Source organism: Candidatus Nitrospira neomarina, assembly GCF_032051675.1.
GTDB lineage: Bacteria > Nitrospirota > Nitrospiria > Nitrospirales > UBA8639 > Nitrospira_E > Nitrospira_E neomarina.
Genome location: NZ_CP116968.1, coordinates 4,443,714 through 4,501,384 on the forward strand (window position 1 = coordinate 4,443,714; position 57,671 = coordinate 4,501,384).

Annotated in this window: 47 protein-coding genes, 1 tRNA gene and 3 pseudogenes (1 of these 51 only partly in view); 33 read left to right on the plus strand and 18 right to left on the minus strand. The window is 51.4% G+C overall.

Going from position 1 to position 57,671, the window contains the following annotated elements; all coding sequences use genetic code 11:
- The first annotated feature begins 578 nt into the window (after nt 1-578).
- Nucleotides 579-2,063, plus strand: a complete 1,485-nt coding sequence (locus PQG83_RS19280) for a DUF4403 family protein (protein ID WP_312744507.1) — start codon at nt 579-581, stop codon at nt 2,061-2,063.
- Between the two features lie 370 nt (nt 2,064-2,433).
- Here PQG83_RS19280 and PQG83_RS19285 read toward each other — a convergent pair whose 3' ends face one another.
- The 4 genes and pseudogenes from PQG83_RS19285 to PQG83_RS19305 all read right to left on the minus strand — a co-directional run bounded on the left by PQG83_RS19285 (nt 2,434) and on the right by PQG83_RS19305 (nt 7,444).
- Nucleotides 2,434-2,985: an OsmC family protein gene (locus PQG83_RS19285; protein ID WP_312744510.1), complete on the minus strand. Its 552-nt coding sequence runs from the start codon at nt 2,983-2,985 to the stop codon at nt 2,434-2,436.
- Between the two features lie 697 nt (nt 2,986-3,682).
- A pseudogene (locus PQG83_RS21105) lies at nt 3,683-6,138 on the minus strand (FAD-binding oxidoreductase).
- 9 nt (nt 6,139-6,147) lie between these two features.
- Nucleotides 6,148-7,224 carry a class I SAM-dependent methyltransferase gene (locus PQG83_RS19300; RefSeq protein WP_312744515.1) on the minus strand — a complete coding sequence of 359 codons (1,077 nt, stop codon included), beginning with the start codon at nt 7,222-7,224 and terminating at the stop codon, nt 6,148-6,150.
- A gap of 34 nt (nt 7,225-7,258) precedes the next feature.
- Entirely contained in the window at nt 7,259-7,444 is a 186-nt protein-coding gene (locus tag PQG83_RS19305) for a hypothetical protein (protein WP_312744518.1), read from the minus strand.
- Nucleotides 7,445-7,882: 438 nt separating this feature from the next.
- On the opposite strand from PQG83_RS19305, the gene PQG83_RS19310 reads away from it, so the two are divergent.
- The 11 genes from PQG83_RS19310 to PQG83_RS19360 all read left to right on the plus strand — a co-directional run bounded on the left by PQG83_RS19310 (nt 7,883) and on the right by PQG83_RS19360 (nt 26,802).
- Nucleotides 7,883-8,320 carry a putative periplasmic lipoprotein gene (locus PQG83_RS19310; RefSeq protein WP_312744521.1) on the plus strand — a complete coding sequence of 146 codons (438 nt, stop codon included), beginning with the start codon at nt 7,883-7,885 and terminating at the stop codon, nt 8,318-8,320.
- Nucleotides 8,321-9,143: 823 nt separating this feature from the next.
- Entirely contained in the window at nt 9,144-10,454 is a 1,311-nt protein-coding gene (locus tag PQG83_RS19315; protein ID WP_312744523.1) for a sugar ABC transporter substrate-binding protein, read from the plus strand.
- Between the two features lie 345 nt (nt 10,455-10,799).
- Nucleotides 10,800-11,030 (plus strand): DUF433 domain-containing protein, encoded by a 231-nt coding sequence (locus PQG83_RS19320; RefSeq protein ID WP_312744526.1) that lies wholly within the window; start codon nt 10,800-10,802, stop codon nt 11,028-11,030.
- Between the two features lie 270 nt (nt 11,031-11,300).
- Entirely contained in the window at nt 11,301-12,182 is an 882-nt protein-coding gene (locus tag PQG83_RS19325; RefSeq protein ID WP_312744529.1) for a carbohydrate ABC transporter permease, read from the plus strand.
- A gap of 533 nt (nt 12,183-12,715) precedes the next feature.
- Nucleotides 12,716-13,552 (plus strand): carbohydrate ABC transporter permease, encoded by an 837-nt coding sequence (locus PQG83_RS19330; RefSeq protein WP_376753543.1) that lies wholly within the window; start codon nt 12,716-12,718, stop codon nt 13,550-13,552.
- Between the two features lie 5 nt (nt 13,553-13,557).
- The gene (locus tag PQG83_RS19335) at nt 13,558-16,689 is read left to right on the plus strand and encodes a discoidin domain-containing protein (RefSeq protein ID WP_312744536.1); all 3,132 of its coding nucleotides are present in this window, start codon (nt 13,558-13,560) and stop codon (nt 16,687-16,689) included.
- 305 nt (nt 16,690-16,994) lie between these two features.
- Nucleotides 16,995-18,374, plus strand: a complete 1,380-nt coding sequence (locus PQG83_RS19340; protein ID WP_312744539.1) for a GH1 family beta-glucosidase — start codon at nt 16,995-16,997, stop codon at nt 18,372-18,374.
- 1 nt (nt 18,375) lies between these two features.
- Nucleotides 18,376-19,500, plus strand: a complete 1,125-nt coding sequence (locus PQG83_RS19345; RefSeq protein WP_312744541.1) for an ABC transporter ATP-binding protein — start codon at nt 18,376-18,378, stop codon at nt 19,498-19,500.
- On the plus strand, nt 19,500-22,619 hold the full coding sequence (locus tag PQG83_RS19350; RefSeq protein WP_312744544.1) for a discoidin domain-containing protein: 3,120 nt from the start codon (nt 19,500-19,502) through the stop codon (nt 22,617-22,619). The genes PQG83_RS19345 and PQG83_RS19350 overlap by 1 nt, the downstream gene beginning before the upstream one ends.
- Nucleotides 22,620-22,973: 354 nt before the next feature.
- Nucleotides 22,974-25,466 (plus strand): hypothetical protein, encoded by a 2,493-nt coding sequence (locus PQG83_RS19355; protein WP_312744545.1) that lies wholly within the window; start codon nt 22,974-22,976, stop codon nt 25,464-25,466.
- A 598-nt stretch (nt 25,467-26,064) separates the two neighbouring features.
- The gene (locus PQG83_RS19360) at nt 26,065-26,802 is read left to right on the plus strand and encodes a hypothetical protein (RefSeq protein WP_312744546.1); all 738 of its coding nucleotides are present in this window, start codon (nt 26,065-26,067) and stop codon (nt 26,800-26,802) included.
- 115 nt (nt 26,803-26,917) lie between these two features.
- Here the strand turns inward: PQG83_RS19360 and PQG83_RS19365 are convergent, their stop codons facing one another.
- Together PQG83_RS19365 and PQG83_RS19370 are read right to left on the minus strand one after the other, a co-directional pair.
- Nucleotides 26,918-27,670 (minus strand): hypothetical protein, encoded by a 753-nt coding sequence (locus tag PQG83_RS19365; RefSeq protein WP_312744548.1) that lies wholly within the window; start codon nt 27,668-27,670, stop codon nt 26,918-26,920.
- A gap of 368 nt (nt 27,671-28,038) precedes the next feature.
- On the minus strand, nt 28,039-29,211 hold the full coding sequence (locus PQG83_RS19370) for an endonuclease/exonuclease/phosphatase family protein (RefSeq protein ID WP_312744550.1): 1,173 nt from the start codon (nt 29,209-29,211) through the stop codon (nt 28,039-28,041).
- Between the two features lie 176 nt (nt 29,212-29,387).
- On the opposite strand from PQG83_RS19370, the gene PQG83_RS19375 reads away from it, so the two are divergent.
- The 3 genes and pseudogenes from PQG83_RS19375 to PQG83_RS19385 all read left to right on the plus strand — a co-directional run bounded on the left by PQG83_RS19375 (nt 29,388) and on the right by PQG83_RS19385 (nt 31,039).
- A complete protein-coding gene (locus tag PQG83_RS19375) occupies nt 29,388-29,681 on the plus strand; it encodes a hypothetical protein (protein WP_312744552.1) in 294 nt (97 codons plus the stop codon).
- A gap of 208 nt (nt 29,682-29,889) precedes the next feature.
- Nucleotides 29,890-29,991: pseudogene (locus tag PQG83_RS19380) on the plus strand (IS3 family transposase); the annotation flags it as partial.
- 112 nt (nt 29,992-30,103) lie between these two features.
- Nucleotides 30,104-31,039 (plus strand): glycosyltransferase family 2 protein, encoded by a 936-nt coding sequence (locus PQG83_RS19385; RefSeq protein WP_312744555.1) that lies wholly within the window; start codon nt 30,104-30,106, stop codon nt 31,037-31,039.
- 361 nt (nt 31,040-31,400) lie between these two features.
- Here PQG83_RS19385 and PQG83_RS19390 read toward each other — a convergent pair whose 3' ends face one another.
- The gene (locus PQG83_RS19390) at nt 31,401-31,721 is read right to left on the minus strand and encodes a hypothetical protein (protein ID WP_312744558.1); all 321 of its coding nucleotides are present in this window, start codon (nt 31,719-31,721) and stop codon (nt 31,401-31,403) included.
- An 870-nt stretch (nt 31,722-32,591) separates the two neighbouring features.
- Between PQG83_RS19390 and PQG83_RS21110 the strand changes: the two are divergent.
- A pseudogene (locus PQG83_RS21110) lies at nt 32,592-33,029 on the plus strand (cyclopropane-fatty-acyl-phospholipid synthase); the annotation flags it as partial.
- A 66-nt stretch (nt 33,030-33,095) separates the two neighbouring features.
- Here the strand turns inward: PQG83_RS21110 and PQG83_RS19405 are convergent.
- Complete coding sequence (locus PQG83_RS19405; RefSeq protein ID WP_312744567.1) at nt 33,096-34,049, minus strand: IS110 family transposase; 954 nt, start codon at nt 34,047-34,049, stop codon at nt 33,096-33,098.
- Nucleotides 34,050-34,258: 209 nt separating this feature from the next.
- Between PQG83_RS19405 and PQG83_RS19410 the strand changes: the two genes are divergently transcribed.
- A complete protein-coding gene (locus tag PQG83_RS19410; protein ID WP_312744570.1) occupies nt 34,259-34,801 on the plus strand; it encodes a class I SAM-dependent methyltransferase in 543 nt (180 codons plus the stop codon).
- A 596-nt stretch (nt 34,802-35,397) separates the two neighbouring features.
- Here PQG83_RS19410 and PQG83_RS19415 read toward each other — a convergent pair.
- Nucleotides 35,398-35,631 carry a hypothetical protein gene (locus PQG83_RS19415; RefSeq protein ID WP_312744573.1) on the minus strand — a complete coding sequence of 78 codons (234 nt, stop codon included), beginning with the start codon at nt 35,629-35,631 and terminating at the stop codon, nt 35,398-35,400.
- Nucleotides 35,632-36,357: 726 nt separating this feature from the next.
- Between PQG83_RS19415 and PQG83_RS19420 the strand changes: the two genes are divergently transcribed.
- From PQG83_RS19420 to PQG83_RS19440, 4 genes are read left to right on the plus strand one after another with little or no spacing between them, the layout of a single operon-like run.
- A complete protein-coding gene (locus tag PQG83_RS19420) occupies nt 36,358-37,104 on the plus strand; it encodes an IS6 family transposase (RefSeq protein WP_312744576.1) in 747 nt (248 codons plus the stop codon).
- 36 nt (nt 37,105-37,140) lie between these two features.
- Nucleotides 37,141-38,460 (plus strand): Dot/Icm T4SS effector Zinc-dependent metalloprotease LegP, encoded by a 1,320-nt coding sequence (gene legP, locus PQG83_RS19425; protein WP_312744578.1) that lies wholly within the window; start codon nt 37,141-37,143, stop codon nt 38,458-38,460.
- A gap of 35 nt (nt 38,461-38,495) precedes the next feature.
- Nucleotides 38,496-39,401, plus strand: a complete 906-nt coding sequence (locus PQG83_RS19435) for an MvdC/MvdD family ATP grasp protein (protein ID WP_376753614.1) — start codon at nt 38,496-38,498, stop codon at nt 39,399-39,401.
- A 20-nt stretch (nt 39,402-39,421) separates the two neighbouring features.
- The gene (locus tag PQG83_RS19440; RefSeq protein WP_312744586.1) at nt 39,422-39,778 is read left to right on the plus strand and encodes a YbaY family lipoprotein; all 357 of its coding nucleotides are present in this window, start codon (nt 39,422-39,424) and stop codon (nt 39,776-39,778) included.
- A 171-nt stretch (nt 39,779-39,949) separates the two neighbouring features.
- Here the strand turns inward: PQG83_RS19440 and PQG83_RS21115 are convergent, their stop codons facing one another.
- Nucleotides 39,950-40,084: a DDE-type integrase/transposase/recombinase gene (locus tag PQG83_RS21115; RefSeq protein WP_376753615.1), complete on the minus strand. Its 135-nt coding sequence runs from the start codon at nt 40,082-40,084 to the stop codon at nt 39,950-39,952.
- A gap of 331 nt (nt 40,085-40,415) precedes the next feature.
- Between PQG83_RS21115 and PQG83_RS19445 the strand changes: the two genes are divergently transcribed.
- Nucleotides 40,416-40,589, plus strand: coding sequence for a hypothetical protein (locus PQG83_RS19445; protein WP_312744588.1), 174 nt, complete (start codon nt 40,416-40,418; stop codon nt 40,587-40,589).
- Between the two features lie 247 nt (nt 40,590-40,836).
- Here PQG83_RS19445 and PQG83_RS19450 read toward each other — a convergent pair.
- Nucleotides 40,837-40,925, minus strand: a tRNA-Ser gene (locus tag PQG83_RS19450).
- A 13-nt stretch (nt 40,926-40,938) separates the two neighbouring features.
- On the minus strand, nt 40,939-41,427 hold the full coding sequence (gene tadA / locus PQG83_RS19455; protein ID WP_312749153.1) for a tRNA adenosine(34) deaminase TadA: 489 nt from the start codon (nt 41,425-41,427) through the stop codon (nt 40,939-40,941).
- A 181-nt stretch (nt 41,428-41,608) separates the two neighbouring features.
- On the opposite strand from tadA, the gene PQG83_RS19460 reads away from it, so the two are divergent.
- The 5 genes from PQG83_RS19460 (at nt 41,609) to PQG83_RS19480 (ending at nt 46,441) form a co-directional block, all read left to right on the plus strand.
- On the plus strand, nt 41,609-42,322 hold the full coding sequence (locus tag PQG83_RS19460) for a SprT-like domain-containing protein (RefSeq protein ID WP_312744590.1): 714 nt from the start codon (nt 41,609-41,611) through the stop codon (nt 42,320-42,322).
- 237 nt (nt 42,323-42,559) lie between these two features.
- On the plus strand, nt 42,560-43,564 hold the full coding sequence (locus tag PQG83_RS19465) for a sodium:calcium antiporter (RefSeq protein WP_312744592.1): 1,005 nt from the start codon (nt 42,560-42,562) through the stop codon (nt 43,562-43,564).
- A 53-nt stretch (nt 43,565-43,617) separates the two neighbouring features.
- Nucleotides 43,618-44,724, plus strand: a complete 1,107-nt coding sequence (locus PQG83_RS19470; RefSeq protein ID WP_312744594.1) for a 2-hydroxyacid dehydrogenase — start codon at nt 43,618-43,620, stop codon at nt 44,722-44,724.
- Between the two features lie 109 nt (nt 44,725-44,833).
- On the plus strand, nt 44,834-45,145 hold the full coding sequence (locus PQG83_RS19475; RefSeq protein WP_312744596.1) for a HesB/IscA family protein: 312 nt from the start codon (nt 44,834-44,836) through the stop codon (nt 45,143-45,145).
- Nucleotides 45,146-45,253: 108 nt separating this feature from the next.
- Nucleotides 45,254-46,441 carry a THUMP domain-containing class I SAM-dependent RNA methyltransferase gene (locus PQG83_RS19480; RefSeq protein ID WP_312744598.1) on the plus strand — a complete coding sequence of 396 codons (1,188 nt, stop codon included), beginning with the start codon at nt 45,254-45,256 and terminating at the stop codon, nt 46,439-46,441.
- On the opposite strand, the gene PQG83_RS19485 is transcribed toward PQG83_RS19480, so the two are convergent.
- Nucleotides 46,434-46,886 carry a response regulator gene (locus PQG83_RS19485; RefSeq protein WP_312744600.1) on the minus strand — a complete coding sequence of 151 codons (453 nt, stop codon included), beginning with the start codon at nt 46,884-46,886 and terminating at the stop codon, nt 46,434-46,436. The two genes, PQG83_RS19480 and PQG83_RS19485, sit on opposite strands and share 8 nt — an antisense overlap.
- A gap of 370 nt (nt 46,887-47,256) precedes the next feature.
- Nucleotides 47,257-48,045 (minus strand): 3'(2'),5'-bisphosphate nucleotidase CysQ, encoded by a 789-nt coding sequence (locus PQG83_RS19490; RefSeq protein WP_312744603.1) that lies wholly within the window; start codon nt 48,043-48,045, stop codon nt 47,257-47,259.
- 220 nt (nt 48,046-48,265) lie between these two features.
- Between PQG83_RS19490 and PQG83_RS19495 the strand changes: the two genes are divergently transcribed.
- From PQG83_RS19495 to PQG83_RS19505, 3 genes are all read left to right on the plus strand, one after another.
- Complete coding sequence (locus PQG83_RS19495; protein WP_312744606.1) at nt 48,266-48,496, plus strand: DUF2835 domain-containing protein; 231 nt, start codon at nt 48,266-48,268, stop codon at nt 48,494-48,496.
- Nucleotides 48,493-48,945, plus strand: a complete 453-nt coding sequence (locus PQG83_RS19500) for a YqaA family protein (RefSeq protein ID WP_312744609.1) — start codon at nt 48,493-48,495, stop codon at nt 48,943-48,945. Before PQG83_RS19495 ends, PQG83_RS19500 begins: the two co-directional genes overlap by 4 nt.
- 143 nt (nt 48,946-49,088) lie before the next feature.
- On the plus strand, nt 49,089-50,204 hold the full coding sequence (locus tag PQG83_RS19505) for a DegT/DnrJ/EryC1/StrS family aminotransferase (protein WP_312744611.1): 1,116 nt from the start codon (nt 49,089-49,091) through the stop codon (nt 50,202-50,204).
- A 394-nt stretch (nt 50,205-50,598) separates the two neighbouring features.
- Here PQG83_RS19505 and PQG83_RS19510 read toward each other — a convergent pair whose 3' ends face one another.
- The 4 genes from PQG83_RS19510 to queF all read right to left on the minus strand — a co-directional run bounded on the left by PQG83_RS19510 (nt 50,599) and on the right by queF (nt 55,160).
- Nucleotides 50,599-51,963, minus strand: coding sequence for a M48 family metallopeptidase (locus tag PQG83_RS19510; RefSeq protein WP_312744614.1), 1,365 nt, complete (start codon nt 51,961-51,963; stop codon nt 50,599-50,601).
- 650 nt (nt 51,964-52,613) lie between these two features.
- Nucleotides 52,614-53,189 carry a hypothetical protein gene (locus PQG83_RS19515; protein WP_312744617.1) on the minus strand — a complete coding sequence of 192 codons (576 nt, stop codon included), beginning with the start codon at nt 53,187-53,189 and terminating at the stop codon, nt 52,614-52,616.
- 15 nt (nt 53,190-53,204) lie between these two features.
- A complete protein-coding gene (locus PQG83_RS19520) occupies nt 53,205-53,753 on the minus strand; it encodes a hypothetical protein (RefSeq protein ID WP_312744620.1) in 549 nt (182 codons plus the stop codon).
- Between the two features lie 1,005 nt (nt 53,754-54,758).
- Complete coding sequence (queF, locus tag PQG83_RS19525) at nt 54,759-55,160, minus strand: preQ(1) synthase (protein WP_312744622.1); 402 nt, start codon at nt 55,158-55,160, stop codon at nt 54,759-54,761.
- 261 nt (nt 55,161-55,421) lie between these two features.
- On the opposite strand from queF, the gene PQG83_RS19530 reads away from it, so the two are divergent.
- The 3 genes from PQG83_RS19530 to PQG83_RS19540 form a co-directional block, all read left to right on the plus strand.
- Complete coding sequence (locus tag PQG83_RS19530; protein WP_312744625.1) at nt 55,422-55,934, plus strand: thiamine pyrophosphate-binding protein; 513 nt, start codon at nt 55,422-55,424, stop codon at nt 55,932-55,934.
- Between the two features lie 152 nt (nt 55,935-56,086).
- Complete coding sequence (locus tag PQG83_RS19535; protein WP_312744628.1) at nt 56,087-56,668, plus strand: thiamine pyrophosphate-dependent enzyme; 582 nt, start codon at nt 56,087-56,089, stop codon at nt 56,666-56,668.
- A gap of 63 nt (nt 56,669-56,731) precedes the next feature.
- On the plus strand, nt 56,732-57,671 hold the 5' portion of the coding sequence (locus tag PQG83_RS19540; RefSeq protein ID WP_312744631.1) for a pyridoxal-phosphate-dependent aminotransferase family protein. It continues 149 nt past the right edge of the window; the window shows 940 of its 1,089 coding nt (coding positions 1-940); the start codon lies at nt 56,732-56,734; the stop codon falls past the right edge of the window.

Below are 57,671 nucleotides of genomic sequence, written 5' to 3' on the forward strand. Positions count from 1 at the left end.
TGCTTCATCCTGCCCCAAAGCATCGTCAATATCTGACGAATCCATTCCGAAGGATCACAGCGTCTCCGGCTTGCCTGAAAAGCTGTCCGCGCAAAATTAGAGGTCAACTCTGGCCAGTACCGTCCGCCGATGCGCCTGCTTCAGACGGCGACTCACCATTGCCGTATTCAGCCCCAATGTCCTGATAAAGGCCCTGGAGAATTTGAGCAGTAGCAGACGAAACTGGAGCCTGACCATTGCTGTATCCGCACTCAACCCGAGTTCAAGAAAGGGTCATGTATGGAACTGAAGGGTGAGTACAAAATTTTCATTAAGTTGAATATTTTTTCCCTCTAGGCCGGTAATTTTATCCATCCCCTTTCTGTATTGATCTTGATATTGATGTACTGAAGGAAAAGGAGGGAGAAGTTCTCAAACAGGCAGAACTACTCCAGGCATCTTTAAAACACAATCCAACAAACAAAGGAGATGACGGCCGGCACCCTCGTCCGATTGACGCCAGAGGTGGGAGTTCGGGTTTTTTGGCAGGAATTTCTTTAATTTTATGTTAACGGGTTGTGACACCCAAGGAGTACACTATGAGGACCTGGAAACGAGGCATTGCATTACTACCCTGTCTATTCGTCGCGGTCGCATGTAGTCATACGATACCGCCATACACGGCCAAACCGGTTCCGCCACAGCAATTTACCCCTCCGACCCCCGGTGCGATTGAGGTGCCCGTGGTCCAACTTCCTGATTCAGCGCTTCCTGTGACGCTTGTCTTTGATTTAACTCCTTTGGAGGAGACTTTGCAGGCATCCATGCCGGAACACTTCAGTGAAGCATCCCATCCGCTAAGGAACGACTACCGGTGGGATTTCGTTCGGGAAGCCGAGCCGCAAGTCACCATTCAGGATGGCATGGTCACCGTTCACTCCACATACAGAGGGGACGTGGAGGCTAAGACCGCTTCCCGAGGCTGTCGTTTAGATCCCATCTTTCCCATTCTCCATACCACAGGGCAGCTCGAAATGGGACAAGAGGGCGAGGCGCTTGTTCTGAATCTTAAAAATCCTCAAATGGACATCGACCTGAAACCGGAGAGCGAGAATAAGTGCAACATGTTCAATATCCCGGTTAAAGATCAACTGGCGGAGCTTCTGAATACTCCAAAGCTCGTCGAGAAGATGACACAGGCCGTCGAGGAAGCCGGGTATCAGATTCCTTTGGATCAGGTCTGGACGCAACTACAAACACCCGTGGCCGTAAATGTAGCGAAGTTCAACACGCAGGCCTGCATCTATGGGAAACCGACAGAAATGGCGATTGGAAATTTAAAGGGCGACGTGCAGCGGACGACCATCCCGATCGTCGTCAATGAAAGACCGACGGCGACGTTTGAAAATTCTTGCGGGAAGCCAACGGCCGAAGTCATGAAAATCACTTCAGGAGCCGGCCTCCTTGAGGGGAAACCGTATAAGGTTCTGGCCTCCGTGACCGTCCCTTACTCCGAGGTGAACCAAGCGCTACAGGAAAGGCTTGGGCACCAGCCGATGAAAGACGCCAACCTCGAAATGGTTATTAACAAGGTTACGGCTTCAGATTCTTCGGGACATGTGCTGTTCACTGTCAACACGACTGGAGATCTCAATGGCACGATTTATTATTGGGCAACACCGCTTTTGGAAGGTGAGGGATCTGTGCTGACGATGTCTGATCTTCAGATGGCCAGCGAGTCGAAAACAATGTTGAATGATATCAAGGCGAACTATTGGCAGATTGTCGATAAGCAATTACGAGATAAATTACAAACAGCCACACGGGTGGATTTGTCCGACCGAATCGACAAGATGAAATCTGCGATCACAGGTACACACCCGAGTGGCGGCGTGACCACGGAAATGGCAATCGTCCAACAGCAACCGCAGCGCGCCTATTCCATTCCTGAGGCGCTGGTGGCTGATATTCTGCTAGAAGGCACAGCCAACGTGACCGCGCCAGTGGCCATGAAAACCCGCAGCATGCCGGGAAAAACGCCAGCTAAGGTTTCTATTTTGTCTCCGCCGTCTACCCAACGGTAAGCGCGCCTCCCATAGCCTTTGCGCCAGCCGAATGCGTATTGATATTTCGGCTGGCGCACGCCCGCGTTCTTGGGTCTGCTAATCAATCGGGCGGAAACCAGGTCTCGCAATCTCAAATCACCCGATTCCTCTATCTGTCAATTCCTTCCTCTCTTTCTCTTTCGACTGTTTATTTTCTGGGACTGTTGAATATTGGAAAATTTCGCCGCTTCATCAGCTTAGGAGTCAACGAGGATCACCAGAGAAAAATACTGGAGTATTCAAAAAGGTCCGTCCAGCAAGGCCGCAGTCGCTTGGACGAGCGGAGCGTACGAATGAGTACGTGAGCACGGCCAAGGGGCGAGAACGCCGCTGGCGGCCTTTTTCAACACTACTTCCTCTCGATATTCACCTGGACATTGGTGCCATGAGAGGTCATGTCGAACACCGGTGAGAGTTTACTTAACGCCTTGAGCTTCTCAATGTTCTCCGCATCGGTTTTGACCTTAAAGTTGACGCGAATATTCTCGAACCCGCTCCTGACCGTATTCGAGAGGCCAAGGAATCCCCTGATATCCAAGTCGCCCTCAAGTTCCGATTCCAATGCGTCAATCTTAATGCCCCGTACGGCAGCATGGTACACCAAGGTTGTCGTTAGACAGCCGGCCAGCGCATGTAAGAGGTGTTCGACGGGATTCGCGCCGGTATCATGCCCGGCCAGAATAGGAGGTTCATCAGCATTCAGGGTGAAGGGGTCGTCGTGAGGGATTTCCTGTTTTGCCGCATAAAAGCTTGAGACCTTCGACTGGTTTTGGCCACACGTACTCCAGGTATTTTTGATGTGAAACCTGCATTCACCCAGTTTGGGATCACTCTCGACGTTTTTCACCAGCTCGTTTACCGCTGCGACATTGACACCATTAATGACTTGCGCTTCAGCCATGGCCATTCACCTCCATAAATTAGTCAGAACTGTGATGAATAATTGGTATGTATGTGCCCAACTGGAAATAGACCGCCCACATGCCGTGATATCTTCACTCAATAGTGAAGAGGAAATTCTATGCTTTTTTATTTAAAAAGGGTATAGCCCCCAAAGAGGTTAGCTATACACCTCGGCACCGTGAAGGAAGCATCATGGGTCATTTCCCCAAAAAAAAGTCTTTCGAAGGAATAACCCGCGAAAGACTCTGCACCCGGGCATTCTCGTTGGAATGCCAATGCCTCGAATTGGTAGTGAATTTTTGGATGGGACTATCTACCCCTCGGAAAAAGAAGTCAAGCCGTCACTCACCGGTTGCCGGGCAGGGTTAGCAGGTGGGTGCGGTCAAAATTATGACTGACGACTTTCTGGTGAGCATGGTCCCGAAAGGTGGCATGAAATTCGGCCCCGGAGAATTCAAGGCGCAGCGAACTAGCCAAGGTGCGAGGGTGGAGGGGGGCTCAGGTGTGATGATAAGGCTTGGCCACCATTTTGCTCACTTTAGGGTGGAGAGCTATGGGGTCGTAAATTCTGGTTCTCCGCAGGTACGAGCGAAAATGACCGCAGATCAATTTTTCAAGAAACGGGTGGAACCCTTCATTCGTCAACCAAAGTTTTGCTCCCTATTTTTTTCTTTTCGACCCATTCTACGTTCCCGTTAAAAATCGTAGAGGTGGTCGAGTTGCACAGCCGCTTGTTCCAGGGTCGGCAGGGTTTCATGCAGCTGTTTTATCGGGACGAAGAGTGCCACGCGCTTCCGGTCCGGCTGCGTCAGGATGGGCCATTCGCAGACTTTGCGGCCGATATGATGCCGGTCCTGCCAGTCATGCGGTGCGATGATGGTTATGAGGATCTGCTCATTGCCAGCCACTTCAATCAGCCTGACATCATGATCGATCAAGGTTTTCACCGCTTGCTTGAAAGGTTCGTAGCGCGGGATCGCCATTAAATAGGAACGGTCACCGAGTTGGTCGAGCACGCGAATAGAGGGATCGAGTGCTGCGATATCTTTCGACCCCTGTTTCACCCAAGCCTGGATCTCGAGCGCTTCGGGGTCATAACCTGCGCCAGTCCCTTGCTTAATTGCCCAGCCCCAGGCGGTTTTGAATAAGAGCTCCATTGTGAATTCAAAACGCCGTTCCCATCGTCGCATGGCACTGCCTTCCGCCTCTCCCGGCAGACTCCAAAACTCCTTGAGCTTGGCTGAGAACGGATACTCATACCAGGGGGTGGCGTGGATGAAGGCGGAATAATCTTGTGCCACGTGCTGAATGAATCGATCTTCTCTGGTTGTTGCCTGCCAGGGTCCAGCTGTTGACGCCCAGGCGGTGATGGCTCCGACCGTCGTCTCGTAGAGGCCTTTGAAGAGGTACTCCGCCGTAAAGCTTGCTCCGATGACACCGATCATCACGTGATAGCCCCAGTTGAATGAGGGCGTGCTCCATGCTTCGTAAAGGATCTGCCCGTAGAGACTCCAGAACTGACTGATGCTGCGGAAGTAAGGAAAGTCGCTCGGCGGGTGAGATTGAACAAAGGCGCCGAACTCGTCAGCGCTGTATACGATGTACCACTCCGGCAGCGTGAGAAATGTCTGGTCTTCGCTACGGGCGTAGTGCGTCAGGGCCTGGAGTTTTTTTTTACATCCTGCCGGCTGGTGGACGTTGCAGTCGGAGTGAGAGTCGCTGTCGATATAGGAGTCGTGGCTGGAGGTTGGTAGTACCGGTCCCAAAGCTTGTTACGGAAGCGATTATCGGGGTCGAGCCGCTGTTTAAGCGCAAACCATTCCTTCGCGCGGGGGTACGCCCGCTGAAATTGCTCGTCAGTGGCATGGATCTGGTAGGGCAGGTAATAGGTACCGCCTACGGACAGGATCACGTTAATCATCTCGCGCGTCCAGACGCCGACAGTGGTTTTCTCATGCTGAGCTGTGCCTTGCTTGTAATAGACCACGAAGGCAAACACCTCTTCTCGTGCCCAGGCCAAGAGCGAGCCCTGATCGGGATTCGCATGACGGATCGATACGTTCATGATGTTGACATCGTATCGGGTGAAGATCTCGGCCATCTTTGGTAGGAATTCATCAAAACGTCCCACCGGAATAAAATATTCCTGAAGGACATAGGTTGAGGTTTCGCGGGAGCGTGGTTCGAGTTGACGGACATCATAACTGGCTTCATAGTTCCGCCACACAATTTCATTGCCACGAAATCGGAGTGGATCGAAAATGGATTGGCGAAACCATTTTCCGAGCGGCAACTCGGAGAGCCAGTAGTAGGTGAGCTGGTCGAACCAGTAATGGCGCTGGATCGGCGGCAAGCGTTCTCCCACGGTCACCGGCTTGTCCGTCGCTGACCAGGTAATGCTCAACACTTCGTCATAGGCGGGCGGATAAATATCGCCGTTGTGGAAGATCGCGGTCGTTGAAGGTTTAATAGTGCGGAAAAAGAAGTCTTTGTATTGGTTCACCGGCATAGTCTGGACACTCCGCTCGACCTTCTGGTTCTCGGCCAGTTCGAGCGTCGCTTCGACGATAACGCCGAGACCTCCATACCCGCCGATGCACCCAAAGAAGATTTCCGATCGTTGCGTCGGTGTGGCTTCGACCAGCTGTCCGTCGGCCAGCACGACTTTGATCCCCTTCACCGAGCCGATCAGGGGGCCCTGGCCCACGTAGCGCCCGTGCACGTTGACACTCAGCGAGCCGCCAACGGTGAAATTGGCGTAGGACTGCATGATCTTGACTGCCAGGTTGTCGTGATCGACCGTTTCCTGAATGGCGCGCCAGGTGATGCCTGCTTCTACGGTGATGGTCTTCGTCGCCGGTGAATAGGCTACGATACGATTCAGCCCCCGCATATCCAGGTGCAGGGTATGTTCCGAGGCAGTCTGCCCGCCCATGCTGAAGTGCCCTCCGCCGATCGAGATGGGGCCTCGGTGGGTGAGGACGAACTCACGAACCTCTTCCACCGTCCTCGGTATCACAATCTCATCGACCGAAATCGGATTAATCAGCGTGACGTCGTTGACAGTCGCCGGAGCGGCTGTGGCGGGGAAAACCCACGCACCCTGAAGGACGAGAGCGAGAATCGAAGCGGCACAGTGACGTATTAGCATGGCAAGATACTATCGGGCGCGCACGGTTGGTTTCACGAAGACCATCAAGGTATTGATGGTCGGGTCATGGGCCTGAAGTTGTCTGCTGTTGGTCTTTTCAAACCCTGCTGCACTGAGCACCTCTTCCAGTTGTGGCACCGAGGTAAAGTTTCTGACCTGTCCGGCATTTTCTTCCCAGGGGATGCCGAGCCCGGCGTTGAACACGTCATGAGCCAAGGCGACAAACGCGTCCGTCTCTGGGCTATCGACATCATGATCACGAACCACGAGCCGGCCGCCTGGCCTCAGCACTTCCCACACCGATTGGACGAACCGCGCGCGCTTGTCCGCCGGCGCATGGTGGAAGCCGATGAAGTTGATTACTAGGTCGACACTTTCATCGGGAATCGAATTCCCGTTAAACGGTTCATAATTACCCATAGCCACGTATTCGCCAAGCTTGGTCAGTTGTCCACGTTCAACGATATCGTTCGGTGAATAGCTCGGTTCCAGGTCGTTGACAAAATACATCGGTCCATGGATCGGTATTTTGGCCCGAATCCCGTTGGCGTAACGTCCGGTGGTGCCGATTTCCACGTAGCCGGACCATGCCTTTGTGGACCCCAGCAGCGCGGCGGTTTCGCTAGCCATCTCCGCCTTTTGTTTTCGGAGAGCCGGAAGGCCATAGGTTGCTTCCGATAAGAATGGTTTGATGCTCGAAAGGCGTTTCTGCAGATTCACATAGATCTCTTGATCAGAGGAGAATTCGGAAGTCAGATCGATGATCAGCTGATGGAATCGACTTTCAGGATAGAGATGATAAATGTTCTGTAGAAAAAGATAGAAGCGGTCACGGGCCTGCAGATCATCGTAAACAGCGTGAAAATTAGAACGGGGTATTGCGGCTTTCTGCCCGGGTGGGGAGGCGGCAGTCGATAGCGCCGGGGTCGTGCTCGCGTTGGCAAGATCGGCGAGCTGCCATAATGGCGAGAGGAAGGAAGATCTGCGCAACTCCCAGCCCAATGATGAAGAACCGGCCATGGCCGCAAGAGCAGCAAGGAGGTACTTGATCGCCGTGCGGCGTGAGATGGGGGCCTGGATGGACATGCCTCCATTTTTTCGGCTCGTCAGGTGATGTACTTTAGGTGAGTCGTTTTCCCCATTTCAAGCGGCGACGCACCGTCGTCGTTTGCACGCCAAAATGATCGGCGATATCGGTCAGCCAATATCCAAACGATCGATACACCACGTGAATCTGTTGCGACTGCTCGCCGGACTGGTGGAACAAGAAAGTTAAACGCCGCGGCCGCAAATACTTTACGTCCATTGGCGGGCATTCGTCACACGGGACGTGCGGGAGAAATTGAGGATCACGGAGCACCAGAGTTCGAGCAGAGTTCGAGATGAAGCGCCTCTTTCCTCATTTTACCCCGTAATTTCTCCCTGTTCTCTCGCCCAACATTTGGCCTGACTTTCCTAATCTTGGGGATTGAAATATGAAAATTAGACCCACAGCAAAGTGATATGGCCCATGCCATGGGGAAAACCCGTTCCTTCTTCACGCCGGTCCGTTAGAGAAGCGTTCCACCACATTTCCCAAACTAGCGTCAGGTCTTGCCATCGCCGATCGGCCGACTCCATCTGACCACAAGTTTGATTTGGTTGAAGAATGAGGGGTCGGTTGTTATGGTACCTGGTAAACCAATTGCCATGCGCGACACCTGTTCCGAACGGTCAATTGATTGCAGAATAAGCAGCAATACCGATGCTCGATCTCCCAATGAAGAAGGAAAAGAATAGCGTGCAATCTGAGTCGTCTCGTGCAGGGCGCTTGGGAGGACAAATGAAATGCCTTTTACCGGTCGCCGCGTTCATACTCCTTGCCGGATGTGCCACCCTGAATGAGGAAGGCTACGGCTTTATTTTTCTTTCCAGTGATTTCGGCAATCCGTGTACACAGAATCAAGGGGATATCCCACGGGTATACGATAACGGGTCTAGCAACCCGATCGATGTTAGCGTGCAAGTCATTAACACCGCCAACGTCAATCTCTTCATCGATGGTACCGGCTTTGTTATCCCACCCACCGGGCCACAAGACCGACCGCGTGCCATGCGCCGTACCCTTCAGCCAGGCGAATCATTTGGTATCAAGGCTCAAGGACCTGATTGCGGGTGGATTGCAGTAGTGCATCCACATTAACCGTAATAGAGGATTGTTAACCTAGCAGCTTGCGAAGAAAATGAGGCGTATTCACAGAGTCGGAATCTTATCCTGTAAGCGCTGAAACACCTGAGACCGAAAAAAACAGTATTATCCCATGGAACAAACGTAGCTGCGCGTTTGGGTATCCAACACACCAGCCCGTCAACTTCCCATAACCTTGACAGAACCGTGCCGCGTGTAAGGCTACACGATATCCGGGAAATCTCCGGAGTGGCGGGTGATGCTCGATCTATTCTTTCATCCTCTCGAAAGGCAGACCTTACAGCGTGACAACAGGGCGGAAAAAGTAGGATCATTCAGAATGTATGGCTTTGGCCTTACAGCTTGACGATTTGTATCGGAAATTCATCTTGGTTTACTAATTAGAACGCGCTCTGATGAGAACGCATCGCACTGGTGACTCAACCTCTCGTGTCGAAATGATTTTCTGGGATGCCGGGTTTCGCCCCGGCGGTCGAGCCACTTTTGTTTCGGCAAAAGTGGCCAAAACCATTGACGCCCCGTCTGGCCTCATAAGAGGGGAGTGACGCAAACTTACGGAGGGCGGCCCAACTCGCCGGGCTCAAACAAGGTCCGCCAGGGGATGAGAGCGTCCCTCCCTTGGGCCAGCCGGCAGGCGTCCCCGCAGGGGCGAGGAAGGCACACAGATAACGATGGCTTTGGAAATTCATTGGAATCACTATAGGAAAAACGAGTTGTGATTGGAAGCTCTCTTCTTGGGACAGACGGCAGGCGTCGGACTATGGGAGACGAAACTTTTAGGAATGCACAGGAAAGAGTGAGGACGCCTATATTCTGTATGAGCCAAAAAATATTGTGTAAAAAAACAGCGGGGATGTTTGTAGTTGCCTTCATTGTGCTGGGTGCATTGTTTGCCGGATGCACGGGCGGGAGCGGTGAGGATGACATTCTGGAAATTAAGTTCTGGGCGATGGGCCGTGAAGGGGAGATTGTGCCTGAGGTGCTTAAGGAGTTTGAACGCGAGAATCCGGGGGTTCATGTCGTAGTCCAGCAGATTCCCTGGACCTCGGCTCATGAAAAACTGTTGACGGCATTTGCCGGAGACGCTTTGCCTGATGTTGCCCAGATTGGCAATACCTGGATCGCGGAGTTTGCGGCGCTTGATGCCGTTGCCGGGCTGGACGAGATGGCAGGTGCTTCTTCCGTGATTAAGGAAGAGGATTATTTCCCGGGGATCTGGGCGACGAACGTCGTCGGCGATTCACTGTACGGGGTGCCCTGGTATGTGGATACGCGGCTGCTCTTTTTCCGGCAGGATATTCTCAGGGCCGCCGGTATTGTTCGCCCTCCACGTGACTGGGCTGAATGGATGCATGCCGCGACAGCCGTGAAGCAACACGTTGGAAAAGACAACTTTGCCTTTTACGTGCCACTGAATGAATATGAGATGCAGGTGTCCCTTGCTCTTCAACAAGGGGTGCCGTTGCTGCGGGACGGAAATCGGTATGGCAATTTTTCCAGTCCTGAGCTGGTGGCCGCTTTTGATTTTTATCTCGACTTTTTTCGAAAGGGGCTGGCACCACCTTCCAGTGAAACTGACATTGCCAATGTGTGGGATGAGTTTGCACGCGGTCACTTTACCTTCTATCTCACCGGGCCGTGGAATATTGGAGAATTCCGCCGCCGGTTGCCTGCCGATTTGCAGGATGACTGGATGACGTCCATTCTGCCGGGGCCTTCGGGTCCGGGTGCCTCGACAGCGGGCGGTTCCAGCCTGGTGGTGTTTAAACATTCAGAACATAAAGATGCAGCATTCCGGCTGGTGGAATTTCTGTCCCGTCCCGAAATCCAGCAGCAGTTTTATGAGATCAGCGGCAATCTGCCGCCCAGGCGGTCAAGCTGGCGCGGAGACCGGCTTGAATCAGATCCGTATCTCGTGGCGTTCAGGGAGCAGCTTGAGCGCGCGCTGCCGGCACCGAAAATTCCTGAGTGGGAACGCATCGTGCAGGAATTGCGCACGGTGACGGAGCGTGCGGTGCATGAAAAATGGACGGCGGCCGAGGCGGCGCGTGAACTGGATAGCCGGATCGATCGCATTTTGGAGAAACGTCGTTGGATGCTGGCGCGGGATGGGGGAGAAGGGGCGTGAAGTTGTCTGTGGCAGGTTGGTTGTTTGCCGGGTTTCGCCCCGGCAGGCGAGCCACTTTTGTTTCGGCAAAAGTAGCCAAAACCAGTGACGCCCCGTCCGGTTTCATCAGATGGGACGGACGCGAGCCTGAGGAGGGCGGCCTAACTCGCTGCGCTCAAACAAAGTCCGCCAGTTCATGAGGGCGTCCGACCCAAGGACCGGCCGGCAGGCGTCAGTCAACGGGGAGACGGCACACAAACAAAGAAGACTTTGAAAATTAATTGGAGTTATTCTAGCTGCATCCCTTCGCGAATGATTGTCCAGGACCGATTGTTGGTTTACAATGATGGAAAGCAAAAATAACTTATGAAATTTACACGAATCACCGTCAATCCTCGCCAAATGGATGGAGTGCCATGTATTCGGGGCCTTCGGATTCCCGTGGCCACTATTATGGCGATGATGGCAGACGGTATGGGCACAGAAGAGATCTTGAAGGCCTATCCTCATCTGGGCTCGGGGGATGTCCGCGAAGCCTTGAAATATGCGGGTGAGGCGGTCCGAGAGCAAGAGTTGTCGCTTCCTTCGAGGGCTTGATTCTTCTTTGATGTAATTTCGGTGGACATGAACTTTAGGACATTGCTGGCCTCGTCACGAAAAAATACTTTAAGGAGTGGTCGCGGTTTTTGAGGAGTCACACACTCGTGTGCGTCGATTGTTCATTGCTCTTGCAATAGAATTGACTGAAGCTTGAGTTCTATTCTTCCCCCGATAGTCCTCTGAATTTCCAGACATCATTTTCCATTCAATATTTTGGCAAATAGTGGAATCCTCTCTCTACAGAGCGTGGGAAGGAAGAGCAGGGGCGTGAAATCGTCTGTGGCAGGCTGGCTGTTTGCCGGGCCGGCGCTGGCGATCATTGCCGTCTTTTTCTTTCTGCCGGTGCTGGCGGCCTTTGCTCTCAGTCTGACGGATTTTGATATTTATGCCCTGGCCGACCTTTCCAACCTGCGATTTGTGGGATTCCAAAATTATATTGAGCTGTTGCAACGGCCGCTGTTCTGGCAGGCCCTGGGTAATACGCTGTATTTCGTGCTGGTCGGTGCGCCTCTCTCTGTTTTGGTGTCACTGTCGGGGGCCCTGTTGCTGAACGGGCAGATGGTACGGTTCAAAGGATTCTTCAGGACGGCCCTGTTTGCGCCGGTGGTGACGACGATTGTGGCGGTGGCAGTGATCTGGCGCTATCTTCTGCATACCCGTTATGGCTTGATCAATTATTCCCTCGATTGGTTGGGTCTTCCCGTTGTGGACTGGCTGGGGGATCCGCATTTTTCCATGCCATCCATCATTCTTTTCGCTGTCTGGAAAAACTTCGGCTACAATATGATCATTCTTCTGGCGGGCCTCCAGGCGATACCCGGCGATTTGTATGAGGCTGCACGGATTGACGGGGCCAATGCCCTTCAGCGTTTTTTTCATGTCACCTTGCCTTCCCTCGTTCCTTCACTGTTTCTCGTCGGAGTACTGACCATGGCCGGATACTTCCAGCTTTTTGCCGAACCTTATGTGATGACACAGGGCGGACCCGTCCAGAGTACGCTCAGCATTATTTATCTGATGTATGAAGAAGGTTTTAAATGGTGGAGCCTTGGTTCGGCATCTGCCGTGGCCTTTATTCTTTTTGTGTTTATGATTGTGGCAGCAATTGGCCAGCTTGTGGTGATGCGACGGTATGGGAGTGGAGTGTGAGCTGACGTTCATACGGAGAGAATGATTTGGTCTTAGAGGTTTACTGATGTATATCGGGAGTCCATCTTGGATTTACTATTGGCATTCCCATAAATGACCTATTGGTTCGGAGCGAAAGGCATCAAAATTTCACGTACGCACAACCTGGAATTTTTAAAGTTCATGATAATTGCCGGGTCTCGGCCCGGCAGCCGAGCCACTTTTGTTTCGGCAAAAGTGGCCAAAACCATTGACGCCCCGTCTGGCCTCATCAGAGGGGAGGGTCGCAAATTTTGGGAGGGCGGCCCAACTCGCCGGGCTCAAACAAGGTCCGCCAGGGATAAGAGCGTCCCTCCCTTGGGCCAGCCGGCAGGCGTCCACGGAGCGGCCAGGGGACACACGGATTAAAGATGGCTTTGGAGATTGATTGGAATCACTATAGGGAAATCGTGTTGTGATGAGAACGTCCTCCTTGGGCCAGCCGGCAGGCGTCGGACCATGAGAGAGATATTTTTCGGATATGCACCTGAAGAGTGTGGAGGCATAAGTTCTGAATGTTCGGTAAGTCGGTGAGACATCTGTGGAGAGGGTCAGGGGTGAATGTCGGCTTGTCGGTTCTGGCCGCGTTTGCCCTGATCCCGTTGCTGTGGATGCTGAGTGTGTCCTTTATGGCTCCGGGAGAGGCCAGCAATTTTCCGCCGCCGCTGGTACCGGAGCATCCGACGCTTGCCAACTATATCAAGCTTTTTGAATATTCGAGTATGGGCAGGAACTTCATGAATTCCCTGTTTGTCGCGACGGCGGCCACCCTGTTGTCACTGACGTTTAATGTAGCTGCCGGATATGCGTTTGCCAAACTGGAGTTTAAGGGGCGTCATCTGCTGTTCCGAGGGCTGTTGAGTGCTCTGGTCATTCCGGCCCAGGTGTCCATGATTCCCCTGTTCTTAATGTTGAAAGGGATGGGGCTGGTGAATAGTTGGATCGGTGTGCTGATCCCCTTTGTGGCCAGCATATTTGGTATATTTCTAGTACGGCAGTATGCCTTGTCCATTCCGACGGAACTGATCGAGTCGGCCCGGCTTGAAGGGGCCAGTGAATTACGCATATTCCGGTCGGTCGTGGTGCCGTTACTGACACCCATTCTGATTACACTGGGGCTGTTTACCTTTATGGCAGCATGGAATGATTTTCTGTGGCCGCTGATCGTCCTCACCGACAGTGAAAAGTATACTCTGCCGATTGCGCTGGCCTCTTTGTCACGGGAGCATGTGCAGGATGTCGAACTGATGATGGCCGGTGCGGTGATCACGGTGACCCCGGTCCTGATTCTTTTTCTGATGCTTCAGCGTTTTTATATGAGTGGAAATCTTGCGGGAAGTGTTAAAGGATGAGAGGTGTGTGGTGTGCAGCCGGCTTCCTCTTGGTGGGCCTAGCCTGGTTGTTAGTGCCGGTGTGCGCGTTTGGGGAGAATCCCGCCGTCAATGATTTTCGGTTGGTTGACGGTTTTGAACGTGTCGGAGAATGGCAGACTGTCGCCACGGAATACAGTGAGGCCTCGCTCAGGATGACAGAAGGCGTGAAGGGCAATGCGCTTCAACTGTCCTATGAACTCCGAACCGCCGGGACCGCCAATGTCCATCGGGGCCTTCAGCTTGATCTGTCAAACAATTTCGAGATCGCATTCACGCTTCGGGGGCATGCCCCACAGTCTACTTTTGAGATCCGGCTGGTTGATGACAGTGGAGCGAATGTCTGGTGGAAGCAGTTTCATGATTATGAATTTCCTGATGACTGGACAACCGTTCGTATTCGGCGAAGCGATATCCATTTTGCCTGGGGGCCGATCAAGGACCATCATCTGAACACGATCGCCAAATTTGAGTTTGTGATTCTTGGCGAAACCGGTGACAAGGGGACAGTCGAATTCGATACCCTCCGGATGCGGCCACTTCCTGAACCGCCCGCCGTGATTCCGCCGGTCGTGGCAATGGCCGGCGACATCCCTGCCCCTGCCGTCGTGGACGGTAATCTTGAAACCACCTGGACGGCCGACACATCCACGGAACTTATATTTGATCTGGGCTATTTGCGCGATCTTGGCGGACTGACCTTGCGATGGGCCGAGGGTCAGATGCCGGAGGCGATGGACATGGCCCTTTCCGAAGACGGAACAGACTGGACCACGCCGCACTGGGAATTAGGTACCGGGCCTTCCTCGCTGGGGACCATCGGGTATGTGCGAACGGCAGAGGCGTTCGGGCGTTATGTTCGTCTTACACTGACCCCGGCATCGGGCGAACGGATTGGCTTGCTGGAGGCTCGGATTGAACCACCGGAATTCGGGCAGGATGACAATCGGTTTCTCCTGTCCTTAGCCAGGGAAGCCAACAAGGGATTCTATCCACGCAGTTTCCTGGGGGAGCAGATTTACTGGACTATCGTTGGCCCTCCTCAGGGTGGCCGGGCGGCCATGCTGTCTGAGGATGGCGCCATGGAACCGGGCCCCGGCGCGTTCTCGATTGAGCCGTTTTTTCTTGAGAATGGGTCGGTGCTGAGCTGGGCCGACGGCGAACATCACCACAGTCTGCTGGATGATTATCTGCCCTTGCCGCGCGTGCGCCGGACCCATGAGGGCCTATCATTGGAGATCAGTGCCCATCGTCCGCCTGTTCCCGCAGGAAGAGAAGGGGGAACGGACGGACATGCCCGGGATGTGGTGACCAGATATCGTGTGGTCAATACCGGCACGATTCCTCGAACACTCACACTGGCTCTTGCCATCCGCCCCATGCAGGTCGATCCGCCTACGCAGATTTTGAACCTTGTGGGTGGTGTCAGCAACATTGATCGGATCGGCTGGGATGGTGCTGTGTTTCAGGTGAATGGTGACTGGTCCGTGTATCCTGAGCTAAAGCCGGACCATGTCTCGCTCGCGGAATTTGAACGGGCCGGGTTCCCGCATGTGCAGGATGCCGGGGCAAGCACGGTTTCGCAAAGCCTCGTGGCGCCGGGAGGTTTCGGTTCCGGCGTCATGTATTTCCATGTTGATCTGAAGCCGGGTGAGGTTCGCGAAGTTTCTGTCGTCACGGTGCTCCATTCTGAAAGCGGGCGTCCGCCTGACCTGGATCGCGTGGCCATCGATGCTGGAGAAAAGGCCGCAGCCGATGAATGGCGGGAAATCCTCAATCAGGTGGACATTTCGGGCCCGCCTGAATCCATGCCGATGCTCAATAGTCTGAAAACCGCATTGGCTCATATGATGATCACGCGAGACGGGCCGGCACTGCGTCCAGGTCCACGCACCTACGCCCGTTCGTGGATACGTGATGGCGCGATGATGAGTGAAAGTTTCCTGCGTCTGGGGCACAACGACCCTGCTGTTGAGTATGCCCGCTGGTACGCACCGTACCAGTTCTCCAGTGGCAGAGTTCCGTGCTGTGTGGACAAGCGTGGCGCGGATCCGGTTGTGGAGAATGACAGCCACGGAGAACTGATTTTTCTGATTGTGGATATTTACCGGTACACCGGAGATCGTGCTTTTGCCGAGATGATGTGGCCCCATGTGGACAAGGCGGCGGCGGCCCTCGATACCTTGAGGCTGTCGGAACGCACGGAGCATAACCGTCAAAGTGATCGCAAGGCATTCTATGGGCTGTTACCGGCATCGGTGAGCCATGAAGGTTATTTGGATCGTCCGGCCTATTCATTCTGGGATAATTTCTGGGGTCTGAAAGGATTGAATGATGCGGCGTTTCTTGCTGAGGAACTGGGTTATCCTGACCGCGCAGCCGACATCAGGGCGGATGCCGCTGAATTTGCCGCAGACATCAGCGCGTCTGTCAGTTTGTTGGGGGAAGAACTCGGGCACGTGCCGGGGGCCGCAGATCGAAAAGATTTTGACCCGACATCCACGACGATCGCGCTTTCGCCGACCGGGGCGGCGGCCGCCCTGCCACGAGAGTTGCTGATAGCTACGTTTGAAAAAGCCTGGTCCGAGTTTGTGGCGCGGCGCGACGGCACCAAAGAGTGGGCTGTCTATACTCCTTATGAATTCCGTCAGGTGAGCGCGCTTGTGCGGTTGGGTGAACTGGAACGTGCCCATGCCCTGCTTGATTTTTATATGCGGGACCGTCGCCCGGCCGCGTGGAACCAATGGAGCGAAGTGATCGGGCGGGTTGAACGGGATCCGCGTTTCATTGGTGATATGCCCCATACCTGGGTGGGATCGGATTTCATCCGGGCGGTGCTTGATCTGTTTGTGTATGCTGATACAGAAACCGGCTCACTGGTCATCGGCGCGGGTCTCCCGCGGAATTGGTTGCAGGGTGAAGACATCCGGGTGCAGGGGCTGAGGACTCCGTATGGCGAAGTGTCCTATACGGCACGAGATGAAGGCGGGCAGGTGCGCATTGATTTGGTAGGATCGACCATGCCACCAGGCGGCTATGTCCTGCCGTCCTCGCTGAAAGGGGACGTCAAGGTAACCTTCAATGGACAGGCTGTGGACGTTCGCTGGACATCTCCATAATAACCGGCTGGCGCGAATGGGGTTGCGTGCAAACATTTCGGTTGTGAGTCCCCCTCCTTTGTAAGGAGAGGCGTGAGAAACGTCAGATGCCAATCGGCGGCAAGGCTATGTCATCCTGAGGAGACCGAAGGATCTCGCAGAGCCGTTGCACCTTCAACCTGAGCACAGATCCTTTGCCGTTGGCTCAGGAGGATACCTTTACAAAGGGAGGAGGGTGCATCCAGTGAATGTGAAAAACCCAGGGGTAGAGGATGTATCCACGGAAACCTCGGAAGAGCCATATTTATCATAAAGGACGAGAGTAGATGAAAAAACACGCGACATTTCCCGAAGGGTTTCTCTGGGGTGCTGCCACATCGGCCTACCAGATTGAGGGGGCACCGCTGGCCGATGGTGCAGGTCCAAGCATCTGGCAGCGTTTTGCCCATACGCCGGGAAATATCCTGAATGGCGATACCGGTGACGTCGCCTGCGATCATTATCATCGCTGGCGCGAAGATATCGCCCTCATGAAGAAGCTGGGATTGCAGGCCTATCGGTTTTCGGTGGCCTGGGGGCGTATTTTTCCTGAAGGCAAAGGAAGCCTGAATGAGAAGGGCCTGGATTTCTACGAAAGACTTGTGGACGGCCTTTTGGAGGCCGGGGTTGAACCGCTCCTGACATTGTATCACTGGGATTTGCCTGCAGCGTTGGACGATCTTGGCGGATGGCTGAATCCGGACATTGCCGATTGGTTTGCGGATTATGGCGAAGCGATGTACCGGCGATTGGATGGGCGGGTTAAAAAATGGACCACACTCAATGAACCCTGGGTGGTCACGGATGGGGGCTATTTGCATGGCGTCCTGGCACCTGGGCATTCCTCTCACTATGAAGCGCCGGTTGCCGCCCATCATCTGATGCGCGCCCATGGTGCGGCCGTTCAGGCCTATCGTGCTGTCGGGGCTCATGAAATCGGCCTGGTGGTGAATATCGAGCCGAAGTATCCGGCATCGGATGACCCCAACGATCTGGCGGCTACCAATCGCGCGGATGCGTATATGAACCGGCAGTTTCTTGATCCCGCGCTACTGGGATCCTATCCGGAGGAAATGAAGGAGATCTTCGGGGATGCCTGGCCGGAATGGCCTGCCAAGGACTTCGAGCTTATTTGTCAGAAGATCGATTTTGTCGGGCTGAATTATTACACGCGTGCCGTGACAGGTGATGGACCGGACTGTTTGCCTGTCAGGGCCAGGACCGTTCGCCAGCCCCACAAGACCTACACGGAGACCGGGTGGGAGGTCTATCCGGACGGGCTTTCCGACACGCTTCTCTGGCTCAAGAATCGGTATGGGGAGATGCCGCTATATATCACCGAGAATGGCTCGGCCTTTTTTGATCCGCCGAAAGCAATTCATGGACGGGTTATTGATCCGGTACGGATGCACTACCTGAACCAGCATCTGTGCGCGGTCCGGACCGCGATTGAGAGAGGCGTTGATGTGCGTGGATATATGGCCTGGTCTCTAATGGACAACTATGAATGGTCCTATGGGTATGCCAAGCGATTCGGCATTGTGCATGTCGATTTTGAGACTCTTGAGCGCACGCCGAAGGATACAGCCCGGTATTATTCGAAAATTATCGAATCCAATGGTGCGGTTCTGGACGAACCCTTTCTGCCTCTTTCCGTGCATACGTAACATGGCCAGTCTGACTCTGCGAAATATTCACAAACGTTTTGGCAAGACAGCCGTCTTATCGGGAATTGACCTTGATGTCGCCGATGGCGAGTTTGCGGTGATTGTCGGTCCCTCGGGTTGCGGCAAGTCAACGCTGTTGCGTACCATTGCGGGCCTCGAAGAGATCGATACGGGAACGATAAAAATCGGTGAGACCGATGTCTCGAGGTTTCCCCCTTCCGAGCGCGGTATCGCGATGGTGTTTCAGTCCTATGCGCTGTATCCGCATATGACGGTCTATGACAACATGAGCTTCGGGATGAAAATTGCCGGAGCTTCAACCGCAGAAATTGATCAGGCGGTGCGCGCGGCTGCCGAGACGCTCGGCCTGACCGCGCTGCTTGAGCGGAAACCGAAAGAGCTTTCCGGTGGACAGCGCCAGCGCACGGCCATTGGCCGGGCGATCGTCAGGCGTCCGCGAATCTTCCTCTTTGATGAACCGCTTTCCAATCTGGATGCCTCGCTTCGTGTGAGGATGCGTCATGAGATTGCACGACTGCACGAGACGCTTGAAACGACAATTATCTATGTCACGCATGACCAGGTCGAGGCCATGACGTTGGCGGATCGGATCGTGGTACTCCGCGATGGATGTATTGAACAGACGGGTTCCCCCCATGAACTGTACAAGTATCCTGCCAACCGCTTTGTTTCCGGCTTTATCGGATCGCCGGCCATGAATTTCCTGGACGGGGTCGTGGTCGATCGCCGCCAGGATATCACAAGGGTCCGACTTCAGAGTGGAGCGACGATCCAGGTGAATGGCGTTGCCGGAGCATTGCCCCCTGATACTCCGGTCACGCTTGGTATTCGTCCCGAGCATCTGGCGACGGGGGGTGATCACAACCTCGTCGAGACGCAGATCAAGCTGGTGGAGCCACTCGGCAGCCATTCCTATGTCTATCTGGAAACACCGGATGCTGAGGACCTGCTGATATTCCGCGCATCCGGCGAGTTCGGCTTCGCGAAGGGCGACCGGCTGACAGTGTGTATTGCGGCAGATCACTGCCATCTTTTCGGGAAAGACGGAAAGGAGCTTCGGCACAAACCTTCCGGAAACCTCACGACAAGTCAGGGAGATCACTGATGACCTTTTACAAGAGACGTGTGTTGACATTGTTGTTAATTCTGGTCCTGCTGATGGTGCCCGCGACAGCCGCGCTGGCCACATCCAATATCCCGGCAAAGGATACCTGGCGGGTGACGGCGTCCTCGATTCAGAGCGATGAATTCAAACCCGGTTTTCTGGCGGATGGCAACATGGAGACCCGCTGGTCCAGTCAGGCAAAGGATGAGGAGTGGGCTCTCATTGACCTTGGAAAGGTTGTTGAGATCACCGGTTTTACCCTGCATTGGGAGAACGGGTATTCGAACAAATACAACATCCTGGTTTCGACCGACGCCCAGGTGTGGACGACGGTGTATATTAACGACGAGGGCGACGGGCAGATGGATGATATTTTTATCCGGCCGGTTTCCGCGAGATATGTCCGGCTGGATACACGGGAGAGAGCGACGAGCTGGGGGAATTCCCTTTGGGAATTTGATATTAAGGGGACTGACGACATTGTCGATATCTCCGTGATCGCCGGTGGTGGAGTGAATACCACGGCTCTGATGGATGGGCGCAAGGATACCGTCTGGAAAAGCGAGGCGGTTGACCGGGCAGAGTTGCTTCTGGATCTGCGCAGGTCCAGAAGTATTTCCGGGTTACGCATCGACTGGGGCGAGCAATATGCGGGTTCGGTCGACATGGCCATTTCGTTGGATGGAAAGGAATGGAGGGAGGTCTCCTCCATCTCCGTCGCAGAGGGCTCACAGGGGCAATCCGATTTTGTTCCGAATGATCCAACAGACGTTCGCTACATCAGGCTTGTGTTGACCAACCCTGTGAAACCCGAAGGCGGTTTTGCAATTGGTGATATTTCCTTGCGTGGCCCCATGGAAGTGTTTTCCCCTTTTATTCGATACCAGTTTGATGCCCGGAGGGCTCCTTTCGGTGATTATCCCCCGCATCTCAGAGGATACCAGACCTACTGGACTCTGGTTGGCCTCCCGATGGATACCGAGGAAAGTCTCTTTGATGAGTTTGGCAATCTGGAATCCCGGCGCGACGGGGCTATGCTGATGCCCTATGTCAAAGAGGGTGACCAACTGTATTCGGCTGCCGTCGCGGCAAACATCCAACAGGATTTGCAGGACGGATATCTGCCGGTTCCTATCGTCCGATGGGAGACGGGGAATGGTCTGCATTTCAGGTCCGAGGCCATTACCACCGGTCCAATCGATGCCAGTATGACCTATGTGCGACATACGCTTGCCAATCGCTCCGATACAGTACGGAAGGGAGAACTCATCGTCACAGTCAGGCCTGCCCAGATCAATCCCAAGTGGCAACATGGCGGACTGTCGCCTATCACATCGATCCGGTATGTGCATGATACCGGGAAACAGGTGATGATCAATGATAAAATCACCTACCTCGCCCTTACACCTGCGGACAGTTTCCTTGCCTCGCAATATGCTCACGGGGATATTGCCAACCACCTACGAGGCCGGTTCGTGGTCAGTGCCGGTGCAGACCGCAAGGGCGACACCAAATCCATTGAGGACCAGACCGGGACCGGTCTGCTCTCGGGCGCGTGGACGTATGTCTTTGAATTGCAACCCGGTGAATCCAAAGAGGTGGTGTTTGCGGCTCCCCTCCATGACACTTTGTCAAATTTGAAACCTGCCGAAGACTTCGAGAAGTTGCGGCTGGAGTATGTGACATTCTGGACCGACAAACTTAACCGGGTGGGATTCGATCTGGCCAACAAGGCCGTGGTCAATACCGTGAAGTCGCAGATAGCCTATATCCTGTTGAACAATGATGGCGTGGTCATCCAGCCCGGCGCGCGCAGTTATAATCGGACCTGGATGCGGGATGGCGCGATTATTTCCGCCACCCTTATGCGACTTGGTTTTTTTGAGGAGGTCAGGGACTTTCTCAATTGGTATGCCGAGCGTGTGGAACCCGATGGCCTCGTGCCTCCCATACTTTTCACCAGCGGTGAGGTGTATGACGGCTGGGGAAGAAATATCGAATGGGACAGCCAGGGTCAGTTTATTTACGCGATCATGGAGTATTACCGCTTTACGAGTGATCGGGAGTTCCTTGAAAAGCATTTTGACGCGGTTCATCGGGCCATGAAATATATTGTCACCTTGCGGGAGCGTACGCTTGATCCGAAACATTATGAAAATCTTGAGGCCGGTGAGCGCCTGAAGGGCATTTTACCCCCATCTATCAGCCATGAAGGGTTCATTACCCCGATGCACAGCTATTGGGACGATTTTTGGGCTATGCGGGGTTGGGCGGACGGGATTGAAATGGCGGAGATCCTGGGACGAAAATTTTTGGCCGACTGGGCGAGGACTGAGGGAAAGAAATTCAGCAGAAGCGTGAAAGAATCCATTGCAAAGACGATGGCCTGGAAATCCCTCGACTATATCCCTGTGGATGCGGACAAAGGCACTCCCGATCCCACCTCTATTGCCATTGCCATGTTTCCCACTGAAGCCTGGCACATTCTACCTGCAGACGTCCTGGACCGGACATTCCGGAACTATTATCAACTGGTGAAAGAACGGGATGCCGGTTCGACGCCCTATTCCTATACGCCGTACGAGGTGCGAAATATTCTGGCTCTCGCCACTCTTGGATATCGCAAGGAAGCTTTCCATCTGCATGAAATTTTGTTCAAGGGCAGGCGTCCGGCTAATTGGAATGAGTTTGCCGAAGTGGTCCTCTCCGACAGTCGCAAGGGTGTGTATATTGGTGATATGCCACATACCTGGGTCGGGGCGGGTTATGTGAATTCCGTCCGGGGCCTCATCGTGATGGAAGAGGACAACAGTAAAACGTTGAACCTGCTGTTTGGTACTCCGCGCGAATGGCTTGAGGGCGATGGTATTGCTCTTTCAAATTTCCCTACACATTTTGGAAATTTGATGATGCAGGCGAATTGGGACGACAAGGATCAGAGACTAAGTCTGGATGTGGATATGCCCAAATACGAGGACAGGAAAATATATGTGCGCTGGCCAATCCATAAGAAGGGGAAGCCCAAGCAGGTGGCCGTTGAGGGCGATGACAGCTACCGTGTTGATGATCACGGCATCTGGTTGGCAGGCAACAAGTTCACGTTGATGGCTAAATGGTAAATTGTCGGTTTTGTGTAAGGAGTCAAGAGCAAGTCGTGAGGCGAAAGCGGTGGGATGAAAGACTGTAGTCTATACGCCTGTCCCGAAAATATGTTCCTGACTTTTGGCGGAGTCTTTGCCATGGATCAGGACCTGTTTTTTCAGGACTCTCCTTTGTAGTTTGTCGCTCACCAGCCACCGGGGTTCATGTTCCTGGTCGCATAATACGTTGTGGAAGAATTCTGCCGCAGGCTAAGGGAAAACGAAATATTGTGGGACTGTGGCGTGTGGGTGTGGGGCACACCCGTCTGTCAACACCCGGTCAATGTGCCCATTCACATTAATAATGAGACGTGAGGAGATCGCTTGATGGTTATGGCCTGGCGTACGTGTAAGACAAAAAATCTGGCGATTGTCGGGATGCTGTGTGTGGTCGTGGGCCTGCCAAGCATTCATGCTGCGGGAACCACCACGGTGCGTCACGCCAAGAATATGAGCTTTCCGTCACAGTGTGCGGAAGAGGACAATGTGAATATTCCGATCTATGGCGGCTTTGTATCCGACTATCAAATCACCGCGAACTTTCCCACTTATTATCCCCTTCAACGCGGGCAGCAGGATCTCTGTGTTGGGGATCTCACCAACTGCGAACAGGCGTGGGACATGCGGCCAACGGCGCAGATCGCTTATTACGATGCGGCGCAACGGACCTTGAAATTTGTCTGGCAGTCGCCCGGCTTCTATTGGTATCCGATTGAAACGCCGGACGCGGCCAATGCGGATGTCGGACAATATGTGTCGCTGGCGTATCCGCCGACAGACCGGTATTGGGTGGGCTTAAGTGCACCACCGGCCATGGCCTATTATGACGCGCTCAAACAAAATCTCATGTATATTGTCCGGGATGAAAATAGGAAGTGGCGCGAGCCGGAGATTGTCGATTCCACCGGCGATGTCGGGAAATACGTCTCGCTGCGGATTAGTCGGGATAGGCGTCATCACGTCGTGTATTACGATACGGATCATGGGAATTTAAAATATACCTATAAACCCAATCCGGATATGGTGGGTGGATGGGCAACACCAACGATCCTAGACGAAAACGGCGATGTCGGGCAGCATGCAGCCATGGCGATAGGTCCTGCCGGCAGCCTGCATGTGGTGTATTACGATGCGGATACGAAGGATTTGAAATATGTCACCAACGATGACGCGCATGGATGGACGGCGCCCGTGGTTTTGGATGACGTCGGGGATGTTGGTACCTACGCCTCAATCAGCGTGTACTATGAGGGGTGGACAGAAAAAATGAACGGGGCGTATGAAGGGCATTACCCCCATATCACGTATTACGATGCGAGCAACGGAAATTTAAAATACATTTATCAGGATTCACGGGGATGGTCAACCCCGGTCGTGTTGGATGCCGCGGGAGATGTCGGGCAATATGCGTCGACGGCGTTTGGTCCTGATGGGGCTCTGCATGTGGCGTATTATGATGCCACGAATAAGGATTTGAAATACCTTCACAAAGAAGCCGCCGCCGAATCATGGCCTGCGGGGATCGTTCTTGATGCGGTGGGGGATGTTGGCCGGTTTGCCTCGCTGGGGGTGACGGCAAGAGGATATCCGAATATTGCCTATTATGATGCAGACAACCAGAGTTTAAAATTTCTGGCGAAGACAAAGGCGACCGTGCCGCAGTGGGATAACCCTCAGGTCCTCGCATCCGGTGCCGCCGTGCAGTATGCGAGTTTGGTGACCTCGGGTTTTGTGGACATCGCGGATCTCAACGGTAAGGATATCTACAACGACGGCGATGTCGCGGTTCGAGTCATGGATGTGTCGGGGTGGCCCTATGAATCGGGGATGGCGGTGAATATCGTGGGTGGACAATCCGAACCGGACCACGATTTTATCCAGTTTCTTAAACGGACGGACGACGCTCATGCCCCCCCGCAAATATTCGTGCTCTATGCTAATGGCTATGCAAGGATTATCACGCAACCCCCGGTGGGACGGGAGGAGCGGGTCTGTTTCGGATCCTCGATGATTATCGGGCCGGCGGTAGAGGACCCCTTGTTTCCGTTCATTCCGATTGAGAAGCTGGATATTGATCCGCACACGATGTCTATCAATGTGCGATATAAAAACGGATCGTCCGCGGTATTGCAGCTCCAAGCCGAACCGGGCAAGACGACGGTGCGCGTGACGGATGTAACCTATGACACGCTCACCGCGCCGTTTGTCACCATGCGTTCCATGTGGGTGGCCAATGATAATAGCGATATCTCCCGTATCCGGGCCGCATCCTCCTCCGGTGACGTGCAGACGTACCCGATCGATCCGACGCATGAGGAATGGACCACGATCCCGGGCGATTCCTGGAGTTTTGATCGGCCGACTTATTCACGGCACAATACCTCGAGTCCCATTTTCAAAATTGATGTGCTGCGACCACTAGGCTACCTTGTGACCCAGCAGGCTGAAAACTACCGCTCGGGTACCCTGTTGAAATCACCTCGCAAGACGGCGTCCGGGGGACACACGATAGGAGGGACGGGGGAAGCGAACTATGTGTTGAACCTGACCAATGACATTACGAACCCAAGCCTTCGCTTGCGATATACCAAGGACAAAGGTTCTGATGATAAGGTCAATATCTCTGTGGATGGTCGACGTCAAGCGACGATCGAGATGGAAGATGGGGGCAACCTGGGTGATTATGAGGTGACGCAAGAGATACGATTATTACAGGCGCTCCCCGCCGGATCCCATACGGTCACATTGGAGGTGCATTCAAATACCGGAACGTTGGAATTGGACTATTTTGTCATTCACAGCCAAGCCGAACATCCGAATCAGTAGGAAAGCGGAAGGTCCATCGTATCCGATGGGGCGTTTCTGTTCTAATACCCGTGTGCGCCATCGAAGGTGAACTCGTGCATGACGCGAAGCTATCGCGTGTGATCAGGTAACCAGCCAGTAGTTGCCTGGTTCGAAGGTTGGTGGAGCATCTTTTACTTCTTCAATCGTCCGGCCATGCCTTCCGCCGGGTATCCCGGGTAATCCTGTCCATTCTGAAATACCGTTCCATCATTCCTTTTTCAACGACGATTCATCCGACACTTTTGCCTGGTCCTGATTCCGTTATCTTAGGGAGAATCGTGGGGCATTGTTTTTAGCTGATAAGCAATGGCAGGGGTATCGAGCCAAGTAAAGGGGGATGAATTGGGAGGAGGGACGGATATTTCACCGCACACTCCCGTCGGAAATTGTTCATGTTTAATCTACACGATCTATAGTAGAATCCCTTTTTATAAGCCAAGAGTGGGTAGGGAGAGTGGTGTGTGTGTCATATGAGATTATGTTCATCGCTGGCATGATGAAAAGTCCAGGAAGAACCATAGGGCTGTCTCCGGTAGCTTTGCCTTCTTACTGAGCATTTTTTTTAAAGGGGTCTGTCATGCGGATTAAAAAAGTCACGATGCAATTGACGCTCGTCACCATGTTTCTGCTTACCGGATGTGGAGGAGTGCAGTCGGGACAAAAGACGGTTTTGAAAGGTTCCAAGTTGCCGGAAAAGCAAGGTTGGGAGGATTCCAGCAATGCTGTTCGCCCATTGGATGTGGTGACAAACGGGAGTCATCTAACACTCAACACAATTGGAGTCATTAGAGCGATCGATCAACTTCCGGGAAAAGCGTACATGTGGTTTTATAAAGAACTTCCTTTTGACTTCGAAACAGGATTCTCCATTGAGTTTACGTTGCAAGTGCACAAAGTGGAGCAACCGCATAATTTTCTTGATGCGGGCATTATGTTTTACGGTTCTGTCGACATCTCTGACGGGACCTTCGCAGAAGGCCCACGAAGTCATATGATCTATTTTGATGAGGATGCCATTGGATGGGGGGACGAAAAAGGGACGTATAAAATGGACACGACTGATACCTTTCACACTTACACTTTAACGGTTGAGGGTGGAAGATTTGCCAAGGTGTACGTTGATGGAAAACTTGCTTTGAAACGAAATGACTGGGTGGGAATACCCAGAATCGGCTTTGGAGATATGACGAACGATGATGGGGTCAATGGAAAGTTTTCTATAGGTGACATTATTGTGACCTCCGATCCCCAACGCTTCCCTTCGCGACCTGCCCCCCGCCGTCAACTCATCCCTCCTTCACGACGTGGTGGTTAATCCACCCATTGATAAACCAAATTCATAGACTCACCGTCTGCAAAATTTTGTCGGGGATTTCATTATTCATCACATGGATATGAGGGTGTTTTTTAGCTGAGGGAAAATTATTGGCCTAGTCTTTCCCATTCCTAGACTCAGCATAAGACGAAGAATGTAGAGGGAATGATTCATGATAGGTCTTTTCCCATTCTTCTAAGGGATCTTTGTGGCCTTTTGAAACGATTTCAAGAAAGGACCCATATTGTAGGGCTCGAGCACCATCAATGATCTGTGTGAGGCCATATTCTTTGCGAAAATTATATTCTGTAAAAGCTGCCGAGGCACATTGAAGGGGAAAGAACCAGTCTCGCTCCTGATTGGTATGATAATCCTTTAAATAAAGCCGTATTTCATTAAATATTTTGCAATATTGATTGGCCCTCAACCATTTGCCCCATACCAACTTATAGGCCTCATCTTTTGTAGGGCTCGTTTTTTGTTTCCAGTCTAATTCGCCAGTGTCTATGCGTTTCTGGGCAAATTCAGGCAGGAAGTCTTTCAATTCGCCAGAAATACCATTGAAACCGGCTAGCTTATGTCCGGGCTCAATGATAAATATTTCACAATCCACCTGGTGCAACATGGACTCAAGCAACCCCTCGCGGTTGGCTAATACTCTATCGGGAGCCTGCCATAGGGTTTCTGTCACATGATAAATTTCCTGAAGGATCTTTTTCTTCGATGCTTCAGAAATTTTTTGAATGAATTCATAAGGTGATTCATGCATGTCTGTTTGTACATAAGTCAGAACAATCTCATAAAGGGGATTGGTGGATATTGTTTTTCTGCGATTGAACATACCCCGTAGTTTTTTTAACAACCCCATCCAAAACCTCCACAAGTAAGGGGTAGGTTTTCCACTTCAGGAGATTCATGAAGAAAAATAATCGGAATGAAATCTTTTCCCATCTCTGCTTATACACTCACCAATTTACTTGTTGCCTGTTCTTCAAACAGCTGGCTTTCTGTTTCAGGGCACCGAGGCAATCCAATAACCAGTGAGCCGTAAACAGGCCTTAACGGCTATTTCTTTTAATATAGCCAGGATTTGGCTTATTGGCCAGAGAATGAATGGAGCCGTATAAAGGAAGCAGGGAGGTTCTCTCTAGGTGTCTTTGGGGAAATTGGCGAGACAGTATATAGCGATTCCAGCAGGTATTGTGAATAAGTTGAAAAAGTCGACTAGAGCTGGTCTTACCAAACAATTTCCATTTTCTCCTTCACAGGTTTTTCTGCACACGAATCTCTTTCCGCATCCCATGAAGGATGAGTGGAGGATGGCGACGGGAAAATTTTGAATTCCGCCCGAATGGCAGGGTGGTCGCTAAGGAAATCTCCATACTTCTCATTAGGAGATTGTTTGCCTCGGTTAACAGGATGCCGGAAACGTTGATCTTCCTCTCCAGAACCGATTAACTCAATTCTGGCTCCTTGACCTCCCCGGTAGAAAATGTAGTCTACTCGATTTTTCCAGTAGCCATTGGGTTCTGGACGTGCATTGCTGTCATTGAGGGCCAACTCATCAAGGAGATAGTCTTTTAAAATTTCATAGTCTTTTCCTGAGGCTTCAATTCCCTTATGGTCGTATTGCGAATTGAAATCCCCGCCAAAAATGAAGGCCCGATCTTTCGATAATTTCTTGATACATTTTGCAAGGAATTTAATTTGCTTTTTTCGAACGGCTCGGTCTTCCTCATCTCTCCCGGCATCCAGGTGCGTATTATACACGTCAAATTCTGCGCCATTTGGAAGACGAACAGGCACTCGAAGAAGCCCTTTGGTCGACCAGCAATCATTTTTCCTCGTCAACCATCCTTCACAATCTGGAAGCGGTGCCTGTGTGACTCCCTCCTCCATAGCATTATAGTAGGGTGAAGCTATGGTTAACCCCGATCCATAGGGGACACGGAAAGGAATGCCAGGACTATCAAATAACTGAAAACCCACATTGACGATTTTAATGGGAAGAGTTGCCAACCATAATGGGGCCAGAGCGATCCGTGGCCCGTTCCCCTGTTCTATAAGCTCATAGGTAAATTCATGGACAATTTGACGGTGAAATTCAAAATCCTCTTGTAATAATACGAAATCATAATCCATGAGCAACCAGGCCATCAGACCACTTCGGGTATCATCATTTCTCACCGGTATCCCGACATAAATGGAATTCAGGATCGGAGAAATTCCATGAACATTGTAAGACAGAAATCGAATCGTACAGGGCACCGGTATCGATGATTCCGATTGGTCAAGAGAACATTCTTCTCGTGGTGTAAAACCGTCTGCTCTTGAAATTTCGTAACTGAAACCTATTAATAAAATGCTCAGTAAGGATATCCCTTTCATGACGCATTTTGGTATGGCCATATTCCACTACTCCTTTTCTTTTCCCGGACTTGTATTCATAATAACTACTCCATCAGAGGTACGAGGGTTCCCAACTCCCACAATTAAACCGCCCCTACTTTACTTACCTCAGATTAAAAATCAAGTGTTCCTCATCTAATCTTCTGAGCTATGTTTTTCAATGAAAGGAGCAGAAGATGGCAACTTGCACACGACGGCATCACGCTCCCGCCTTCAAGGTTGAAGTGGTCTGGGCCATTATCCGCCAGGACTGCAGGTTGGTTGCTTTAGCTGAACAGGTTGCAACACATCCCAATCAGATTCAAGGCTGGAAGAAACCACTGGTCGGCAAGGCAGAGAGGTGTTTGGAGCGGGCGTGGCGGCCGCTGCCGGCCATAAATAGATTCAGCAGAAGGGGGCATGCCAGGTTTAGGTCGTTGACGAGGGATAAGGATTTTTTAGGCACCGTCTCGGAGCCGGTCGATGGATGAGTGAAAAGCCCCGATCAAGGCCACGGAACGAGATATCCCAAAAAAGTGGCAGCAATTTTCTCGAAGGATTCCATATTGAGATGTCGGAAAATCATCGACTCGACCATGGACCGATGGATGACGCAGCCGTTTGTGATCGATGCGTTTACCATGGCTATGAAGAACGGCCGCCCCAGGGATGGTTTCAGCCACCATTCGGACCTGACAGGAGGCCCGAGCGAACATCTTTGACTATATTGAAGTCTTTTATAACCGGCAGCGACGCCATTCCGTTCTTGGCTATCTGACTCCAGCGGAGTTTGAGAAACGGGGTATCGCGGCTCAACTCGGTGTCCACAAAACCAGGGAAAGACCAGTTCAGCCCGTATGGGTTTTTCGGCCTTTAGCCTCTGACGGGTGAGCGGCATAAGGAGCGTACGAAAATGAAATCTCCATCAATTTCACTACCGGACACCCCAATGGGAAAACATGGTTGGCCATGGACGAACAGCAATCCCTATCCAACGCATTTAATTGATAACAGACCATGGCCTAAAATTAGCGTAGTAACCCCAAACTATAACTGCGGTGAATTCCTTGAAGAAACCATTCGCTCCGTTTTACTACAGGGATACCCCAACCTTGAGTACATCATCATTGATGGTGGGAGTACCGACGGTTCCCAAGAAATCATTAAGAGGTATGAGCCTTGGCTTGCCTATTGGATAACCCAGTCCGACCAGGGTCAAAGTGCAGCGATCAACAATGGTTTCCGGAGGGCATCGGGCGAAATCATGGGGTGGTTGAATTCTGATGATTATTACCAACCCCACACGCTCTTTCGGGTTGCCCTTGAGGTCAATCCGGAGAAGAAGAAATACATCGTGATGGGAGAGGTCTATGAAGTAGATGCCCGCAAAAGAATCATCCGAAGATGGAAATCAAGGGTGCCAACATTGTATTCGCTTCTTTTTCAACATCGCTTATGCCTTTTACTCGGCGTAGTGGTGATGCCCTGCCAACCGTCTGTGTTCTGGCACCGCAAGGTCTTTGAATCACTGGGCCTGTTACGAGAAGACCTGAAGTATGCCATGGACTATGATTATTGGTTGAAGGCCCTTAGGGCCAATTATAACTTTCAATATATGGCTGAAGTTCTTTCCAATTACCGATTTCATGCTGCCTCTAAATCAAATCAAGGGTGGCAGATCTTTTACCCAGAATGGCGAGGTGTAGCGAAAGAGAGCTTTTCCACGCTGACTTCACGACAAAAGGTATGCGCGGAAATCTATTGGTGGTTTCTACTATTTCCCCTTTCGATCCTCACCTTGCCCTACAGGGTCTTTTCGTATGTCGTCCTGGGTATCAAAAGGGGCTAGATACTGGGCCGACGCTGGCGTTCAAAGAAGCAGAGTTATGGCCACCGTTAAAAAGAAATCGCTGATTATTCAGGGAGTTTTTCGAACAGTTTTAATGAAATGAGGTCAGGTATGAGTATTGGCTTGTTGGCGGAGAGGATAGGCGGGATCTGTTTAACCTGAGAAGAGAGATAGAAAACGTGATCGACTCATTACGAGCAAGCGTTACGGGCCATCCTCAATGAATCTTATTTAAGTATGGAGAACGAGTAAGGCATCAATTTTACAACCAAAAACACCGGGGCAAGACTATGGTAGCCCCAACCGGTTTTTAAGGGTAGAGGGGAGAAATAGGTTTGTGAAAGAGTCCGTCCGTCACAGTTTAATATGGGGAATATGGTTGCAGTGGTCCCCAACGCAGTCGGTCATATGTTCGAAGACGGTTCATTTGATTTAAGTCATGTTGTAGAGCCTCCTGCTGGTAACGATCGTGTTGTTGCCGTTGTTGGACACGCTGTTGTTGGTACCACGCATCGAAGCTTTGCGACGACGCTGGGGAAGAAGGGATAGGGGTTTGGTCATAGAAGGACCTTGGAGGATTTGGGTGAAGCTGGGTCGCTGGTCGCCAGGTATCCTCCCCCAATTGAGCCCAGGCACTGCTTGTCAGGCCTAGGAAACATCCAAAGAATATTATTGCTCGCATGCGGTCGTCCTCCTGTGAATGGGGAAAAAGATGTGCCCAAATGGCCGATCATTTGGATCAGGGGGTAGCGTGGCAAGATTGGCAAATAAAGGCAATTCATCAAATAGGTAATGAAAGGAAAGTTTCTGACCCCTTCCCCCCTTGCTGTTCCCGCTGCGGCTCGTTGGAGATCTTTTCCCGGGTGGCAGTCTCCTTCCGCACATCATCTGGCATGGCCGATAATTGCTGCCCGACCATAGAAGTTTTCTTATCAAGCCCCAGCTCAGAAAGTCTGAGAGTGCCGTTCTCAATTACATTGGTTGACGGGGAATGTGGGAATATGAAGTCGTGCGGGCCTGGCTCATCCCGCACTCCCACGAGAGGCCTTGTCCCCCCTCGTACTTTCGCATCGCTGAGGTCACCCCATGAGGGGGAAATTTACCCATGACCAAAGTCTTTCTGGCGAACGCGCTCTCTGTGCCGGTCTTGATGTAGTGTCAAACCTCAGGGGCTCTTGCAGGTGTTGTCAATTTAACGCATGTTTGGCACACTCGGGGTCATGAACCCCTTAACGCCCGGCTATCAACGCCATTGTTTTTCCGGTCGAAATTATTCGTCATGCGATGTGGCTGTACCATCGTTTTTGTCTGAGAGTTCGCGAAGTGAAGAAGCTTCTGGTTAAACGATGCTTTATCGCTTACTGCGCAACCAGGCCTTTCAGGTCTGGAATGAATCGGTATGTGCATAAGTGGTGAGAGAAAACCCTTATCAATCTGATCACATCAAGTCAGCAATCCCCTTCGATGGGCAGGAGACCTGAGCATGGCAAGCACAACTGGTATGAGAGGGGGAGGCTTCTACGATGCGCACTCATCGGGGCAGCGCGCGGCGATGGACGAATTCCTTCCCTGGATCGTAGATGCCATGGCCGATCTGCCCTTGCCGACGAGCGACTCGCCGATCGCGCTGCTTGACCTCGGCTCGTCGGAAGGCGCCAACGCGATTCATGCGGTAGGGGCGATCATCAACGCGTTGCGCGAACGCACCCCGGCCGACATCTGGACTTTCTTCGATGATTTGCCGACGAATGACTTCAATCAACTCTTCGCCAACCTTTTTCCCGATGCGATATTCTCAAGTCGCATGGCTGGTATCTATCCCGCTGCCGTTGGCGGGTCGCTCTTCGAGCGTGTCGCTCCGGCTTCGAGCCTTGACATCGCGACGACCTTCAATGCGGTGGGCTGGCTGTCGGCGTTGCCCCCGACGCGCCTGCCGCGGTTTATCTCCCCCTCGCCGCCGGCGCAACGTGCGTTTCGCGAGGGTGTCTCCGTGAGCCAGGAAGAAAGAGCGGCTTTCACAAAACAAGCCCAGGAAGACATCCTGAGATTCTATGGTTCATGTCAAGCATTGTGTGATCCGTTCCGGATTAAAGGTTGTGCGGTAATGATGAATAGACCAAGCGGCCCGGGCGATTTTGCGAGCGATGATCACCAACGAGGCCGTCGTACTCCAACCTTGGGTGCGGTAATGGTCGTAGAGCGGTTTCCACACGGTGGTTTTGATCGCGGACATGGCGGCGTTATACAGTAACCGACGTAATTCAGCGGGCCCACGTTTCGACAAACGCCTTCGACCGGCTTTGCGCCCCGAGTCATTCGCGCGAGGATCCAACCCGGTGAAGGCGACGAACGCATCCGCTTTGCCGAATGATACGCGCTCCAACGTATTGGTCAGGGCCATACCCACCAACGGGCCGACTCCTACAATGGTTTCCACCCGGTGTTGCGATTCTTGGTGTTGAGGTGAGCGGGCAGCCAGCGCGGACATGGTCGCATCAATCTTGGCAATCAAGATCTCCAGCTTGCTCACCACGGCCTTGAGTTCGGCGGCAAAGCCGCCCAGATTGTGCATGGTTAGCTTGAGCGTGCCTTTGAGGCGGACGATCGTGGCGCGTCGCCGAATCAGTCGATCCAGCTTGCGTTGAGTGGCTGTCGGGGGCGTGTAGGGGCGCAAGCGCCTATGCTCTCGTGCGATGAGTCGGGCAATCAATTCCGCATCGACTCGGTCGGTTTTGGCCCGATTCCCCATGGCCTTGGCGTAGTGCCGAGTGTCCGAGGGGTTGAGCAGGAAGACGGTATGGCCTTGAGCCTGCGCCAGATCCGCCAGTAATTCATGATAGGCGCCGGTGGATTCCAAGCCGATGCGGCTGCCGGCCGGCAGCGATTTCAACCAAGCCCGCAACGAACCACGCTGATTGGGAACACTCTGGACCGGAAAACATGGCTCGGCGCAGGCGGCCACGACGGCATCTTTGGCCACATCCACGCCGACATTCAGACAGGTATGCATGATGGTACCCTCCAAAAAGTAAAGGAACGAGGCTGGGGTGGCACACACCGACGTGAACTTGCGGATAAATCGGCGGTCAGAATTTCTGCCGCGAGATTCTTCATCGACGATTGGGGTGTGGGTGGGAGAGTTCTCAGGAAGTCTGTCCGCTGTGCAGCAGATGTTTCTCGATGTCCCTCCACCCCAGTTTTCCTTAGCTTCTCAAAAAAGTGAGCTGTAGACACCATACAAGTTTCTACCGGGCTCGTGCCGCCGAGTTAAAGCCCGGCGGAAAGCTACTCGTTCAAGTCTTCGGACGCAACGACGAGCACGACACCGCAAATGGAATTATTGACGGTCTAAGCGACGCGATGCTGGACATGGTTGAGGAGGGCCGCCTGACCCGCGACGTTTATGAGAACTTCGTCTTCCCCGTCTATTATCGATCCCTTCCGGAGTTGTTACCGCCGACCGGAGAGAGCGGGGAGCCGCCGGCGTTCCACGTCGACAAGGCGGAGGCCCGCGACTGCCGAGTCCCCTTCAACGAGGAGTTCGCCCGCAGTGGGGACCCACGGGCCTGGGCCGAAAGCTACGCCGGATTTATTCGCGCGTTCTCCGAACCCGTTGTGACGTCCGGCCTGCCGAACACCCCAGATCGGCCACAGCTCATCGACGAGCTGTACGCCCGGATGGCGAATCGATTCCAGGCCGATCCCGCGCGCTACGAGTTTCATTTCATTTCTCTGGGTGTATTGCTGACCCGGGTATTGTGAATTTAACTCGGGTTTGGCTGCCTGCGCTGCATGAAAAAACCAACAGTCGGTCATCAACGAAACCGTTTTCTCCAGAGAACATGGTTGTGGTGAGTTCAATCCGGCCACGGGCTCTCCTGGTCTCACACACAAAGGCGCAGTGGGACCGCCAAAATCTCGCCAGAGAAATCTGCATGAAAAAGAGGAAAATTAAAAGGCGATGATCGCGGGAGAGTCCTTCGATCATGGCTCCAAGGGACCCTATTCCGCGGACGTGTTAGGAGTATTTCCGAAATGTGGGGAGGAGCTGATTTTGGTGTACACTGGTTGGCGAGAGGGTGGGAATTTGAAGTCGTGCGGGTCTGGCTAGTCCCGCACTCCCACTAGGGGGCCACGCCCCCTCGTGCCTTCGCACGGCTCCGGTCACCCCATGAAGGAAGTATTCCTCTTACCAAACCCCTTCTTTGGCGAATGCACGGCCGGAGCCCGTCTTAAGATTGCGTTCAAACCAAGGGCCTTTGAGATATCAGAAAATCCCCTATAGGTTACGAGTTTCCAATTTGTGAATTTTTAAGTATGGGCAGAGCCACCGTTGTTGGGAACAATCAGTCCTTTTTTTAAGTCGGAGGTGATCTGAGTTCGTTGAGTTCTCTCAAGCCAGGAGAAAAATTTCCCCCTGAATAGGAATGAACCTGTCTCACTGGAGCCCCCCCATGCCCGCCTCCATATCCACCCCCGAAAATTCCACCAATGGTTTTGCGGACAAAGCCAATGAGCAGGAAAATTCCGAATGAGAAAATTGGGCCAATCACATAAATCACCATGAGCACCATTCCGATAATCCAATCCATGGTTCACCTCCGATGGTTAGGAGTCATGGATTGTCTTCTTTAGATTTAGGAAAAATCATGCCAGATGTATAAGTTTGTGAATTTTGAATTTTTGGAGCCCTAGAGGGCTCTAGGGTTGTGACTAAGGATATGTATTGTATAACTCTTTAAGACAGCCTAAAACTCAAGAGTATGGCGTATTGATAAAAGCAGATGGTCATTCACGAGGCGTAACGGATCTTTCTTTTTCCATCTTCGGTGTAACTCGTAATTTCCCTGTTGAGAGCTCAATTGAAGGGTGTTTTGTTATCGTTTTGGATACAACTAGTATCTAAGGAGATACACATTCCTCGGTATCGTGTGACTTTGTTACTCCCAAAAATGTTCGGAAGTTTTTCGCGAAACTTCGTAAACATAAAGGAAAAACCTTCAATAGACGGATGGCAAAACTTTGTGGGTATAAATTTTGCTGGTCATTTCGGGAATCGGGAAAGGCCATATCTTGCGGTGAAAAGTTATGAGCATTTCTACCTTATGAATGGTACAAAACAATAATTCGTAACGATTGAAAATTAGGGATAAATTTTATTCGAGTTATTTCTTAGAAAAAATATGCATGGTGGAAATTCTAAAGGAGTTATATTCGAAAGTAGTGTCTGAGAGAGGGTTGAAAAGACGCGGCGTCTCAGATTGAAATGTCTCGTTGGGATATTGTCAATTTAACTCGCATTTGGCACACTCGGTGGCATGAACTCCAAAAGGCCCAACTATCAACGACATCGTTTTCCTTCTGAAATCATTAGCCACGAGGTGTGGCTGTACCATCGATTCTGTCTGAGCTTCCGCGAAGTGGAGGAGTTTCAGGCTGAACGAGGCATCACCGTCACCTATGAAGCCGTTCATCAATGGTGTCAAAAGTTTTGTCCTGATTATGCTCGCAAACTGAAAAAACGACAAGGACGCCTCGGAGACACGTGGCACATTGATGAAGTCTTTGTCACCATTCAAGGAAAACGGCACTATTTGTGGTGGGCTGTCGACCAGAACGGCTATACCATTGATATCCTAGTGCAAAGGCGTTGCAATCAGCGGACCGCGGAACGGGTTTTCTTCAGCATGCTCATAGGCCAAGGGTGGGAACCACAGTGGTTGGTCACTGACAAACTGCGAGGCTATGATGCAGCCCATCGCACCATCATACCCACCGTGAATCACATCAATCACGTCTATGCGAATAACCGAACGGAAGTGTCGTACCAACCTACGCGACAATGTGAGTGTCATATGCGAGGATTCTCTTCGTCATCACAAGCGCAACAGTTCCTGACGTTGCATGGGCTCACTCAGAATCTCTTTCACCTCGGCCGTCATCTGATCCAGGCGGTCAACTATCGGCTCTTACGGAGTCAGGCCTTTCAATTTTGGAAGAAAGCGGTGGGAGGGTCGCATTGCTTGGCAATTCCGTTCCATTGTGCGTACAGCCCCATAAATTGACAATGCCTAAAAACCTTTAATATGGAGGATCAACATATGGCAAAGCGTAGGTCTACCTCTAAACCTCGGAAGCAACCGCAACCATCGACAGCTATCCGGCGCGGTCGCGCAGAAGGGCAAACTCATGCGGATTCTGGAGAGCTTCGGGGCACGCCTACTATGGGTGCGGCGGTCATCTCTGGATTCTCTTTTGCAAGGAAATCGGTTGTTTATTATGAAATTGAAGGGATGGCTATTGTCGAGGGCGATATTGCACTAGGGACGGTCGATGTCGTGAAGGAGAGGACCGCGGCCGGACGCGAGGCGGTTGCCACCGACCCGAACATGGCCTTTGGAGTCGGTATTCCTGGAAGCCAGTTTCGGTGGCCGAACTGTCGGATTCCCTACGAAATTGATCCGAATCTCCCGAATCAACAACGTGTTACCGACGCAATTGCCCACTGGGAGGCCAATACGGCTTTTCGATTCCCTTTACGGACAACAGCCAATGCGGGCCAGTATCCAAATTACGTGCGGTTCACCGATGCTGGTGGATGTTGGTCAATGGTGGGCATGCAGGGTGGTCAGCAGACCATCAGTCTGGGATCTGGGTGCTCAACAGGAAATACGATCCACGAGATTGGTCACGCAGTGGGGTTGTGGCATGAACAGAGCCGAGAAGATCGTGATTTGTTTGTAACCATCAACTGGCAGAATATCCAGTCGGGAATGGCCGCTCAGTTTAACCAGCATATTACGGACGGGGATGATTGGGGTACCTATGACTATGGATCGATCATGCATTACCCGCGCACAGCCTTCAGTAAGAATGGGCAGGAGACGATTACGCCCATAGACCCTAACGCTCAAATCGGTCAGCGCAATGGTCTCTCGCCCGGAGACACTGCAGCAGTTCGGGCCATGTATCCTGGATGCTACAAAGTTCCGAAGTCGCCATGGAGTGACCCCAATAAATTTAAGAAGATCCTGGACGATGGGTGGTTCAAGAAGTTGCGCGATCCTTTGAAATTGCCGCGCGATCCGGGACCGATTAAGTCAACCTATGATCCCATGCCACCCTGGCGTCCCGAAATACGGACCAGGCCAGGGACGCTAAGACCCTTTAGCCTTGCTACGCCCCACCATGCCCCTTCAGCGCTGGGTTTCGGAGCGGCCGAAATGGGTGATGCCGGCTCCATGCTGTATTTTTCCGGGCTCGAACAAGAACTACTTGATCTTGAGGCGTCAATTACTCAGGCCCAGGCAACTGCGGCTCAAGCGAATGCTGAAGCGGGTCGGTTGCAGGAAGCCAGAGAAGCAGTTGCGATGGCCTATGAGGAGGCGATCAATCAATTCCGTGGTGGAAATCCTGGGTGATACTTATCGTCTCCCATCCAGAGGACGATCATGCCATGGCGGTGCTCGCCGCTCTCGAGTGCCGCGAGCACCCGGCAGTGCTTCTTGACACCTCTCAGTACCCGAGTAATGCCTTGGTCACCCAAAGATTTGCGGACGGCCACCGCCACGACGAAGTCTCGATCCATGGGCAAAGAATTGACCTGGCTACCTGTCATGCTGCATGGTGGCGAAGACCGCAGCCCTTCACCTTGCAGCCCGGTATAGCACCGGATGTTGTTTCATTTACCCACACTGAGTGTCACGAGGCTATCGCTGGTCTCTGGGCGGCGCTCGATGTTTCGTGGGTCAATAAACCCGACCTCGACGAGATTGCGCACCATAAACCCTACCAATTGGCAATGGCGACCAAAGTTGGATTGCCTATTCCGAGAACCGTCATTACTAATGACCCTGATGCCGCTCGCAGACTCATTGCTGAACTTGGTCCTGAACGCACCATATACAAGACTTTTCTCGCTTCTGAACAATTCTGGCGAGAGACCCGCCTAATGCGGCCCGAGGAGATGGAGATCCTCGATAGGGTGCGACTCGCCCCAGTCATTTTCCAGGAATATGTACCAGCCATCGCAGATATCCGTGTAACTGTTGTCGGAACCAAAATGTTTGCCACTGCGATTTCTCCGGCACCCGGGGGCTACGAGATTGACTACCGCATGGATATGGATGGAGCCCGTTTCGAGCCGACATCCCTTCCCATCAAAATCCAGAAGCAAATTCGGGAACTGATGGACCGGTTAGGGCTAGTTTACGGTGCCGTGGATTTACGTCGATTGCCAGACGGCCGGCATGTGTTCCTTGAGGTAAACCCTGCCGGAGAATGGCGTTTTATCGAGGAACGGACGGAACAGCCCATAACCGACGCGATGGCCAAGCTCCTTATCAAGATCGACCGAAATTGATTCCTAATAAGGAAAGGCCTATGCCAAAGACCAAAATTATCCAAGGTGAAATTGTCCTACCGACTGGAAACGTTCCGGCTGAGCCCGTTGATGTTGTCATTTATGTCGAGGATGTTTCTCGAGCTGACGCCCCCTCAATCGTCGTTGGTATGCAACGACAACACGGGGTTTTGCTGCATGCGGGTTCCATGGTTCAATTTGTGGTAGAAATACCAGTGGAACTCGTAGATCAACGTCGAAGTTATTCAGTGCGTGCCCATATTGATGTGTCGGGGTCTGGGGAAGTGAAGGTGGGGGACTTCGTGTCTACCCAGACATATCCGGTTCTTACCCACGGCCATGGTACTTCAGTTTATGTAAGCGTGAAGCGTGTGTAGCAAATAAGTGGTTAACCCCTTTTCGTTTTCTTGTTTTTGTCAATTTAGCATAAGAGGTTTTGTCAATTTAAGTCAGATTGGGCTGATTTTCTCCTTCAGGACAAGAACTTGAATTCTAAATAATCAATGAGATATGAATTCGTGTATTGCCTAATTTTTGACCAAATTCACTTAACTTGACAAGACCTTCCGCGGCGCGCTGATTGCGGCGACGCTGCACCATAATATTATGGTATCGCCCTCTTGATCCACGGCTCGCCACAGATACTGCCGTTCCCCTCGAATCGTAATAAAGATTTCGTCGATATGCCAGGTGTCACTTAATCGACCTCGTTGTTTCTTGAGCTTGGGTGCGTAAGCAAGCCCAAGCTTTTGACATCACCGGCGAACGGATTCGTAGGTCACGGTGACTCCACGTTCAGCTAAAAGTTCTTCGACTTCACGAAACCTGAGGCAGAATCGATGGTAGAGACACACGGCGTGACTAATAATTTCATAGGGGAACCTGTGACGTTGGTAGCTAATTTGTTAGTCCTCATGCCATTCGTGACCGCGGTGAATCGGGCCTTTCATATGGAAAAGTGAAATACTGGCAGGAAAGGTTTCTACAATTCAGGTCTTAGCCCACCGCGAAGGGTTGACCCGCCGCTATGTCATGCTGGTGCTGCGGTTGAGTTTTCTGGCTCTCGATCTGATTGACGCGATTCTCGCGTGGCATCAACCGCCGACATTCATGCTCGAACCGTTTCGTCGTCCGATTCCGTTGGAGTGGGTGGCCCAACGGAAGTTTTTTGGCTTCCTACCGTTGTAAGCCGGTTTCTCCAGAGAACAGGGTTGTGGTGAGTTCGATCCGGCCACGGGCTCTCTCGGCCCCACACAGAAATGCGCAGTGGGACCGCTAAAAAACCACCAGAGAAATCTGCATGAAAAAGAGAACAATCTGAGGGCGGTGATCGCGGGAGAGCCCCTCGATCATGGCACAATGGGAGCCTATCCCGCGGACGTGTTAGGAGTATTTTCGAAATGCGGGGGGAGAACTGATGTTGTTGCAGGCTGCGTGGCGGAGAGGGTGGGATTTGAACCCACGGTCCCTTGTGAGGACAACGGTTTTCGAGACCGTCCGAATCGGCCACTCTCGCACCTCTCCGTGTTTGTCTATGTTATGTGGTAGAAACTGGTTGGTTACTCCGTAGGTGCTGAAAAAAATTCTGTAAGATCGCTCGACAATCATCTGCCAGGATATCTGAGTCTACCTTCACCCGGTGATTAAACCTGGTCTCTGCCGTGAGATTGCAGATTGACCCACAGGCGCCGGCCTTCGGATCCCATGTGCCAAACACGACTCGGGCAATTCTAGCCTGAATGATGGCTCCTGCACACATGGCGCAGGGTTCCAATGTCACATAGAGGGTGGTGTCTGCCAGACGCCAGGATCCCAGTGCTATCGAAGCGGATCGAATGGCCATGAGTTCGGCATGGGCGGTCGGATCTTGTGTGCTCTCCCGTTGATTGAAGCCCGTTGCGAGAATTTTTTTATTCTGGACTAGCACCGCTCCAACCGGGACTTCTTCCACACGAAAGGCCTGATGCGCCAACTCCAAGGCCATGCGCATGAATTGACTATCCGTGGTGGGATCCAATATCTCCATGGTCATATAAAAAAGTACAGTTGGTTGATGATGGACTGAGTGAAAGTTTTTGTTCCGAAAGGCGAAAAAAATGGTAACATAGCCACTATCTGATGTATAGGTAACCCACCTGGAAATCTTGGTGAAATTTTCCGCCGGTATCGCGTGTCAGAGGCTCGTTCCTTTGGAAAAGGTGCAAGCCATGTGGCAGAGTCTTGCCCACCACTTTTTTGAGAATCGGTTACCTCTGATTACCATTGAGTGGAGCACACGATTAACCGCATCGGCCGGGCTGTTTGTGAGTCAGATTGGGCCAAGAAGCTGGTGGGCCTCACGTGAGTATCGACAAGGTGCGGCTCGAGTGATCCGGCTGTCCGCTCCCTTGCTTCGCGATCAACCCGAAGAAGAGCTCCGACGAACGTTGGCACACGAAATGATTCACCAATGGCAGTTTGATATTCGGAAGCATCGCCCGTCCCATGGGGCGGAATTTCGAGCAATGATGCACCGGATGAATGCGGCGGGACTTGGCGTGACGGTTCGCCATCAGTTGAATGTGGCTGTTCAAAGACATCATCGCTATGCCTGGCAGTGCCTTCAATGCGGAATGGCCTATCATCGGCAACGACGAACGATTATTCCGGGTCGACATATTTGTAGCCGATGTCGAGGAAAGCTTGTCGAAGTTGAGTTACATCGCACTCAAAAAACTCATGAGGAAACGATGGACGGAAAAGACGTGGATCGCGGAGGACATCAGGCAGAGAATGAATCAACTGTGCAGATGTTGTGTGTGGGTGGAATGAAGGACGCCGAAGCCTTATCGACGAAAGGCGTCTTTACCCCGGATGACTTCCGCGAGGAGTTTATCAGCGAGTTTGGCGGCTCGGCGATGGCGCCACCAACGAACGATTAGAGCATAAATCACAATAGTACTTAGGACGAGCAAGAAGCCTGTTGTGATGTTGTCCATAGAGGGAGTGTAGAAGAATAAATTTCCAGATGGCAAGGTGGGGGGGCGTCCTGGGAACGGTGGGAGATACCTGAAGGAACATCGCGTGACTTTAGTGTGCGTAATTATATGAAAGTATTATGAAATTTTGCATGCTCCTTGGAATTTTCTCATAATAAAAAGGGATGGTACGTTCTCCAAATGGACATCCTGATTCTCTTCGCATCCTTGGTCGTCATTTTGTTAGGGGCGGAGGCGTTTACCAACAGTTTAGAACATTTTGGAGAGCGACTCGGGATTTCGGAAGGCGTCACCGGTTCGGTATTTGCGGCGGTGGGAACAGCGTTACCGGAAACGATGGTGCCAATCTTTGCCATCCTGTTGTCATCGGGCTCTGAAACGTTGCGGCACGAAGTGGGCGTGGGGGCTATTCTTGGGGCCCCCCTGATGCTGGCCACATTAGCCTTTTTTCTGATGGGGTTCTTTGCCGCCCGGAAAAGAGGATGGCAGGGCACGTTAAACCCTGAGCCAATCGGATTCGCCCGTGATCTGCTCTGGTTTAACTGGGCGTTTTGTCTGGGAGTGATTGCCGTGTTTGTTCCCCAGGAGTGGGGTTGGGTGCGGCCTATCATTGCGGGTACGCTGGTTATCCTGTATGTGGTGTATTTGTATCAAACCATTCGATCTTCAGCCAATTTAGTGGATGATGGACATGGGACCGAGGCGGATCATCCGCTTTATATGACCATAGCGGGGCTTCCCGATAATTTAATGGTGATCTTGTTCCAAGTGGGATGCGGCCTGGGCCTCATTGTCTTAGGGGCGAAAGGTTTTGTGTATGGGATTGAACAGCTTGCCCCCAAGTGGGGAGTTTCGGCCTTAGCCTTGTCTCTCCTCATTATTCCAATTGCGACTGAATTGCCTGAAAAAGTGAACAGCATTATTTGGATCCGGCGCGGTCGGGATACCCTGGCTGTCGGGAATATTACCGGGGCCATGGTCTTTCAGGGGAGTTTATTGCCGGCCTTGGGAATTATGCTGACAGCCTGGGTGCCGCAACATGAAATTCTCATGGGAATGGCGATGACGTTGGTGGCGGCCTGCTATTTAACCTGGGTGGTACGGCGGGGCGTGTTGAAGCCCATTCATCTGGTTATGAACGGTCTGTGTTACGTGATGTTTGTGGTTTCAGTGCTTTTCTGGTAAGGCCTGGTTTTGAGAGGTTCAAGCATAATGAGCAATACAAAAAGAGCATAGCGATGGCCCTTCCGATAGTTGTTGTCACGCGACGTCTCCCACAACAGGCTTGGGAGGTATTAGGGGCACAGGCCGATCTAGTGTGCTGGGAGCACGATTGCCCCGTTGACCGGAAATGGTTGTTGGATCATCTTCCTGAGGCAGAGGGGCTGTATTGCCTGTTAACGGACCGGATTGATCGGGAGGTGCTTCAGGTTGGAAAACGGCTTCGGGTGATCAGCACCATGGCCGTCGGATATGATCATATTGACGTTGCAGAATGTACGATTCATGGCATTCCGGTTGGACACACGCCAGGGATTTTAACTGAAACAACCGCGGATTTAGCTTTTGCCTTGCTCCTTTCTGCAGCCAGACGAATTGTCGAAGGGGTTGAATATGTGCGACAGGGACAGTGGACAACCTGGAGCCCCGATCTTTTGCTGGGACAGGATGTGCATGGTGCGACATTAGGCATTGTGGGATTTGGCAGGATCGGGCAGGCCATGGCCAGGCGCGCGAAAGGATTCCAAATGGATGTGCTAGTGGTGCCGTCACCGAAGGGTGTGAGTGGATCACCGCAGTCTTCGGTCTCAGTAGAGCCGGGCACTCAGCCAATTGCGAAACCAAAAATACACCGGAAGGGCTCTTTTGAAGGGACCAGTCAGGGCGAACCGGGAGGGTCGTCATTCCATGAGGTTGATTTGCATGAAGCATTGACCCTGGCGGATTTTGTGAGTCTGCATGTCCCCCTGACTCCTCACACGCATCATTTGATTGGGGAAGCCGAATTTCGAGCCATGAAGCCTTCAAGTATTCTAATCAATACGGCTCGTGGGAGCGTAGTTGATCCAGAGGCCCTGTATCACGCCTTAGTGCATGGCCATATTGGTGGGGCAGCCTTGGATGTAACGGATCCGGAGCCCATTCCTGTGACACACCCGCTCCTTACGCTTCCCAACTGTCTGGTTATCCCACACTTGGGGAGTGCGTCTGTGGCGACAAGGACCAGAATGGCCTGCATGGCCGCGGAGAATATCGTTGCCGGGTTACGCGGGGACGCGCTGCCACACTGTGTCAATCCTGAAGTCTATCGCGTGTCACGCAGTTCCGGGACCCGTATGGGATGAATCTCTAAAAAATTGCCCGAGAACTATTTACGCTGTGAAAGGAGTTCGATGATATGGGAGACATTGGAGGTCAATCTGACGATTGGCGGTTGCGTCAAGAGGAGAGATCATGATCCACATCACACCACCGGCCGTGGAAAAATTGAAAGCCTTGATCGAAGAGCACCCCGAGGATCCCATCGTGCGTTTAGCCGTTCGGGACCGGGATGACAAAGTCCTTGTTTTTTCCATTACTCTTGAAGATGCCGTGACACAGGAGGATTCGGTCTTAGATATTGAAGGGCTCATCATTGCCATAGACGGCTCCTGTGCACAACGTCTGGAGGGCGTCACGGTTGATTATGAGGAGGTTGCTGGATTCAGCTTCCACCACCCCGAACCCCCCGATCCTTATAAATTAAACCTGATCCTACCGGAATGAGGCAGACAGAAGGGGATAGATTCTCCATTGAACCCGATTGCAGGAATATTCTTCATCAAGGATTCTTGCTAAGCTAAGCTGGTAACCATATATCCCGCGATTTTTCTTATGATGGAAATATTTTTTGCAACCTGTCCTCGTGGCTTAGAAGACGTTCTGAGCCAAGAACTTCAAGAGTTAGGGGGGCAGGAGATTCGATCGACTCCTGGCGGCGTTGAATGCCAGGGCGTTTTCCCTCTCTGCTACCGGCTCAACTTAGAAAGTCGGATTGCCAGCCGTATTTTGTGGCGGGTGGGGCAGGGGTGGTATCGGGATGAAGAGGACCTGTATCGCCTCGCCTCAAGTCTTCCCTGGCCGGAATATTTTACCGTGGATTGTCACATCAAAGTTCGGCTCATTGCTCAACATTCTCCACTGAAGAGTCTGGAGTTTGCGACACTGCGAGTGAAGGATGCCATTTGTGACCGATTTGTCCGGGCGACACAGGCGCGCCCCGAGGTAAGTAAACGACAACCCGATATTCAAATTGTGGTTTTTGTCGATGCAGAGCATGTGCTGTGGTATATCGACACCTCAGGAGATCCGCTGTTTAAGCGTGGATGGCGGAAGGTGGCGGGGGAAGCGCCGATACGGGAAAATTTGGCGGCAGGCATCCTCAGGCTTTCAGGTTGGACCGGTGAGCAAGTTTTACTTGATCCGATGTGTGGCGCCGGCACCTTTTTAATTGAGGCGGCCTTGATGGCCAAAGGGATTGCCCCAGGCCGTGGGCGGGAATTCGCCTTTCGGCACCTAAAGAATTTTGATTCCACGACCTGGGATTATGTACGCCAAGAGTCGATCAAACCGATCCTCCCCGGTCCGAGTCTTTCAATTTTTGGGTATGATGAGGATGCCAATGCCTTGGCCATGGCCAAAAGAAATCTTGAAGGCGTGGGGCTTGAGGATATTCAATTAGATCAGGTGGATGTATTGGATGTGATGCCTCCTGGATCGAAGGGTTTTTTGATTACCAATCCTCCTTATGGAGTGAGAATGGGAGACCGGTCGGAGCTGGAGGAGTGGTATCCGAAATTTGGGAATCTATTGAAACAGCAGTTTTCGGGGTGGGGGGTCTATGTGCTCACAGCCGATTCGCGTCTTCCTAAACTGATTCATTTGGCGCCCTCACGCAAAATCCCTCTGTTCAATGGTCCGTTGGAATCGAGGCTGTATGAATTTCAGATGGTGGCCGGAAGTAACCGGAAACCGGCAAGGCAGGCCAGGCAACAGGCAGTGAACAAATCAGGCCTTAGATGAGGGGTTTTCCTGCCATGTTTAAGAGCGAAACCCAGACATCTTCAATGCATCGCAGCACATATATCCATTCGTCGCAGGTTTTCGGTCGTTTGAAAAGATGGCAATTGGGGGGGAAAGAAAAATTTTTCGAGGGGCGTGGAGTCTCCTCCGAAAACAAGGCCACCGGAATGATCTGTAAGCGGCGGTCGCGTTGGAGTCCCTTAATAATTTCTTCTCCCGACATATCGGGGAGATGATTGGAGAGAAAAATCAGGTCGGGTTGTGGGGCATCCACAAAGGGGTACTCCTGATTTAAAAAGGCTGTGCCCTGTTCGCCGTCTTCCGCCTCAAAAATCTCCACGCAGATGATTTGGGCCACCGTCAGTGCCTCTTTGAGGGCTTCTGTCTGAGCGATATCATCCTCGATGGTCAGGATCTTAAATGTGTTTTTGACGGCTCCGCGCATGATCCGATGCTCATTTTCCTGGTTGAGGCAGACTGCCCACACTTCAGTCCGGTGAAGGATTGACCTTTGATATATGACAGAAAATACGTGTGTTGGCCTATCTGTTTTTTCGGTTGAAACTTGCTGAGATTAAGAGAAAACCGGCTGGGTCGGATGTTTGATGAAGAAGATGGAGGAGGAGAATGCCGAGGCCTGGACATTTTCGATTGATTGCAGAATGGATCGAGGCTTATTAAACAGAAAAAGTAGGACACCAAATAGCGTCAATCTCACTCAGTATGAACAAACATGAAACATTCAAGCAGAGTAAGAATACTCTTTCCCCTCCCTGGGTTGAGAGAAAGACAGGCCTATGGCTTGATGGAAGATGCTAGTCAGGGAGGTTACCGAGAAGATGCTTGATTGCCGGGATGGCATCGGGGCGAGCGGCGACGATGCCGTTGACGGTGGGCTGAGGTTGGTTGCATTGAATGGGTTTCAGGTCTCTGTCCACGACGATCCCTCCCGCCGCTTGAACCAGGAGGACGGCAGCCGCGATATCCCATTCGTTTTGTAGGCCAAAATTGATCACTCCGTCAATCTGCCCGGCAGCTACCAGTGCCAATGAATAAGCAATGGAACCCATAAGCGGGCGGCAATTAGCGGTTTCTCGCCATGAGCGAATGATCGAGCGGCCCATGGGGCCCGTGTTCACCAGGAACGACAGGCGGTTTCCGGTGGCCTGGCCCACATGAATGGGGTAGCCATTTACGGTCGCCGGTTCACCTCGTACGGCACAATAATATTCCCGGGTGGCGGGATTGAAGATAATCCCGATTGAAACCTGTCCATGGTCAATGAGCGCCAGGGAGATCGCAAATTGTGGGAGATTTTTAATAAAGGGTTTGGTCCCGTCAATGGGATCCAGGATCCACACACGGTTTTTTTTCAGTCTGATGGGGTTGTCGGGCGATTCTTCCGAGAGCCAGCCATCATCAGGATAAACGGCGAACAAGGCTTCCTGAACGATACGATTGACTTCCAAATCGCCATTGGTCACTGGCGATCCGTCCGGCTTGATCTGGATGGCTAATCCTTCATACTGGATTCTGTGAAGGCGATCACTTGCGCGGACCAGGGCTTGTCGGATGATGGAGAGTTCTTGGCGATAATCAGTCATGATCAAAATGGAAGTCGTGCATGGACAATATGGAATCAATGCCCTCTCTTGATATTGTATCCGAAACCATCGGTTAAGTGTGGAGCGTGCTTAACGCATCGGTCCTAACAGTTCATAGCATGAGAGGCGCGTCTGAGGCTAGACTGACTATATGGGGATGGCGGAGTGAAAGGGTCCGGGTGCATGGAATGAGACGGGAGGAGAATTTCAGGGGCGTACTATGCAAACCGTGACCGTGAGGCTGAAAATTTCACCGGAACGCTTTCAGGCCTATTACCAGGGTGTGGTGGAATCTGTGGTGGCACAGTCAATCGATGGTCGGAGGATACAATTTCCCGCCAGAGTGCTTCGTCCCTTTGTCTCGCATCAGGGGATCCAGGGAACCTTTGAGATCACCTTCGATGCCGATTTGAAGTTTCATTCGATTCGTTTGGCACAGGACGGCAGGTGAGCGCAGCCGAAATGACTGGAGATGAGTATTCCCTGGTTGGATTATTTCTGAGTGCGTTTCTTTCCTCAACCGTATTACCGGGTAGCTCTGAGGTCGTCTTCCTCATTTTGGCCGCACAGGGGCATCTTCCGGCCTGGAGTCTGCTTGCCACGGCGACGGCGGGCAATACCCTGGGTGGGATGAGTTCCTGGGCTTTGGGGTGGCTTATCGGGTGGTGGTATCCACTCCATGAGTTCACCAAGCCGGCCCACCATCTTGCCGTGGAACGGGTTCGCAAGTGGGGTAGTCCAGTGCTGTTATTGTCCTGGGTGCCGGTCATTGGGGATCCGCTGTGTATTGCGGCAGGATGGTTGCGGATTGGGTGGGTGCGTGCCCTGTTGTGTATTGGGATTGGCAAAGGGTGCCGGTATATGGTTTTGTTTGTCCTGTTACCCACCAGTGGCGGGTGAACGACGCAGGCGTCTGCCTATAGCATTCAGAAAACGTTGTTGGTATGGTTGGCCTTGCCTCTCAATTGCCTCCTTGTTGATAAATTGCTGCCCATACGATCAATTCCCCCCAAGTTTCCAATCTATAATGGAGTCGTCATATCGTGAACGTTCCCCTTCTTGATCTGAAATCTCAATACACCGCCATCAAGCAGGATATTCAGGTGGTATTGGAAAAGGTGTGTGCGGAACAAAGTTTTATTCTGGGAGCTCAGGTTCAGAGTCTGGAGGAGAACCTGGCATCATATATCGGCACAGACCATGCGATTGGGGTGGCATCAGGAAGCGATGCGTTATTGTTGTCGTTGATGGAGGTGGGGGTTCAACCGGGCGATCGTGTCGTGACCGTCCCCTTTACATTTTTTGCGTCTGCAGGAGTGATTTCCCGGCTTCATGCGCGACCGGTGTTTGTCGATGTGACGCCTGATACTTTTAATCTCGATCCCATACGGTTAGCGGATAGCCTCGCTTCAGACGTCAAAGCCATTCTTCCGGTTCATCTCTTTGGACAATGCGCGGATATGGAAACGATTCTTCAGATCGCCGATGCACAGGAAATCCCGGTTATTGAAGATGCCTGCCAGGCCATCGGTGCGGCTCGAAACGGTGTCCGGGCCGGAGCCTTCGGACGCACGGGGGGCTTCAGCTTTTTCCCCTCGAAAAATTTAGGGGGATTTGGCGACGGCGGGTTGATTACGACGCGAGACCCACTGGTGGCCGAGCGACTGCGACTTTTGCGTGTGCATGGAAGCCGATCAGAATATCATCATCATTTAATCGGAATAAACAGCCGGTTGGATGCGCTACAAGCGGCCATTCTTCAGGTGAAATTTCAGCATTTGGCTGAGTGGACCGCGAAGCGCCAAGCGCATGCGGCCACTTACCAGCAGATGTTTCAGACATACGGTCTTGATGAGCACGTGACCGTGCCGATCGTGGCATCCGGCAATAGTCATGTTTACAACCAGTTCACCGTTCGCACGCGGCAGCGAGACGAACTCAGTGCCTACCTGACCCACCATGGAATCGGTAATCGCATTTATTATCCTGTCCCCCTTCATCTTCAGGAATGTTACCAGGATCTCGGGTATCATAAAGGCGATTTTCCGGTCTCGGAACAGCTCTCCCAAGAGGTGCTTTCTCTTCCCATCTATCCGGAACTCACCCAGGATCAACTTCAGTATGTGGTCGACACAATCAACGCCTTTTTTCATAAATAGATGACGTCATAAAAAAATTAAAAAAATGGAAAATCACACATGTTGACAATATCTATTAGAATTTCCCATATAATCGGAATGCACTGAATTCAGGGTGGCAAGTTTATGGGGCGAGTAATGGTCATGGGGTCTGTGCCCATTATTTAACCTTATGGTGGGAATCTGTCCAGTTACCTGTGTGATGACAGGGGAGTAAAACGGAGTTTACGTTGTGGTGGAAAGCTGTGGAGTGGTGGCTCGACCTATATACAGGGTATAGGCAAACAAACCGCCCTCCTTCGCTTCGAGAGGCAGTTAGTAGAATCTATTACTCAAAAAAATATTTGGATATCTGCTCCTTTCAAAATTTTCTTTAGGTTGTCAAAACCTTCCGGTAATTGTTACTTGGGGCAGCTCATCTATGACTCTCTGATTTACTCCTTCTTTTAAGAACTTTAAGCCAACTATCCGGTGGATAACCAGCGCGCCAGAGATATTTTGTCCCGTATCGATCGGCTCGTAACTCCTGCTCCATTGAGTAATCGCGAACGGCGAGTTCCCCTATTTCGATGCTTGGGTAGGCTGTTGTGATCATCCCACCTATCATCGCAGCAGTGGCAACTAGTCCTGCGAACGATCCCTCAGTATTGGAACTGAAGGGTTTTTGAATTGAGAACCAGTAACTGGGGTCATATACAATTCCAACTGTCATGCCGGCGATTAGTCCTATCATAATGGCATTAAACTTAAGATTTTGCCAGTAGAAGTAATCTTCAAAACGGGTTATTGCATCATACTGCAATACATGATCCATCTCATGAGCCAAGACTGCTGCAAGTTCGTTTACGTCTTTCAGCTCTCTCAGCAGGCCAGTAGTGATGAATAGGTCACCGTTAGGTGCTGCATAGGCATTACTGTAACTTGAAGCATATATATAGACAGCGAAGCGCTGATCAAAATCGGCGTTGGCGCTGGTTTTCAAACGTTTTAAGATTTCTTCCATGCGTTTTGTGAGTGAGTCATTTTCAATGACGTAATTTCTACTTCTTTTTAAGGCCGACTGCAGGTTCCCATTGCGTGTCGCATGCTTATACCACTTTGGTTTGGCAATTTCTTTTTTGGGTGGATCGCCTCTCAATGAGAGTTGGGGAGTTGGAGGAGAAAGAAGTTGTGTCCACTGGCTTTCTGGAAACAATTGCAGTTCAAGGGCGTTAAGATAATTCTTCATTGAAAGGGTAGCCACTTTGCTGTGCTCGATCAACTGGTCAGACAAATCATAACCACTTACTTCCTCTTGTGGATTAGCCGCTCTACCTGAAGTTGGCGATACCCACGCAACTGCCACCTGCGTTGTGGCATCATCAATTCTGCGCGCGCTCACAGCGATCCAAGCTTCTACGTAATCTAGCTGCGGCACTCCTGTAAACTTGAGGTCGAGAAATGGTTGGTGGTTTAGTGGCTTACTCGCTATGAAAAGCAGCCGGTAGTCCTCATCAGAGTCGGCGTTAAGTCCCAATATCCCACCACCCTGAATGGCAAGATTAAGGCAGGTTTGCCACACCACCGCCAAGGGTCGGGGGAAATTCTTCGTGTAGTTGTTTTTTGCTTTAGCAAGAATTTCATTTCTGCTGGGCAATTTGATTCCTTTAAAATGATCGCGTTCCCAGGAAAAATAGGGCCTGAGTGATTTATTGGTGCATCCCAACCCAGGCAAGACCATGGCCAAGATCAGAATGGAAACAAGACAGCAGCGAATACGGTATCGGGATTGGAATAACAATATTACATTCCTATTCTGTTCCGCACTCGTTTGACGAATTCGTTTTCAAATTCACCAAGAGACAGGCCATGATCCTTACGGGGATCATGGGGGTAGCACACTTTCCGCACGAAAACCAATGCGCCATTTGACCCGGTTGCTTGTATTCGGATGACAGTAAGAGCGGTAGCCTCAATCTTTGTGATGCCAGTTCGGCGCACCTTATAACAATCATCCGAGACATTTTCATCTGCCCAAGAAATGAGGTGAAACCGTTGATTAACAACGAGATCTCGGGAACGATTTAGAGCCCCAACCTCGAAAAGGGTAGCTTGCCACACTTTTTCTACGGGCTCTGCAATCGAGTACCTTTGAAGATAGGGCTCTTTTAGGCCAGGGATATCTTTCTCGTCCAGGATCTTGATGCAGCCTGAAAGGAGGCCTGCGGTTAGTAGTAGAGAAATAAGCCTAGAGCTAAGGGAGTTTATCATTCGGGCAATTCTTTGAGTCATTGTTAACTTCTTCTTTGAAATCATCGATCACGAGCTCTAAGTTGTCGATCCTCTTTTTATAATCTGGGTGTCTAGGCATTGAAGTGGTGCATGAGTTAATTCCCAATAGAATAAACGCAAATAGCAATAGCTTCATCACGATTGTATTGACAGGCATCGCTATCCCCCCAATTGCGAAGAGAGGGAACGGGCAAGAAGCGCAAATCCATATGCCCAAAGGAGAAATCCTCCTGAGAAAACCACAATTAGTATGAAGCCGGCACTAATTATTGACCATACCTTCCAAATCTTTTCCGGATGGTCATATGCTGCAAAGCTGAGCATGAGTTTCTCTACTGTATAGTCAGGGTGATCAATCATGTACTCTTGAGCTTTGTCTGTTAGTGACCAGTCTGCGAGGTAAAACCCAATTTGAATTCTATCTGGAGGCCAACCCGCAGGAGGACTGACCGTCCAGAAACTTCGTCCGAAGCCATAGGAAACGACTAGTAAAAGGCCGAGAAGGATGAGAATAATAGCCTTTTTGGCCGAACCCTTCGTCGCATGCCCAGATTTAAGGGCATGTAGAACAATGGCAATTGCAACACCACCAGTTAGGAGAGACACTGCTTCGAACATTGGCGGCGCGTAAGTATTAAAAAAGGCAATGCCCGGTAAAAGGCCTCCTGCACTTCCTGCAAGCGCAGAAACCCATTCCATAAAATGCAGATAATTCGCTGGCGGCTTATCCAGCATAGCTTCTTATCATTCCTATGGTAGCTGCTCCTCAAAACCCACTTCCACATACGGAGAAAAAATGTCAAATTCTTCTTTCGGGGAAGTCACCTCTCCATTACGTTCGGTCCACATACGGTAGGTGCCGATCGGCAAATTATATGGTTCAGATGAATTCGTCAGTCTTGAAACGTTTTTTACATCCTCCTCTGTTATCTGTTGATACTTTACTCGAGCTCCGTCACGCTCAGTATAGAAAATTACATCTGCTAGGTACCCTGTACTCTGCATCTCAGAAGAAACTTTTTTTATAGCTTCAACTTCCGCTTCTTTGTTTTTGCTGTTCTTCAGCTGTTCTAGCGCGTCCACCACTTTTTCTGATTTGTTTTCGAATGCAGCAATTTCAGAAGCCGTTGAGTTTTCTGGGGGAAACAAAAAATTAGCTTCTTTAAGGTCTGTGTAAATGCGTTTTGCACGAGTTGAAGCATCCATGCCAGTACTGGGCTTAATTTGGTTAGCCAGACATCCGGGTGAAGAAAAGCTGAGAATGAAACTAATCGCAAGGAGAACTCTAGTCTGATTCATTCTGCACCTCCGGAACATCTGTTAGATATTTTCTTTTTAAAATAGTTTGCATGAAAAAGATTTCCAATAAAAGCCGCGATTGAATGTGCGAAATTAATTTTTCTTAGCGCAGGATACGAAAGACACCTAAGATACAATTAAAGGTAAATGCTTTAGTGATTACTTCGTGATTAACCACTTTCCCTCATTTCATCAGCTTGTCTATTTTCTTAATGATTTGTTTGGCCTAAGATTGTTGGAAATTCCTCAAGGCAATAACCCTAGCACTTCACAAGTTTTCTCTTAGTTGACAGATTTTAATCTTAAGTAAACCCATATTATTTCTTGTGAAAAAGGGGCTGAAAAATGTTGTCTAATTTTTTTAATAAAATCAAGTACACTCTTTTTCTCTTTCCTTTTCGGGCAACTGCAAAGTAAATCATAAGGAATCTTGAGGTGTGTATAAATTCGGAGGAAGCTCTCAAAATAATTCAAGAGTGAGAGTTTCAGATGAGGTGAGGAGGCGACGTCGATCAAGCAGGAGGCAACTGATTTGATTGTCAACTTGAAGGCATTGAATGAATGAAGTGAGAACGAGATTTTCAAAAAGGGACGGGGGGCTCTGTCAAGGACGTGATGGGATATATGAGATGGTTCGAAGTTGCAGCAAGTCCTTTTCAAACATGTTTCTAAGGGGGTGGTCATGAGCCTTGCAAGCACACGTAAGAGTTAAAATTGGCAAAGTATTTCTGTATGTTGCCTCTCATTCATTCGTCCTTGCCTTATTGAGCCAATTCGTCAGTTGACTCATTTGGTTATACCTTCAATTCGGTGGGGAATATTTTGGTCATCTTGGATCAGGTGAATTCTGCCGAGAACCGTACGCAAATCTATATAAAGCCCTCTTTTCCCGGAGCTCAATCGGGCGTCCTGGCCTAATGGGTTGTCGAAACGCACTTTTTCAATGAAGCAGATGGCATTCACGTGGCACGTCTATGTTCCAAGATGGAGCGGAGAGAGAAACGACTAAGGATAGCTGGCTCGGATGACGCTGCGGAGTCCGCCTCTGGCAGTGAATTCCCCAGTCACAGTTGCTGAGACCGGACGACAGGCTTTGACGAAATCGGCCAGGATTCTGTTGACCGCATTTTCATAAAAGATGCCCAGGTTTCGATAGGCGTGGATATAGGTTTTGAGGGATTTTAACTCAAGACAGGATTTGTCCGGCACATAGGTCAACCGGATTGTGCCAAAATCAGGGAGTCCTGTTTTGGGACAAATAGCCGTATATTCAGGAATTTCAATGGTAATTTCGTAGCCTGGATATTGGTTCGGCCAGGTTTCGATTTTTGGCAATTTATCGGCAATCCCGCTCTTGGCATGCCGTTCCGAATAGCCTGATTTTGAAGAAATGTGCGATTTTTTCATGCGTTGAAGGCTCGTCTCCTTGGATGGTTCAGCAAGTCACCCAGTCTACTCTTTTCTGAAATTTTCCCGCAACCTTATGCCGCCACTTTCTTGAGAATACCCCTACCCTGGGCTATACTCGCGTGTCATTTGTGGCGCGCTTGGTATTTTGCCGAAGCGGTTGTTATTCACCATCCAAAGGTACCCTGACCCCGATTCTGTGTGTGACAAGGTTTACTTGTCGAAAAAATTGGGGGGGAATTGTGAGGTCTGTCTAAGACGATGAGCAGTATCACGGTGTTGGAAGCTGACGATTTTGTGAAAGGCCTGCAAGGCATTGGATTCGATTTTTTTACCGGTGTACCGGATACGATTTTGGGGGGCATTATTGCCCATTTGACGGAAGAACGGTTGTATACCCCGGCAGTTCGTGAAGATGAGGCTGTGGCGATGGCCGCAGGAGCCTACCTGGGTGGGAAAATTCCGGTAGTCTTGATGCAAAATTCCGGATTAGGTAATGCGCTGAATGTTCTGGCTTCTCTCAATTTGATTTATCAGATTCCCTGTTTGCTGTTGGTTTCCTGGCGTGGCTTCGAGGGCAAAGACGCACCTGAACACCTGGTCATGGGGGAAACCATGACGACGCTTTTGGATACGGTACGGATTCCCCACAGGACGTTGTCCCAGAAGACAATTGTGGAGGATCTGAAATGGACAGCCACAACCTTTATGGAGAAGCGGATCCCTGTCGCCCTATTGCTGAAAAAGGGCATCGTGAAAACCATTCAGCCCTAGTGGGATGTTGAAGATATGTCCTATGGCCCTGTACGGATTTCTCGATTTGATTTCGTGAGAAAAGAGCAGCGGATCTGCACTCCTGTTTGGTCTGTGGACAATGGGTTGGGGTGCCTACGCGAAGAAATAACCATGGTGTTGGAGATGCAACGATGATTGGACCTGAAGAAGGGGTCATGCAGAGCCGGGCGCAGGCGATGGCGGCCATGTTGGAACTGATGACCGATCAACTGCTTATTGTGTGCAACGGGTTTCCGTCACGTGAAGCCTGTAAACTCCGTGATCGGCCTCAAAATTTTTATATGATTGGCTCGATGGGCGCGACGGCGGGCATCGGATTAGGATTGGCTCTGGCCCAGCCAGAAAAAACGGTGGTAGTCTTTGATGGCGACGGAAATGTGCTGATGAGTCTTGGCACGTTGGCCACGATTAGTGCGTTGCGGCCGAAAAATCTCATTCATGTGGTCTTTGATAATGAGGTGTATGGGACCACCGGAAATCAGCCCACCTATTCCAGGGTTGTCGGCCTGGATAAAATGGCCAAAGCGGCAGGATACAAGAATGTTGAGCGAGTTTGGGAGCGAGAAGATATTGTGTATGAGTTCAAGGCCATGTTAGAGGATGACGGGCCGAGTTTTTTGTTGGTCAAGGTGAATGAACAGCTTGAAGATGCGGATCGGATTGCCTTGAGTCCGGCTGAGCTGACGAAACGGTTTAAGGGGAGTGTCACCTAACGGCACACGTATTCGCGTGACAGCCTACTCGCCAGCACGTAAGCCTGTAAAGGAAGAGGATTCATGATTTTATTCAATCCCGGTCCCGTCAATGTGTCTGAAAGAGTCCGTCAGGCTTTACTTCAACCGGATATCTGTCATCGAGAGTCGGAGTTTTCGGAACTATTGGCAGATATTCGGCAAAAATTGCTGAAGGTCTTCGTTCCTGGTGAAGAAGATGAGTACACCGCGATCGTGTTGACGGGTTCTGGCACGGCGGCTGTGGAAGCGGCGTTAATGTCCAGCATCCCTACCGGCAAGCGGGCGATGGTGATTAACAACGGGGTGTATGGCCAACGGATGTCTTCCATGGTGGCAACACAGCGTTTGGGTACGCCGGACTTAAAGTATGACTGGGGAATCGTACCGGATCCGCAGACGATTGATTTGGCGCTAAAGCAACATCCGGAAGTGCACACCGTCGCCATGGTGCACCATGAAACGACCCTGGGGTTGATTAATCCGGTGAAGGAAGTTGCGGAGGTCGTGGACCGGTATAATCGGGTCTTTATGGTGGACTCTGTGAGCGGGCTGGGAGGAGAGGCCCTGGATATTGCCGGAAATAAATTATACATGGTTGCGGGGGCCGCTCAGAAATGTATTCAAGGTTTTCCAGGTGCCGCGTTTGTGTTGGTCCGCAAAGGCTTTATGGAGCGGATGATGAAATATCCCAAGCGGTCCTGGTATTTGAATTTGGCTAATTATTATGAAGAACAGGAGCGGGGGACGATTCCCTTTACTCCGGCCGTGCAGGTTTATTATGCGTTCCGCGAAGCGATTAATGAACTCTTAGAAGAAGGCCTCGACAACCGGATTCAACGATTTAAGGGCTATGCCACCACCATTCGGACGCGTCTGGAAGAGTGGGGCGTCAAGCCGGTACTGGCTCCCACGCTTCAAAGTAATACCTTAACCGCCTTTTATCTGCCTGAAGGGTGTGCCTACCAAGGGCTGCATGACGAAT

Excerpts from the sequence above, each read along its gene's own strand:
- PQG83_RS19420 (WP_312744576.1), top strand. The coding sequence starts at position 36,358 with ATGAACTCCAAAAGGCCCAACTATCAACGACATCGTTTTCCTTCTGAA.
- legP (WP_312744578.1), top strand. The coding sequence starts at position 37,141 with ATGGCAAAGCGTAGGTCTACCTCTAAACCTCGGAAGCAACCGCAACCA.
- PQG83_RS19515 (WP_312744617.1), bottom strand. The coding sequence starts at position 53,189 with ATGCTGGATAAGCCGCCAGCGAATTATCTGCATTTTATGGAATGGGTT.
- PQG83_RS19310 (WP_312744521.1), top strand. The coding sequence starts at position 7,883 with ATGCTCGATCTCCCAATGAAGAAGGAAAAGAATAGCGTGCAATCTGAG.
- PQG83_RS19415 (WP_312744573.1), bottom strand. The coding sequence starts at position 35,631 with ATGGATTGGATTATCGGAATGGTGCTCATGGTGATTTATGTGATTGGC.
- PQG83_RS19280 (WP_312744507.1), top strand. The coding sequence starts at position 579 with ATGAGGACCTGGAAACGAGGCATTGCATTACTACCCTGTCTATTCGTC.
- PQG83_RS19360 (WP_312744546.1), top strand. The coding sequence starts at position 26,065 with ATGCGGATTAAAAAAGTCACGATGCAATTGACGCTCGTCACCATGTTT.
- PQG83_RS19365 (WP_312744548.1), bottom strand. The coding sequence starts at position 27,670 with ATGGGGTTGTTAAAAAAACTACGGGGTATGTTCAATCGCAGAAAAACA.
- PQG83_RS19385 (WP_312744555.1), top strand. The coding sequence starts at position 30,104 with ATGAAATCTCCATCAATTTCACTACCGGACACCCCAATGGGAAAACAT.
- tadA (WP_312749153.1), bottom strand. The coding sequence starts at position 41,427 with ATGGAGATATTGGATCCCACCACGGATAGTCAATTCATGCGCATGGCC.
- PQG83_RS19465 (WP_312744592.1), top strand. The coding sequence starts at position 42,560 with ATGGACATCCTGATTCTCTTCGCATCCTTGGTCGTCATTTTGTTAGGG.
- PQG83_RS19345 (WP_312744541.1), top strand. The coding sequence starts at position 18,376 with ATGGCCAGTCTGACTCTGCGAAATATTCACAAACGTTTTGGCAAGACA.
- PQG83_RS19405 (WP_312744567.1), bottom strand. The coding sequence starts at position 34,049 with ATGCATACCTGTCTGAATGTCGGCGTGGATGTGGCCAAAGATGCCGTC.
- PQG83_RS19285 (WP_312744510.1), bottom strand. The coding sequence starts at position 2,985 with ATGGCTGAAGCGCAAGTCATTAATGGTGTCAATGTCGCAGCGGTAAAC.
- PQG83_RS19315 (WP_312744523.1), top strand. The coding sequence starts at position 9,144 with ATGAGCCAAAAAATATTGTGTAAAAAAACAGCGGGGATGTTTGTAGTT.
- PQG83_RS19330 (WP_376753543.1), top strand. The coding sequence starts at position 12,716 with ATGTTCGGTAAGTCGGTGAGACATCTGTGGAGAGGGTCAGGGGTGAAT.
- PQG83_RS19300 (WP_312744515.1), bottom strand. The coding sequence starts at position 7,224 with ATGTCCATCCAGGCCCCCATCTCACGCCGCACGGCGATCAAGTACCTC.
- PQG83_RS19305 (WP_312744518.1), bottom strand. The coding sequence starts at position 7,444 with ATGGACGTAAAGTATTTGCGGCCGCGGCGTTTAACTTTCTTGTTCCAC.
- PQG83_RS19520 (WP_312744620.1), bottom strand. The coding sequence starts at position 53,753 with ATGAATCAGACTAGAGTTCTCCTTGCGATTAGTTTCATTCTCAGCTTT.
- PQG83_RS19535 (WP_312744628.1), top strand. The coding sequence starts at position 56,087 with ATGATTGGACCTGAAGAAGGGGTCATGCAGAGCCGGGCGCAGGCGATG.
- PQG83_RS19475 (WP_312744596.1), top strand. The coding sequence starts at position 44,834 with ATGATCCACATCACACCACCGGCCGTGGAAAAATTGAAAGCCTTGATC.
- PQG83_RS19480 (WP_312744598.1), top strand. The coding sequence starts at position 45,254 with ATGATGGAAATATTTTTTGCAACCTGTCCTCGTGGCTTAGAAGACGTT.
- PQG83_RS19355 (WP_312744545.1), top strand. The coding sequence starts at position 22,974 with ATGGCCTGGCGTACGTGTAAGACAAAAAATCTGGCGATTGTCGGGATG.
- queF (WP_312744622.1), bottom strand. The coding sequence starts at position 55,160 with ATGAAAAAATCGCACATTTCTTCAAAATCAGGCTATTCGGAACGGCAT.
- PQG83_RS19460 (WP_312744590.1), top strand. The coding sequence starts at position 41,609 with ATGTGGCAGAGTCTTGCCCACCACTTTTTTGAGAATCGGTTACCTCTG.
- PQG83_RS19440 (WP_312744586.1), top strand. The coding sequence starts at position 39,422 with ATGCCAAAGACCAAAATTATCCAAGGTGAAATTGTCCTACCGACTGGA.
- PQG83_RS19490 (WP_312744603.1), bottom strand. The coding sequence starts at position 48,045 with ATGACTGATTATCGCCAAGAACTCTCCATCATCCGACAAGCCCTGGTC.
- PQG83_RS19375 (WP_312744552.1), top strand. The coding sequence starts at position 29,388 with ATGGCAACTTGCACACGACGGCATCACGCTCCCGCCTTCAAGGTTGAA.
- PQG83_RS19350 (WP_312744544.1), top strand. The coding sequence starts at position 19,500 with ATGACCTTTTACAAGAGACGTGTGTTGACATTGTTGTTAATTCTGGTC.
- PQG83_RS19485 (WP_312744600.1), bottom strand. The coding sequence starts at position 46,886 with ATGCGCGGAGCCGTCAAAAACACATTTAAGATCCTGACCATCGAGGAT.
- PQG83_RS19435 (WP_376753614.1), top strand. The coding sequence starts at position 38,496 with ATGGCGGTGCTCGCCGCTCTCGAGTGCCGCGAGCACCCGGCAGTGCTT.
- PQG83_RS19320 (WP_312744526.1), top strand. The coding sequence starts at position 10,800 with ATGAAATTTACACGAATCACCGTCAATCCTCGCCAAATGGATGGAGTG.
- PQG83_RS19340 (WP_312744539.1), top strand. The coding sequence starts at position 16,995 with ATGAAAAAACACGCGACATTTCCCGAAGGGTTTCTCTGGGGTGCTGCC.
- PQG83_RS19390 (WP_312744558.1), bottom strand. The coding sequence starts at position 31,721 with ATGCGAGCAATAATATTCTTTGGATGTTTCCTAGGCCTGACAAGCAGT.
- PQG83_RS19495 (WP_312744606.1), top strand. The coding sequence starts at position 48,266 with ATGCAAACCGTGACCGTGAGGCTGAAAATTTCACCGGAACGCTTTCAG.
- PQG83_RS19370 (WP_312744550.1), bottom strand. The coding sequence starts at position 29,211 with ATGGCCATACCAAAATGCGTCATGAAAGGGATATCCTTACTGAGCATT.
- PQG83_RS19470 (WP_312744594.1), top strand. The coding sequence starts at position 43,618 with ATGGCCCTTCCGATAGTTGTTGTCACGCGACGTCTCCCACAACAGGCT.
- PQG83_RS19530 (WP_312744625.1), top strand. The coding sequence starts at position 55,422 with ATGAGCAGTATCACGGTGTTGGAAGCTGACGATTTTGTGAAAGGCCTG.